General features: G+C 68.3%; 50 protein-coding genes and 1 pseudogene (1 of these 51 running past the window's edge). 25 read left to right on the top strand and 26 right to left on the bottom strand.

Translation table 11 applies throughout. The features are described from left to right. Together ACGFH6_RS07030 and ACGFH6_RS07025 are read right to left on the bottom strand one after the other, a co-directional pair. A protein-coding gene (locus tag ACGFH6_RS07030; protein WP_393381245.1) for a UvrD-helicase domain-containing protein crosses the window boundary here: on the bottom strand, window positions 1-764 show its 5' portion. The gene continues 1,315 nt to the left of window position 1, outside the view; only the first 764 of its 2,079 coding nucleotides appear in the window; the start codon lies at window positions 762-764; its stop codon lies beyond the left edge, outside the window. Window positions 765-1,201: 437 nt separating this feature from the next. Further along, window positions 1,202-1,918 (bottom strand): GntR family transcriptional regulator, encoded by a 717-nt coding sequence (locus ACGFH6_RS07025; protein WP_393381243.1) that lies wholly within the window; start codon window positions 1,916-1,918, stop codon window positions 1,202-1,204. A gap of 123 nt (window positions 1,919-2,041) precedes the next feature. Here ACGFH6_RS07025 and ACGFH6_RS07020 point away from each other — a divergent pair, with 123 nt between their 5' ends. The 7 genes from ACGFH6_RS07020 to ACGFH6_RS06990 all read left to right on the top strand — a co-directional run bounded on the left by ACGFH6_RS07020 (window position 2,042) and on the right by ACGFH6_RS06990 (window position 9,221). Beyond that, a complete protein-coding gene (locus tag ACGFH6_RS07020; protein WP_393381241.1) occupies window positions 2,042-3,382 on the top strand; it encodes an ABC transporter substrate-binding protein in 1,341 nt (446 codons plus the stop codon). Continuing rightward, window positions 3,379-4,311: a carbohydrate ABC transporter permease gene (locus ACGFH6_RS07015; protein ID WP_393381240.1), complete on the top strand. Its 933-nt coding sequence runs from the start codon at window positions 3,379-3,381 to the stop codon at window positions 4,309-4,311. The genes ACGFH6_RS07020 and ACGFH6_RS07015 overlap by 4 nt, the downstream gene beginning before the upstream one ends. After that, window positions 4,308-5,120, top strand: coding sequence for a carbohydrate ABC transporter permease (locus ACGFH6_RS07010; RefSeq protein WP_393381238.1), 813 nt, complete (start codon window positions 4,308-4,310; stop codon window positions 5,118-5,120). The genes ACGFH6_RS07015 and ACGFH6_RS07010 overlap by 4 nt, the downstream gene beginning before the upstream one ends. 1 nt (window position 5,121) lies before the next feature. Further along, window positions 5,122-5,901: a 6-phosphogluconolactonase gene (locus ACGFH6_RS07005; protein WP_393381237.1), complete on the top strand. Its 780-nt coding sequence runs from the start codon at window positions 5,122-5,124 to the stop codon at window positions 5,899-5,901. A 3-nt stretch (window positions 5,902-5,904) separates the two neighbouring features. Next, complete coding sequence (locus tag ACGFH6_RS07000; protein WP_393381235.1) at window positions 5,905-7,206, top strand: glycoside hydrolase; 1,302 nt, start codon at window positions 5,905-5,907, stop codon at window positions 7,204-7,206. Beyond that, window positions 7,203-8,171: a BadF/BadG/BcrA/BcrD ATPase family protein gene (locus ACGFH6_RS06995; RefSeq protein WP_393381233.1), complete on the top strand. Its 969-nt coding sequence runs from the start codon at window positions 7,203-7,205 to the stop codon at window positions 8,169-8,171. The genes ACGFH6_RS07000 and ACGFH6_RS06995 overlap by 4 nt, the downstream gene beginning before the upstream one ends. Window positions 8,172-8,246: 75 nt before the next feature. Further along, entirely contained in the window at window positions 8,247-9,221 is a 975-nt protein-coding gene (locus ACGFH6_RS06990) for an aldo/keto reductase (RefSeq protein WP_393381232.1), read from the top strand. A 246-nt stretch (window positions 9,222-9,467) separates the two neighbouring features. Here the strand turns inward: ACGFH6_RS06990 and ACGFH6_RS06985 are convergent, their stop codons facing one another. Continuing rightward, window positions 9,468-10,355 carry a LysR family transcriptional regulator gene (locus ACGFH6_RS06985; RefSeq protein ID WP_393381230.1) on the bottom strand — a complete coding sequence of 296 codons (888 nt, stop codon included), beginning with the start codon at window positions 10,353-10,355 and terminating at the stop codon, window positions 9,468-9,470. 108 nt (window positions 10,356-10,463) lie between these two features. Between ACGFH6_RS06985 and ACGFH6_RS06980 the strand changes: the two genes are divergently transcribed. Beyond that, window positions 10,464-10,880, top strand: a complete 417-nt coding sequence (locus ACGFH6_RS06980; protein ID WP_393381229.1) for a hypothetical protein — start codon at window positions 10,464-10,466, stop codon at window positions 10,878-10,880. A gap of 5 nt (window positions 10,881-10,885) precedes the next feature. On the opposite strand, the gene ACGFH6_RS06975 is transcribed toward ACGFH6_RS06980, so the two are convergent. Further along, window positions 10,886-11,707, bottom strand: a complete 822-nt coding sequence (locus ACGFH6_RS06975; protein ID WP_393381227.1) for an alpha/beta fold hydrolase — start codon at window positions 11,705-11,707, stop codon at window positions 10,886-10,888. Between the two features lie 35 nt (window positions 11,708-11,742). Next, a complete protein-coding gene (locus ACGFH6_RS06970) occupies window positions 11,743-14,715 on the bottom strand; it encodes a BTAD domain-containing putative transcriptional regulator (RefSeq protein WP_393381225.1) in 2,973 nt (990 codons plus the stop codon). Window positions 14,716-14,773: 58 nt separating this feature from the next. Between ACGFH6_RS06970 and ACGFH6_RS06965 the strand changes: the two genes are divergently transcribed. Both ACGFH6_RS06965 and ACGFH6_RS06960 read left to right on the top strand, forming a co-directional pair. After that, window positions 14,774-15,346 carry a GNAT family N-acetyltransferase gene (locus tag ACGFH6_RS06965; RefSeq protein ID WP_393381223.1) on the top strand — a complete coding sequence of 191 codons (573 nt, stop codon included), beginning with the start codon at window positions 14,774-14,776 and terminating at the stop codon, window positions 15,344-15,346. Window positions 15,347-15,421: 75 nt separating this feature from the next. Next, window positions 15,422-16,207: a L,D-transpeptidase family protein gene (locus tag ACGFH6_RS06960; protein ID WP_393381222.1), complete on the top strand. Its 786-nt coding sequence runs from the start codon at window positions 15,422-15,424 to the stop codon at window positions 16,205-16,207. On the opposite strand, the gene ACGFH6_RS06955 is transcribed toward ACGFH6_RS06960, so the two are convergent. The 9 genes from ACGFH6_RS06955 to ACGFH6_RS06915 are packed head-to-tail and all read right to left on the bottom strand — an operon-like array spanning window position 16,208 to window position 25,846. Next, window positions 16,208-17,089 (bottom strand): nuclear transport factor 2 family protein, encoded by an 882-nt coding sequence (locus tag ACGFH6_RS06955; protein ID WP_393381220.1) that lies wholly within the window; start codon window positions 17,087-17,089, stop codon window positions 16,208-16,210. 12 nt (window positions 17,090-17,101) lie between these two features. Next, window positions 17,102-18,478: an amidase gene (locus ACGFH6_RS06950; RefSeq protein ID WP_393381218.1), complete on the bottom strand. Its 1,377-nt coding sequence runs from the start codon at window positions 18,476-18,478 to the stop codon at window positions 17,102-17,104. A 9-nt stretch (window positions 18,479-18,487) separates the two neighbouring features. Continuing rightward, window positions 18,488-19,264, bottom strand: a complete 777-nt coding sequence (locus ACGFH6_RS06945; protein WP_393381217.1) for an SDR family NAD(P)-dependent oxidoreductase — start codon at window positions 19,262-19,264, stop codon at window positions 18,488-18,490. Between the two features lie 15 nt (window positions 19,265-19,279). Continuing rightward, window positions 19,280-20,722 carry an aldehyde dehydrogenase family protein gene (locus ACGFH6_RS06940; RefSeq protein ID WP_393381215.1) on the bottom strand — a complete coding sequence of 481 codons (1,443 nt, stop codon included), beginning with the start codon at window positions 20,720-20,722 and terminating at the stop codon, window positions 19,280-19,282. After that, window positions 20,719-21,576: an ATP-binding cassette domain-containing protein gene (locus ACGFH6_RS06935; protein ID WP_393381213.1), complete on the bottom strand. Its 858-nt coding sequence runs from the start codon at window positions 21,574-21,576 to the stop codon at window positions 20,719-20,721. The genes ACGFH6_RS06940 and ACGFH6_RS06935 overlap by 4 nt, the downstream gene beginning before the upstream one ends. Then, window positions 21,569-22,555, bottom strand: a complete 987-nt coding sequence (locus ACGFH6_RS06930) for an ABC transporter ATP-binding protein (protein WP_393381211.1) — start codon at window positions 22,553-22,555, stop codon at window positions 21,569-21,571. The genes ACGFH6_RS06935 and ACGFH6_RS06930 overlap by 8 nt, the downstream gene beginning before the upstream one ends. After that, complete coding sequence (locus ACGFH6_RS06925; RefSeq protein ID WP_393381209.1) at window positions 22,552-23,370, bottom strand: ABC transporter permease; 819 nt, start codon at window positions 23,368-23,370, stop codon at window positions 22,552-22,554. The genes ACGFH6_RS06930 and ACGFH6_RS06925 overlap by 4 nt, the downstream gene beginning before the upstream one ends. Then, on the bottom strand, window positions 23,367-24,317 hold the full coding sequence (locus ACGFH6_RS06920) for an ABC transporter permease (RefSeq protein ID WP_393381207.1): 951 nt from the start codon (window positions 24,315-24,317) through the stop codon (window positions 23,367-23,369). Before ACGFH6_RS06920 ends, ACGFH6_RS06925 begins: the two co-directional genes overlap by 4 nt. Window positions 24,318-24,322: 5 nt before the next feature. Then, window positions 24,323-25,846 (bottom strand): ABC transporter substrate-binding protein, encoded by a 1,524-nt coding sequence (locus ACGFH6_RS06915; RefSeq protein WP_393381205.1) that lies wholly within the window; start codon window positions 25,844-25,846, stop codon window positions 24,323-24,325. 189 nt (window positions 25,847-26,035) lie between these two features. Here ACGFH6_RS06915 and ACGFH6_RS06910 point away from each other — a divergent pair, with 189 nt between their 5' ends. The 3 genes from ACGFH6_RS06910 (at window position 26,036) to ACGFH6_RS06900 (ending at window position 29,927) form a co-directional block, all read left to right on the top strand. After that, window positions 26,036-26,794, top strand: a complete 759-nt coding sequence (locus ACGFH6_RS06910) for a FadR/GntR family transcriptional regulator (protein ID WP_131364248.1) — start codon at window positions 26,036-26,038, stop codon at window positions 26,792-26,794. Between the two features lie 98 nt (window positions 26,795-26,892). Beyond that, entirely contained in the window at window positions 26,893-28,542 is a 1,650-nt protein-coding gene (locus tag ACGFH6_RS06905) for an FAD-dependent oxidoreductase (protein ID WP_393381203.1), read from the top strand. After that, a complete protein-coding gene (locus ACGFH6_RS06900; RefSeq protein ID WP_393381201.1) occupies window positions 28,542-29,927 on the top strand; it encodes a sensor histidine kinase in 1,386 nt (461 codons plus the stop codon). Before ACGFH6_RS06905 ends, ACGFH6_RS06900 begins: the two co-directional genes overlap by 1 nt. Before the next feature lie 64 nt (window positions 29,928-29,991). On the opposite strand, the gene ACGFH6_RS06895 is transcribed toward ACGFH6_RS06900, so the two are convergent. From ACGFH6_RS06895 to ACGFH6_RS06880, 4 genes and pseudogenes are all read right to left on the bottom strand, one after another. Further along, window positions 29,992-30,636: a hypothetical protein gene (locus ACGFH6_RS06895; RefSeq protein ID WP_393383030.1), complete on the bottom strand. Its 645-nt coding sequence runs from the start codon at window positions 30,634-30,636 to the stop codon at window positions 29,992-29,994. Window positions 30,637-30,831: 195 nt separating this feature from the next. After that, window positions 30,832-30,951: pseudogene (locus ACGFH6_RS06890) on the bottom strand (type IV toxin-antitoxin system AbiEi family antitoxin domain-containing protein); the annotation flags it as partial. A gap of 135 nt (window positions 30,952-31,086) precedes the next feature. Continuing rightward, the gene (locus ACGFH6_RS06885) at window positions 31,087-31,587 is read right to left on the bottom strand and encodes a hypothetical protein (protein WP_393381199.1); all 501 of its coding nucleotides are present in this window, start codon (window positions 31,585-31,587) and stop codon (window positions 31,087-31,089) included. Between the two features lie 125 nt (window positions 31,588-31,712). Then, window positions 31,713-34,283, bottom strand: a complete 2,571-nt coding sequence (locus tag ACGFH6_RS06880) for an MXAN_6230/SCO0854 family RING domain-containing protein (protein ID WP_393381197.1) — start codon at window positions 34,281-34,283, stop codon at window positions 31,713-31,715. Window positions 34,284-34,703: 420 nt separating this feature from the next. Between ACGFH6_RS06880 and ACGFH6_RS06875 the strand changes: the two genes are divergently transcribed. Then, entirely contained in the window at window positions 34,704-35,948 is a 1,245-nt protein-coding gene (locus tag ACGFH6_RS06875; RefSeq protein ID WP_393381196.1) for an MFS transporter, read from the top strand. A gap of 80 nt (window positions 35,949-36,028) precedes the next feature. Here the strand turns inward: ACGFH6_RS06875 and ACGFH6_RS06870 are convergent, their stop codons facing one another. Then, window positions 36,029-36,226: a DEAD/DEAH box helicase gene (locus tag ACGFH6_RS06870; protein ID WP_131364235.1), complete on the bottom strand. Its 198-nt coding sequence runs from the start codon at window positions 36,224-36,226 to the stop codon at window positions 36,029-36,031. A gap of 120 nt (window positions 36,227-36,346) precedes the next feature. On the opposite strand from ACGFH6_RS06870, the gene ACGFH6_RS06865 reads away from it, so the two are divergent. After that, window positions 36,347-37,681: a diguanylate cyclase gene (locus tag ACGFH6_RS06865; protein WP_393381194.1), complete on the top strand. Its 1,335-nt coding sequence runs from the start codon at window positions 36,347-36,349 to the stop codon at window positions 37,679-37,681. On the opposite strand, the gene ACGFH6_RS06860 is transcribed toward ACGFH6_RS06865, so the two are convergent. Continuing rightward, complete coding sequence (locus tag ACGFH6_RS06860; protein WP_393381192.1) at window positions 37,663-38,646, bottom strand: zinc-binding dehydrogenase; 984 nt, start codon at window positions 38,644-38,646, stop codon at window positions 37,663-37,665. The genes ACGFH6_RS06865 and ACGFH6_RS06860 overlap by 19 nt on opposite strands. 129 nt (window positions 38,647-38,775) lie before the next feature. Between ACGFH6_RS06860 and ACGFH6_RS06855 the strand changes: the two genes are divergently transcribed. The 3 genes from ACGFH6_RS06855 to ACGFH6_RS06845 are packed head-to-tail and all read left to right on the top strand — an operon-like array spanning window position 38,776 to window position 43,990. Next, on the top strand, window positions 38,776-41,619 hold the full coding sequence (locus ACGFH6_RS06855) for a DEAD/DEAH box helicase (protein ID WP_393381190.1): 2,844 nt from the start codon (window positions 38,776-38,778) through the stop codon (window positions 41,617-41,619). Further along, window positions 41,616-43,025: an SWIM zinc finger family protein gene (locus ACGFH6_RS06850; protein ID WP_393381189.1), complete on the top strand. Its 1,410-nt coding sequence runs from the start codon at window positions 41,616-41,618 to the stop codon at window positions 43,023-43,025. The genes ACGFH6_RS06855 and ACGFH6_RS06850 overlap by 4 nt, the downstream gene beginning before the upstream one ends. Window positions 43,026-43,072: 47 nt before the next feature. Further along, entirely contained in the window at window positions 43,073-43,990 is a 918-nt protein-coding gene (locus ACGFH6_RS06845; protein ID WP_393381187.1) for a hypothetical protein, read from the top strand. Between the two features lie 3 nt (window positions 43,991-43,993). Here ACGFH6_RS06845 and ACGFH6_RS06840 read toward each other — a convergent pair whose 3' ends face one another. The 4 genes from ACGFH6_RS06840 to ACGFH6_RS06825 are packed head-to-tail and all read right to left on the bottom strand — an operon-like array spanning window position 43,994 to window position 46,828. Next, window positions 43,994-44,347: an iron chaperone gene (locus tag ACGFH6_RS06840; RefSeq protein WP_393381185.1), complete on the bottom strand. Its 354-nt coding sequence runs from the start codon at window positions 44,345-44,347 to the stop codon at window positions 43,994-43,996. Window positions 44,348-44,367: 20 nt separating this feature from the next. Next, window positions 44,368-45,009 carry a maleylpyruvate isomerase N-terminal domain-containing protein gene (locus tag ACGFH6_RS06835; RefSeq protein ID WP_393381183.1) on the bottom strand — a complete coding sequence of 214 codons (642 nt, stop codon included), beginning with the start codon at window positions 45,007-45,009 and terminating at the stop codon, window positions 44,368-44,370. Next, entirely contained in the window at window positions 45,006-45,986 is a 981-nt protein-coding gene (locus ACGFH6_RS06830) for an SGNH/GDSL hydrolase family protein (protein ID WP_393381182.1), read from the bottom strand. The genes ACGFH6_RS06835 and ACGFH6_RS06830 overlap by 4 nt, the downstream gene beginning before the upstream one ends. A 47-nt stretch (window positions 45,987-46,033) precedes the next feature. Then, window positions 46,034-46,828, bottom strand: a complete 795-nt coding sequence (locus ACGFH6_RS06825; RefSeq protein WP_393381181.1) for a TrmH family RNA methyltransferase — start codon at window positions 46,826-46,828, stop codon at window positions 46,034-46,036. Between the two features lie 453 nt (window positions 46,829-47,281). Between ACGFH6_RS06825 and ACGFH6_RS06820 the strand changes: the two genes are divergently transcribed. Genes ACGFH6_RS06820 through ACGFH6_RS06805 form a run of 4 tightly spaced genes read left to right on the top strand, consistent with a single transcriptional unit; the run spans window position 47,282 to window position 53,007 of the window. Beyond that, entirely contained in the window at window positions 47,282-48,472 is a 1,191-nt protein-coding gene (locus ACGFH6_RS06820; protein ID WP_393381179.1) for a hypothetical protein, read from the top strand. Continuing rightward, window positions 48,469-49,215 carry a hypothetical protein gene (locus ACGFH6_RS06815; RefSeq protein ID WP_393381177.1) on the top strand — a complete coding sequence of 249 codons (747 nt, stop codon included), beginning with the start codon at window positions 48,469-48,471 and terminating at the stop codon, window positions 49,213-49,215. The genes ACGFH6_RS06820 and ACGFH6_RS06815 overlap by 4 nt, the downstream gene beginning before the upstream one ends. After that, on the top strand, window positions 49,208-49,894 hold the full coding sequence (locus tag ACGFH6_RS06810; protein WP_393381175.1) for a hypothetical protein: 687 nt from the start codon (window positions 49,208-49,210) through the stop codon (window positions 49,892-49,894). The genes ACGFH6_RS06815 and ACGFH6_RS06810 overlap by 8 nt, the downstream gene beginning before the upstream one ends. Then, window positions 49,891-53,007: a chromosome segregation ATPase gene (locus tag ACGFH6_RS06805; protein ID WP_393381173.1), complete on the top strand. Its 3,117-nt coding sequence runs from the start codon at window positions 49,891-49,893 to the stop codon at window positions 53,005-53,007. The genes ACGFH6_RS06810 and ACGFH6_RS06805 overlap by 4 nt, the downstream gene beginning before the upstream one ends. Before the next feature lie 366 nt (window positions 53,008-53,373). Here the strand turns inward: ACGFH6_RS06805 and ACGFH6_RS06800 are convergent, their stop codons facing one another. Next, window positions 53,374-53,958: a TetR/AcrR family transcriptional regulator gene (locus ACGFH6_RS06800; RefSeq protein WP_393381171.1), complete on the bottom strand. Its 585-nt coding sequence runs from the start codon at window positions 53,956-53,958 to the stop codon at window positions 53,374-53,376. A gap of 128 nt (window positions 53,959-54,086) precedes the next feature. Here ACGFH6_RS06800 and ACGFH6_RS06795 point away from each other — a divergent pair, with 128 nt between their 5' ends. Beyond that, on the top strand, window positions 54,087-55,139 hold the full coding sequence (locus ACGFH6_RS06795) for an aldo/keto reductase (RefSeq protein ID WP_393381169.1): 1,053 nt from the start codon (window positions 54,087-54,089) through the stop codon (window positions 55,137-55,139). Window positions 55,140-55,373: 234 nt separating this feature from the next. Next, the gene (locus tag ACGFH6_RS06790) at window positions 55,374-56,024 is read left to right on the top strand and encodes a hypothetical protein (RefSeq protein ID WP_393381168.1); all 651 of its coding nucleotides are present in this window, start codon (window positions 55,374-55,376) and stop codon (window positions 56,022-56,024) included. Between the two features lie 2 nt (window positions 56,025-56,026). Here ACGFH6_RS06790 and ACGFH6_RS06785 read toward each other — a convergent pair whose 3' ends face one another. Continuing rightward, window positions 56,027-56,497, bottom strand: coding sequence for an AAA family ATPase (locus ACGFH6_RS06785; RefSeq protein ID WP_393383000.1), 471 nt, complete (start codon window positions 56,495-56,497; stop codon window positions 56,027-56,029). Window positions 56,498-56,580: 83 nt separating this feature from the next. On the opposite strand from ACGFH6_RS06785, the gene ACGFH6_RS06780 reads away from it, so the two are divergent. Continuing rightward, window positions 56,581-56,892 (top strand): helix-hairpin-helix domain-containing protein, encoded by a 312-nt coding sequence (locus ACGFH6_RS06780; RefSeq protein WP_393381166.1) that lies wholly within the window; start codon window positions 56,581-56,583, stop codon window positions 56,890-56,892. Window positions 56,893-57,035: the final 143 nt, after the last annotated feature.

Here is a 57,035-nt window from a genome sequence, read left to right as displayed (position 1 = left end):
CCGCTGTAAGACGCGGTCACGAGACGACGCTGCGATGGATGGAGATACACCCTCCAGAACTCAAGCGGTCGACGGAGTACCGCAAGCAACTCCTCGGCCCCGTCGACCAAGAGCACCCGTTCCGATGTCCGCTCGACCGCCGCGATGACGTCATCGGGATCGATCGCATCCGGCTCCGGCGGTGGACCGAGTTCACTCCAGACTTCTTCGGGCGTCAGTCCCGCAGCCAGTCCGTACAGCGCCTCCCACTGATGCTGAGGGAGGAAGGTACGGGCCGCCTCGAGCTGTGCGACATCAGTCAGCACACTCGCAAACTCGCGGATTTCCTGATCCACACCGAGTTTGAGCAGGTCACCGCTCTTGATGTGCGCGAACAGACGGAGGCCCACATGGCCTGCCGCTTCCTTGAGCTGTGGGAGCGTCTTGTCGATGGCTTCGACATCTCGGATCTCAATCCGCCCAGTCACGCCGTTCACCGAGGCACGTCGGCGCTGCGCCCAGGCGTATGCGTCGTCGTGAGGTAGCACCTTCAGCAGCGTGTACGTGTCACCCTGATCGGGAGCCAGCACAATGCCCCGGTATGACTGGTCGATTCGAATTGACCTGAAGCGGTCGTCTCTGACGTTTGCAATCTTCTCCAGATGGACGCCCGCATGCGTTGCTGCCTCGAACTTCGTAAAGACATCGGTGATCCGATCCTGAACTCGTCGTTCCAGCCGAGCGAAATCACGGAGAAACTCCCTGTCGATCCCCAGCCTCGGCATCTGTACTCTCGCTCCTCCGCCTCGAATGTTCGCGTACGGCCAACCTACCGGTCTCGCACTCATCGCTGTACGCCTTGCGCGTCGGCGGAGAGTGCACCCGGTCACCGAGCCAGAACTCAGGCTGAGACCGAGCAGATTCCTCTGTTGGAAGGATTAGCCGCATCGCGCTGGGAGTGGGGTGGGGACTTGATCAGCTTAGGTCAACGGGACTGAACGTCCGTCGGATTGTGCTTGAGAGCATGGACTTCAGGTCCACCACGGGATGCGCAACCGAGGAGATCATCGCCTGGTGGTTCGCCAGGAACCGTGGCAAGACGGTGCTCGCGATCGGGGTGAACGGCGGCTTGAAGTGCGACTGGCCTGGCTCTAACCGGCGGTCGCACTGAAGATGCTCGACGAACGCACTCCCCTCGGAAGTCAGCCCACCTGTATTCGCGCTAGCGGGTTAGGTCGGCGGTGAATTGGTAGGCGTCGCCTCTGTAGTGGTTGGTGCCTGAGAGGAGGGGGGTGGTGGTGTCTTGCGCGTAGGCGATTTCGGTGGCTACCAGGATGGCGCCGTTGGTGGGGAGGTTGAGGAGTTGGGCGAGGGGGGCGTCGGCGTTTTGGGCCTGGACTGTGTAGCGGGAGTAGGAGAACTCGATGCCGTGGGTGGAGAAGAGTTCGTAGAGGGATGCGTTGGTCAGGTCGGCGGTGGGTAGCCAGGGGGCGATGGCTACCGGGATGACGAGGTCCTCGACGGTGACGGGGCGGCCGTCCATGCCGCGGAGGCGGCGGATCGATACGACGGGGGCGGTGGGGGCCAGGTGGAGACGGTGGGCCTCGTCGAGGGTGGCTGGGCGTTCGCGGTGGTCGAGGATCTGCGAGCTGGGGCGGAAGCCCAGTTCGTGAGCCATCTCCGTGAAGGACTGGAGCCGGCTCGGGGGCTCACGGAGTACGAGATCGCGTACGTACCAGCCTCGTTGGGGTGACGGCACGATCAGGCCCTCGTCGGAGGCGGCTTGGAAGCCGGCCCGGACGGTCATGCGGCTGAGGCCGGTCTCGATCGCGAACTGCCGTTCGCTCGGCAGCCGGCTGCCGCTCGGGTAGCGCCCGCGCACGATCCCCTCTTGGATCCGCTTCTTGACCCGTTCGACCGCGGGCTCTGCTGCTGTCACGGCCGTCACTATACCAGTTTTACGCCTATGTCCGCTCACATTCAGCAACTGGTTGGGACTGGCATAACTGGTTTCGGAGTCGTAGGGTGGCCGGAAGTCACGGGAACGGACGAAGGAGTCACGATGGTCACCAGGCGAACGGTGTTGAAGTCGGGAGCCGCACTCGGCCTGTTCACGCTGGCTGGTTGCGCGCCGCAGGGCACCAAGGCGAGCAGCGCCCCGACCACACCCGCCAAGTCGATCGATGTCGCCAAGGCCGGCACGGTGACGCTGTCGATGCTGGACTTCTGGGGCGGTGACTCCGCCAAGTGGGTGGCCAACGCGGTGAAGGCATACCAGCAGAAGTACCCGAACGTGACGATCAAGCGCACCTCCGTCGACTGGGGTCAGCTGACCCAGACGGCCAACCTGCGGTTGAAGGAGAAGAACCCGCCGGACATCATCACGGTCAACAACGGGTGGCAGTCCCTGGGCACGCTGTCCAAGGCCGGGCTCGTCCTCAACCTGGACGGCTACTCGAAGTCGTTCGGCTGGGACAGATTTCCGAGCACGATCCTGCGTCAGACCCAGTTCACAACTGACGGCACTGAGATGGGCTCGGGATCGTTGTTCGCCACGCCGGTCGCCAGTTCGTCGCTGATCGGCCTCTACTACAACAAGGCGGTCCTGGAGCGCGTGGGTGCCACGGTGCCCACCGACCTCGCGTCGTTCGAGGATGCCTGTACGAAGGCCAAGGCCGCGGGCGTTGTGCCGATCGGCTACGGGTCCCAGGACAAGGGGTCGTCGACGGCGATCCTGCTGGCCCTGCAGGACCTGTTCGGCGACCAGAAGAAGATCAACGACTTCGTCTACTCGACCGGGTCGGTGAAGGCCGACGAGATCGGTCTGAAGGACGCGGCGGAGCGGCTGAAGTCGTACCAGGACAAGGGCTGGCTGACGCCGAACCATGCCGGCATCCAGTTCGCCGACGCCGGCGATGCCTTCCTCAAGGGAAAGTCTGCGTTCCGCTTCGAGTACACGGGAACGTTGGCCTTCCAGAGCGCCCAGAAGCAGGAGTACGGCTACGTGCAGCTCCCGCAGGTCACGGGTGGGAAGGTCGTCGGTACGGGCGCGTCCACCGCCGTCGCGCTCGGTTCGAAGTGCAAGAACCCGGATGTCGCCGCGTCGTTCCTCGACTTCCTCGCCGGCCCACAGACCGCGCAGTACGTCGTCGAGAACGGCTTCCTGCCGCTCCTGAACGACGTCAAGGCGCCGGCGGACAACCCCGAGTTCGGTACGGAGATCACCGGTCAGCGGTCGCTGGACAAGGACAACGGCTACGTCCCGTACTTCGACTGGGCCACACCCTCGATGCTGGACACCCTTGGTGGACAGGTCCAGCAGTTGCTGGCCGGCCGGAGTACACCCGACGCACTGGTGAAGGCGGTTCAGGCCGACTACGACAAGTTCCAGGCCGCCCGATGACTGTTCAGACTTCGCGTCTGAGCGTCCGGGCCAGGCCAAGGACGCGAGCCGTCTCGAGACAGACCCGCAAGCGGCGCTGGATCGGGCTGCTCTTCCTGTCCCCCGCCCTCCTGCTGTACGGCGCGATCGTCCTCGTGCCGTTGATCCAGACGGTGAACTACTCCTTCTACAAGTGGGACGGAGTCAGCGAGCCGACCTGGATGGGACTGCAGAACTACCTGGAGTTCGGACGTGACCCGCGGATGTACGCCGCCTTCGGGCACGTACTGGTGCTCATCGTCATGTTCGGTCTGATCCCGCTCGGCCTCGGGCTGATCAGTGCCGCCCTGCTCAGCCGGGCGAAGATCCGCGGCGAGGGCATCTACCGCTGGTTCCTCTTTCTCCCGCAGGTGTTGACGAGTGTCGTCGTGGCGATCATCTGGAAGCGCATCTACGCGCCCGACGGCCCGCTGAACACTGTGTTGCGCTGGGTCGGCCTAGGGCAACTCACCCGCAACTGGCTGGGCGATTTCACCTGGGCCCTTCCGTCGCTCGGCATGATCGGGGTCTGGGGTGGCTTCGGATTCACCATGGTGCTGTTCCTGGCCGGCATCCTCGCCATTCCGGACGAGCTCTACGAGGCAGCACGGTTGGACGGATCGACACGGTGGCAGGAGTTCTGGCTCATCACGCTCCCCAGCCTGCGCGGACAAATGGCCATCGCATTGACCCTGACCATTACCGGTGCACTGCGGACCTTCGACATGGTCTACATCACCACCCAGGGCGGCCCCGGGGACGCGACGACCACCCCGGCGTTGCTCCTGTACCAGTTGGCGTTCGTCAATCCCGATGTGGGCAAGGCGTCCGCCACTGGCGTCGTACTCGCTCTTCTGTGCCTCGGGATCGCGGTCGGCATCACGCGGATGATGGAGAACAAAGACCGATGATCTCCAGGTACGAGCGTCTCTCGAACTACGTGATCGTCATCGTGCTGACAGTCGCGGTGCTCTTCCCCGTCGCCTGGTTCGTGCTGACCTCCGTCAGCCCCAACACGTCGGGTGCACTCGACCTGTCCAGGATCTCGTTGGGCAACTTCAGCGCGGCCTGGCGGGACGGGAACCTCGCGCACTCCATGTACGCGTCCCTCGTCATCACGGTGTCCGCTGTCGTCGGACAGACCCTGCTCGCGATCCTTTCCGGCTACGCGTTCGGCGTCCTCGGGGTGGTCGGCGAGCGGTTCCTGTTCCCGGTCGTTCTGCTGGGGATGATGGTCTCGACCGAGGTGATCGTGATCCCGCTGTACTACGAGTTCCAGCGCGTCGGCCTGACCAACTCCTGGCTGGGACTGGTCATCATCCAGCTCGGGATGGGGGTTCCGTTCGGGACCTACTGGATGCGGGCCACCTTCAGAGCGCTGCCTCGCTCGGTGATGGACTCGGCGGCCGTCGACGGCGCGGGCGTGTGGAGCACCTTGTGGCGCATCCTCGTCCCGATGGCCCGTCCCGCGGTCCTGACCTTGGTCATCTTGTCCTTCATGTGGACCTGGAACGACTTCTTCCTGTCCCTGATCTTCCTCGGCGATCCCGAGAAGCAGACCGCGACCGTTGCCCTGGGCGCCTTTCAGGGCCGGCATGTCCTGCAGGTGAACCTGATGGCGGCCGGCTCCCTGATCGTCTCGTTGCCGGTCGTGGCTCTGTACCTGTTCTTCCAGCGTGAGTTCATCAGCGGCGTCATGGCCGGCGCGGTCAAGGAGTGACGTGGCGACACCTATCACCGTGATGCCCTCGGCCGCCGAGATCGGCGAGGTTGTCGCGCAGCAGATTCTCGACGGCCTCGCTGCGACGGATCGGTACGTCGTCGGCTTTCCGGCCGGTCGCAGTGCGACTCCGGTGGCTGCTGCCTTGGATCGACTCGCGCATCAGGGCGGAGTCCGTGTCGACAATCTGCGGATCGTGATGATGGACGAGTACGTCACAGGACAATCCGGAGAGTGGAAGCTCCTCTCCCCGCTCACCCCGCACAGCTGCATCGGATGGGCCCGGCGAAATCTCCTGGAGCCTCTCGGCGACCTCGGCCTGAGATCGACCAGTCTCATCGCCCCCGACCCCAACGAGCCCGCTGCCTTCGAGAAGGAACTCATCGATGGAGGTGGCATCGACGTGTTCCTGCTGGCCAGCGGCCAGGGTGACGGTCACGTCGCGCTGAACGGTCCGGGTACGCCGCGGAACGCACCCACCCGCGTCGTCGAGTTGCCGGAGTCGACCCGCAGGGACAACGTGTCCACCTTCCCGAGTCTGCGGTCGCTCGACGACGTCCCGTCGTACGGCGTCACGATCGGTACCGCGGAACTCGCGGCGCTCTCGCGCTCGGTGGTGATGCTCCTGTGGGGACCGAACAAGGCGTACGCCTTCGACCGGATCCGCCGGGCCGACAGCTACGACCCGGAGTGGCCGGCGACCATCGTGCACGACTGCCACAACGCCCGCATCTACGCAGATGAACAAGCCGCACAGTCAGAACGAGAAGGGGTCTCATAGGACATGGCTCGAATCAAGATGGCCTACATCGGCGGAGGATCCTCCAGAGCGGCCGGCACCATGGCCTCGTTCCTGTGGCACGGGCCCGAGTTCGCGGGGTCCGAGGTCGTGCTGATCGACAAGGACCCGGAGCGTCTGGCGACCGTCCTCAGGATCGCCGAGAAGCTCGCGGCGGAAGGCGGTGACGGGATCACCGTCACTGCGACCACAGACCAGCGCGCTGGATTGGCCGAGGTCGACGCCGTGCTGACCAGCTACCGTCCCGGGAACTTCGCCGCCCGCGCGCTCGACGAACGCATTCCGATCAAGCACGGCGTCATCGGTCAGGAGACGCAGGGTCCTGGTGGGTTCTTCATGGCGCTGCGCTCGATCAACGACATGCGCACCATCACCGACGACCTGCAGGCAGTTGCCCCGGACGCGGTGATCTTCAACTACACCAACCCCGTGAACATCGTGTCCCAGGCAGTTGCCGACCACACGACCGTACCTATCTACTCGATGTGCGAGGGGCCGATCGTGTTCCCGCCCGTCGTGCTCAGGGCCGCCGGGCTCGACCCCGAGCGAGCCAAGGTCACCATGGCCGGCGTGAACCACAACTGCTGGAGCTACGAGCACCTGTACGACGGGGAAGACGTCATGCCGCTGCTCGACGCGGCGTGGGAACGCCGCAAGGACGACCCGACCCTGGATGCGAACTCCAAGCGGGCACTGCACCTCGCCGTGGTCATGCGGTCCATTCCGTCGGACTACTTCAACTACTACTACTTCCGGAACGAGGTGTTCAGGGATCAGCAGGCCGCGCCGAGGACCCGGTCGGAAGTGATCATGGACGCGGTTCCGGGGTACTGGGATCACTACCGCGAACAGGCTGAGTCCAGCCATCCCCACCTCGACCCGGCCCGGTCGCGGGGCGGGATCCACGAACTCGAACTGGCCATCGACGTGATGAGTGCCTACTACAACGACACGGGTGCGCGGCTGCCCGTCAACCTTCCGAATGTCGACAATGCACTGCCGGGCTTCGACGCGGAGACCGTCGTCGAGGTCTACTGCACTGTGGATCGCAAGGGTTGCCACATCGAGCCGCAGCAGCCGCTGCCACTCGCCGTCCGCGGCATCACGCGTCAACTCGCCGACTACCAGATGCTGGCCGCCAAGGCTGCCTGGGAAGGCACCCGGGCCGATGCGATCCGCGCACTGGTCGCGAACCCGCTGGTGCCCGACCTGTCCGTAGCCGAGAACCTGTACGACGAGATGGCCGCGGCGCATGCGGCGTACCTGCCGGAAAGACTTCTTCAGTGAGTGATGTCTTTCTCGCTGTCGATGCCGGGAACACCAAGACCTGGGCGGGGTTGACGACGGCCGATGGTGACCTCGTCGGCCTGGCCCGTGGCGGCGTCGGCGACATCTACGCGCCGGCCGGGGCCGAGGCGGCGAAGGCTGTCGTCCTTGGCCTGGTCGACGACGTACTCGAGTCGGCAGGACTCCGGGCATCCGACATCAAGCACGCGGCGTTCCGGTTGGCGGGTGTCGATTGGCCGGGTGACGAACGATTCTGGAGTGCGACTCTAGAGCCACGCTTCAGTGACCTCAGCATCAAGAACGACGGGTTCGCCCTGATCCGGTGCGGGCGGCTCGATGGGCAGGGGATCTCCGTCGTACTGGGTACTGGCGCCGCGCTGGCGGGCAGAGGTCCGGTGAAAGAGTGGGCGCTGTCGTGGTGGCTGCAGCATCCGCTCGGCGGCGCCGGCCTGGTCGGCGAGGCGCTGAGAGCTGTGTATCTGGCGGAGCTCGGGCTGGGCGAGTCGACGAAGCTCACCGCCGTACTGCCTGCGTTGTTCGGTGCCTCGACGCCGGAGGAGATGCTCGAGCTGACCACCAAGCGGGACAACACGTTCAACTTCGCGACGTTGGCGGCGCATGCTCCGTCGGTCCTGGCGCTGATCGACGACGATCCCGTAGTGGCGGAACTGGTGGACACGCAGGCGTCGCGCCTCGCCGACTACATCGTCAGCCTGGCCAGCAGTTGCGGACTCGACGAGCCCGTGACTGTCGTTGCCGGCGGCGGCCTCCTCCGGGAGCCGGGCGCGCCCGTGTTCGCGGCGCTCCGTCGTACCTGCGAGAGTCGCGAGCTCAACCTCGACCTCCAGCACACGCAGGACCCCGCGCTCGTGGGCGCACTTCTGGACGCGTTGGCTGAAGGTGGGGCTCAGCCGACCGACGCGGTGAGGAGCAGGTTGTCGGAGGCGACGCGCGCCCACGGGTGACTCAGAAGCTCTGGTGATGGGACTGAGCTGATTCTTTTGTTGGAAGTCTTAGCGGGCGCGCGGGAGGGTGGAGGCATGGACTTTACTCAGCTTGGACGTACGGGACTGAACGTCAGTCGAATCGTGTTGGGGACCATGAACTTCGGGCCTCACACCGAGGTGGCGGATGCGCACGCGATCATGGACGCGGCGCACGAGAAGGGGATCAACTTCTTCGACACCGCCAACGGGTACGGGCGGGCGATCTACCCGGGGCGGACCGAAGAGATCATCGGTGAGTGGTTCGCCAAGGACCCGGGGAACCGGCACAAGACGGTGCTGGCGACCAAGGTCTACGGAGACATGGGCGACGGGTGGCCCAACGAGGGGAAGCTGTCGGCGCTGAACATCCGGCGGGCGCTGGACGCGTCGCTGAAGCGGCTGCAGACCGACTACGTGGATCTGTACCAGTTCCACCACGTGGACCGGAACACCCCGTGGGACGAGATCTGGCAGGCGATCGAGGTCGCCATCCAGCAGGGCAAGATCCTGTACGCCGGGTCCTCCAACTTCGCGGGATGGCACATCGCGCAGGCTCAGGAAGCGGCGGCGCGGCGCAACTACGTCGGCCTGGTCAGCGAGCAGTCGATCTACAACCTGCTCGTGCGTGACGTCGAGCGCGAGGTGCTGCCGGCGGCGCAGGAGTACGGCCTCGGCGTGATCCCGTGGTCGCCGCTGCAGGGCGGTCTGCTCGGCGGCGTCATCCGCAAGGAGAACGAGGGCGTACGTCGTCTCGAGGGTCGCGCCAAGGAGACCCTGGAGAGGCTGCGGCCGCAGATCGAGCAGTACGAGGCCTTCGCCGACGAGCTCGGCCACGAGCCGGGCGAGGTCGCACTCGCGTGGCTGCTGCACCAGCCCGCCGTCACCGGCCCGATCGTCGGACCGCGCACGATGGAGCAGCTCGAGTCCGCCGTACGCGCCGTCGACGTCAAACTCGACGAGAAGGCCCTGGCCCGCCTCGACGAAATCTTCCCGGGCTACAAGACCGCCCCGGAAGACTACGCCTGGTAACCCGCACCCGGCCTGCCTCTCGTGGGCAGACCCACCTGCCTCTGGTGGGCAGACCCACCGCAACAGTCGGCCGCCGTACTCCAGGTACGGCGGCCGTCCGCGGACGAGGTCTGATGGGTTGACCCAGCAGATTGTGGGTTCACCCACGGCAGGCGACTGGCCAACCCACAGTCCCGTGGGTCGGCCCACCAGCGGGGAGCCGGGGTGGCGGGGTGGGGCGGAGGACCGGGCGTACGGCGTGGGCGGTTAGTTGTGGACGGCTGTGGTGGGGAGCATGCCTATCAGGGCGTCGGCGGCGAGGGAGGCGGCGGGGCTGGTGGGCATGGCTACTGAGACTTGCCAGTCGGCGGCGCTGCCGGGAGTGAGGGGGACGGTGATGTGGTCGCCTCGTTTGGCGGCGATGCGTTCGGGGACCAGGGCTACCCCGAGGTTGTGGGCGACCAGGGCGAGGAGCGTGTGTACGTCGTTCACCTCGATGGTCACCGGGTGCGCGACGCCCGCGCTGGCGAAGGCGCGATCGGAGATGGCGCGGGCTCCCCAGGTCGGGTCGAAGTCGACGAACGACTCCCCCACCAGATCGTCCAGGGACACCGCGGTCGCCGGAGCCAGCCGGTGGTCGGGGGCGCAAACGAGGACCATCGACTCGGTCGACAGCGGGCGGAGGTCGAGGCCGTCGACCGGGTCGCCGGCGGTGGCGACGAACGCGATGTCGAGCCGGCCGGAGGCGAGTTCGTCGAGCATCGGGGTGGAGCCGCCCTGGCGGACCTCGATCTCGACGCCCGGGTACGCGGAGCGGAACTTGGCCAGCAGAGCCGGTACGTCGACGACCCCGAGGCACTGCTCGAGCCCGACGGTCAGGTGACCGCGGAGCAGCCCCTGGACCGCGGCGACCGCGTCCTTGGCGGCCTCGGCGGCGGCGAGCGTACGGCGGCCTTCGCACAGGAGGGCACGCCCGGCCTCGGTGAGCTCGACGCTGCGGGTGTTGCGGAGGAAGAGCGGAGCGCGAAGCTCGCGCTCGAGCGCACGGATGGAGGCGGACAGGCCGGACTGCGAGATCGACATCGCCTCGGCCGCGCGGGTGAAGTGCTTCTGCTCGGCCACCGCCACGAAGTGTTCCAAGTGCCTCAGCTCCATGACTCAGAAGTCTAGTCGATCGAACCAACGCGATTCACCTGTCCCAACTCTCAGGACAGTGCGCAGGTGGGATCGAGGTGCCCGGGCCGGGGTCGCTAGGGTGTGTCTATGGCGGATGAGGAGTTTCGGGTTGAGGTCGTGCTCGGGAGCGAGGAGCACGGGTTGACGTTGTGGGAGCGGTTCCGGGCGCACAATCTGGACGACGACGCGCGGAAGCGGCTCGGCAGTCAGGTGACGGTGACTCGTGACGGGAACCGGATGCTGCTGTACACGCACACGCTCGAGGACGCCCAGGAGGCCGAGCGGGCCGCCAAGGATCTCGTTGCCCACGACAACCTCATCGCCGAGTACACGGTGACGCGGTGGAATCCGGCCGAGCAGGACTGGACCGATCCGAGCGTCCCGGTCGGCGAGCACGACGCGGCCACTGACGCCGCGAAGAACAAGGGTATGGAGGTGCCGGATCCCCGGTACGTCGTGGTGCAGGCGTACAAGCCGGAGTTCCTCCGCGACCTCGGGCTGTAGAACAGCTACGGGGTCCCGTGGCCGACCCACCCGAGCAGTCGCAGCTCCGGCTCGTGACGAGGACCGAGGTGGCCGCCGTCGACCTTGATCAGTTCGGCGGCGGGCAACCGGCGTACGAGCCACTCCCCGTGCGCGACGGGGACCGTGGTGTCGTCGCGCGCGACCATGACCTGTGTCGAGGCCCGCACGTCCTCGAGGGCGAACCCCCACTCGTCGACCATGCTCAGAGAGTCGTCGATGTACCCCGCCGAGCCTTGCCGTCCGGCTTCGTACGACGCTTCCAGCACGATCGAGCGGTAGTCGGCCGGTACGCCTGGCACGCCAACCTCCAGCCAGGCCCGGAAGTCGCGCCATCTGGGTTCGAGCGCAGCGGCTCCGTCGACGGCCAGCTGCCATTCCCGCCACTCGTCCTCGGCCATGCCCGCAGCGAAGTCGAGCCCGTCGGCTGAGAACGGTGCAGGCCCGGCAACAACGCCACACCGCATCACTCGATCCGGGAGCAGAGCAGTCGCTGCCAACGCGCCCGGCCCGCCACCGGACACCCCCGCGACCCCGAACAGGTCCAGGTCAAGAGCATCCGCAATCGCACGTACGTCGTCCGCCACGTCAGCAGCCCGGCGACCCGGCACCCGCGTGGACAGCCCGTAGCCCGGCCGATCGTAGGTCACGACGCGAAGCCGATGATCCAGATAGCTGTCGCCAGGATGCCGAAGAAACCGGCTCCCCGGTGTCCCGTGCAGCCAGAACACCGGAGCACCCTCGGGATCACCCCACACGCACACCTCGAGCTTTCGACCGTCCGGCGCGCTCACCGTCTGCCCAGCCATACGCCCCTCCCCTCGTCACGAGAGTAGTTCGAAATTCACCAGCCAGGGAGATAGCCGGTCTCCTCGCGGATTCGCGTCGCGGCCGCAGCGTGGATGGCGGCCTCGTCGTCCCGGCCCAGAGCGGTATCGCAGCGAGCGAGCAGATCGTGGGCGTGGTAGGTGCCGACGCAGTACTCGACGGCCTCGAGTTCGATGAGAGCCGCGGAGGCCAGTTCGTGGGCGAGCGCCGTACGTCCCTCGCGGAAGGTGCATTCGGCCAGCCAGTAGTGGACGTCGGCGAGGATCGTGCCGTAGCCCGACTTGCCGGCCGCGGTGTCGACCTGTTCGAAGGACGAGCGGGCCGCCGCGTAGTCGGCGTCGTGCAGGTGGATCTCGCCGATCACGAGCCGGCTGAAGCATTCGTGGTAGTTGGAGGAGACCTCGAGGCTGTCCCCGAGCGCGTCCGACGCGTGCTGGAGCGCCGTCGCGTGGTCGTGCAGCCGCCGGTGGAACTCGGCCAGCTGGAGCTTCCACGCGATCAGGTCCAGGCGGCTGCCGTGCGGCGGCGAGGCCAGGTCGGCCGCCGCTTCGTCGTACCTGCCGAGATCGAGGTACGCCGCCGCCCGGTTGACCCGCACCACCGGGGAGTCGCCGGCCGCGGTCAGGGCCAGGCACTCGGTCGCGCACTCGATGGTGTCCCGGAACCGCCCGAGATGCAGATAGTTGAGGGACTGATTCAGCAACGCTGTCGGCAGGCGATCGACCTCACCGATGGAACGGAACAGCTCGATCCCGGCCGCGAGCAGTTCCGCGGACTTCCGCAACTGGCCCTGATCGTTGGAGGCGAGACCGAGGTTGCACAGCAACGCCGCCTCGCCGAGGACGAACCCACCCGATCGGTACAGCTCGATCGCCTTCTCACCGTGCACGGTCGCGCTCTCGGCGTCGCCGGTGATCCGCGCCAGCACTCCGAGGGCGTGCTCCATCGCGCCACGAGCCAGTGGGGCTTGCGGCGCGGACGTGACGCCGAGCTCGACCAGCTTGCGCCACAGGTCGGTCAGGCTGTGCTGGTAGACATACGGCCGCAGGATGTCGGCGAGCAGCCAGGCCGTGTCGGACGGCCCCACGACGAGAGCGCGCGTGGCGACGGCCTCGATGTTCACGAGCTCGGACTCGAGCCAGTCCGTCGGATCGTCGACCGGCACCCGCTGGTACGACGTGACCGGCAACCGGACCGCAGCCGGTGACAACACGTGCACCGCGAAGTCTGCCGTCCCGATGTACCAAGCACACAAGGCGTTCCAGGCCTCGAGCTCCGGAGTCGCCAGGTGGACGCCGTACTCCTTGACGAGGTCGTGCATGACGTAGCGGCGGCGACCGACCGGCTGGAGCAGGCCGGCGGATTCCAGGCGGGTCAGGACGACGGCGTACTGGGGACCGATGAGGGCTTCGGCGGCGCCTTCGCCGAATTCGGGACCGGGGAAGAGCGACAGGAGACGGAAACCGCGTTGGATGGCGGGGTCCAAGAGGTCGTACGACGTGGTGAACGCGGCGCTGACCGCGGTGTCATCGTCGATGGTGAGGAGCGAGAGTGTGCCGGCGGCACGCATGCGGGAGACGAGGCCGGGCACGGATCCGTGGGTCGCGACGGCGCCCGCGATGCGGAGGGCGAGCGGCAGACCGGCGCACATCGAGACGAGTTCGGCAACCGCGTCCTGCAGATCGTCGTCGGCGGCGTCAGCGTCGGGACGGCCGAGGAGCGAGGTGACGAGGGACGCGCCGTCGTCGGGCGCCAACGTGGCGACGCTGAGGCTGGTCGCGCCTTCGAGGGCGACCAGGCCGCCGAGCGTACTGCGACTGGTGATGAGTACTGCGCTGCCCGGCGTACCGGGCAGCAGCGGGCGAACCTGAGTGGCGTCGCGGGCGTCGTCGAGGACGAGGAGGACGCGGCGGCCGGCGAGACGGGCGCGGAACGCCGCGGCGCGAGCGTCGAGATCGTCAGGAATCGCCCTCGGATCGTCGCCGGAGGATCGCAGCAAGTCGACGAGTACGTCGTCCGGCCGGCGCGGCTGATCCGACGCCCCACGCAACCGCACGAACCACAACCCGTCGGTGAAGGACGACGCCAACTGATGCGCGACCCGGACCGCGAGCGCGGTCTTGCCGACGCCTGGGGTGCCGGTCAGTACGACGATCGGAACGCCGCTGGTCTGAGCCGCGAGCTTCACGACCTCGTCGACGAGGTCGTCGCGGCCGACGAGGCTGCGGATGTCGAGCGGGAGCTGGTTCTGCCGGCTCCACTCCCCCGGCGCCTCCGATGGAGGCGACGGCGCATCGAGGGTCGAAGTCAGGATCGACTGCCGGAGTTCGCGCAGCTCGTCGCCCGGGTCGAGGCCGAACTGGTCCACGAGCCGGGCCGCGATCTCGTCGTACGCCGCCAACGCCTCGGCCTGCCGTCCGCAGCGGTAGAGCGCGATCATCAGCTGCGCGCTGAACCGTTCGCGCAGCGGCTCCCTGGCGCTCGACGCCCGCAGCTCGGGCAGCAGATCGGTGTGGTCGCCCTGCGCCAATCGCGCGTCGTAGTACTGCTCGAGCGCGGTCAGCCGCTCCTCGACGAGTCCGACGGCGTAGTGGTGCTCGACCGCGAGCGGATCACCCCGCCACTGGTCCAGCGCTCGCTGGAGGTGCTCGACCGTCCGGGCCGGCTCCTCGGCGGCCTTCGCGAGATAGGAGCGGAAGGCAACGAGATCGGCGGCCTCGGCGTCCAGCAGGTACCCGCCGGGACGGGTCTGCAGGACGTCCGCGCCGACGATGGCGCGCAACCGGCGTACGTAGGTGTGGATCGAGGAGGTCGGGTTCGCGGGCAGGGTCTCGTCGGCCCACAGCCGGTCGATCAGCTCGCCGACCGGGACGACCCGATGCGGCCGCAGCAGCAAGGTGGTGAGGAGCGTGCAGAGCCGCGGCGCAGGCGTCGGGACCGGGCGACCGTCGACGACGATCTCGAGCGGACCGAGGATGCGGAACTCCATCGGCCTAGTGTCCCGTAAGCGATGTGGCTTGGCGCTATCGGGACACTAGGCTGTCAGCATGCGGATCGAGCTGCGGCCTGTGGATGAAGGCGATCTTGACCTGTTCCGGCGATTCGCGGTGGAGCCGTGGCTGATCGGGCTCGACTGGACCGGGTTCCGCGACGCGCAGGCGTCGGCACGGCGGTACGCCGAGGACGGATTCCTCGGCACGGACGACGGGCGGCTGATGGTCCGCGCGGACGACGAGACCGCCGGGTTGGTGAGCTGGCGATCGGGGTCGTTCGAGGGCAGGACGAAGTACTGGGAGATCGGGATCGCTTTGTTGCCCGAGCACCGCGGTCGTGGGATCGGATGGCGAGCGCAGGCGATCCTGACCGACTACCTGTTCTTCCACACGCCGGTGATGCGCATCCAAGCGGCGACGCATCCGGAGAACGTGGCTGAGCAGAAGTCCTTGGAAAAGGCGGGTTTCCGGCTCGAGGGCGTGATCCGCGCGTGCGAGTTCAGGGCTGGAAAGTACCAGGACGGGTACTTGTACAGCAGGTTGCGGGACGACCCGGGACCGGTGGTCGACAACAGTTCGGTGACGGCCCCGGCGGACCGTCCGGTCGGCGGACCCTCGGCGTATTAGCGTTTCCGGCGTTGCGTTGCCGCTTCGAGCGGCGTGGTTCTGCGACTCTGAACAGTGCTGAGGGAGAGGGGAATCATGTCGCGTCGACGTGGTCTGGTGGCCGGTGCGGTCGTTCTGACGTTCGTACTCGTCGGGTGTTCCGACGTGGCCGCGAGCGAAACCAGCCCGTCCGACACGCCGTCCTCCGCCACCAGTACGTCCAGTACGCCGAGCACGACGCCTTCCGCCACACCGACTCCGACGCCGACGGTCAAGCCCACGCCGAAGCCGAAGAAGGTGAAGCAGAAGCCGCAGTACTACGCGCTGCGGGTGGAGAAGCAGCTCGACAAGCTCGGGTACCCGGTGGGCGACGTCGACGGCGACATCACCGCGCGCGCCAAGCAAGCACTGTGCGCGTGGCGTGAGACCCACGGGCTGCCGGTCAACCGCGCCGGGCTCAACCTGACCGACGCGTACTCGGTGCTCAACGCAACCAAGGCCCCGGTGCCGACGCGTGCCCCCGGCATCTATGTCAACAAGACCTGCCAGGTCCTGTACCAGATCGTCGGGAAGACCTACAAGCGGATCGTCTGGGTGTCGACCGGCGGCCCCGGCTACGAGACCCCGAACCGCACCGGCAAGGTCTGGCGCAAATGGGCCGGCGCGCACGAGAGCAGCCTGTACGACGACGCGTACATGTACGACTCCCTCTACTTCCTCCGCGACCGCCCCGGCATCGCCCTGCACGGCTCCCGCGTCAACTCCCTGGTCAAGCCCTACCCCGCCAGCCACCGCTGCGTCCGAGTCCTCCGCCCCGAAATCCACCAGATCTTCCAAGAAACCCCCATCGGCACCAAGGTCCAGGTCTACGGCGAGTACTAGCTAGGAGTGCCTCGGGAGGCGTTCGACGTGGGGGCGGGGGGTGCCGTCGTAGAGGTTCGGGGGGAGGCCGGTGAGGAGTTCGGGGAGGTGGAAGGACTGGAAGAGGGTCAGGTCGAAGAAGGCGACGGCGTGGACGATACCGGCCGCGGTGAGGGCCAGGACCTGGATCTGGAAGGCTCGGTGGACGTTGTCGTTCGGGTCTCGCATGTAGACGGCGAAGGCGGGTTGGTGGTTGGCCTGGATCGGGACCATCAACTGGTCGCCAGGCCCCTTCGCCGGGCAGTGGGTGGAGATGAGGCGGCCGATGTTGCGCGGACCGCGGAACCATGAGGTGAACGGCGGCATCTCCCAGACCGCGTCGTCCGCGAAGAACGTGACGATCGCAGGTACGTCGTACTGCTCGAACGCCTCGCGGTAGCGAGCCAGCAGAGCGTCGTCGGTCACCGACGACATCGGAGCGTGGAGCCGCGGGAGCTCGACCGGGCCGAGCAGGTCGGTGACCTGGCTGAGCGGCCAGCCTTCCAGGTTGTGCAGCAGCGCGGCCGCTCGTTGGCGGGCGGGGAGGTGCTGGAGCGCGGCGATGTAGCCGAGGTCGATCGGGTGGTCGTCGGCGAGGTCGCTCGGGATGGGTTCGAGCCAGAGGACTTCGGAGCGTTGGTGCAGCTCGCCTGCCGGGTCGTCGCTCGCGGCGGCGAGGTCGGTGGGGAGCGGGCGGCTACCCGCTCGGGTCAGGCACTCGCGGGTGGCGCGTTCGTACGACCCCCGCGCGGACTCGGCGATCTCGACGGCCTCGGTGATGGAGGCGAGCATCCGGTAGCAGTGCGAGACCAGCCCGCGCTGCTGTGCGTCGGCGCCGGTTCTCGCTCCGCTGTAGCCGTCCATCAGACCCAGACCTCACTCCACAGGCCAGTTTCGCCGCTCGGTCTGCTGGCTGTCGAGGTATCCGGCCAGTCCGAGCGCAGTCAGATCCTGATGATGCGGTACGGCGAGCTGCGCACCGATCGGCAGACCCGCGGCCGACCAGCCGACGTTCACTGTGGTCGCCGGGTGCGCTGACATGTTGTACGGAACCGTGAAGGCGATGTGTTCGAACGGCTTCGCCGGATCGTCGGTCGGGTACGCCAGCTCGGCCGGAAAGGCCGTGATCGGAGCCACCGGCGACAAGATGACGTCGTACGACGTGAAGACCGCGGTGACCGCGGCCGCCATCGCACCCATCTGGCTGTACCCGTGGAAGACGTCGAAGCCGGATAGTTCGCCCGCCGTGGACACCCAGGAGCGGATCTGCGGGAGGACCTTGGCGCGACGATCCTCGGGCAGGGCGGCGATGTCCGCCGCCGAGCGGACCCGCCAGAAGCGGTCCAGGCCGTCGAGCATCTCGCGGGTGATGATCGGGCCGATCGGTTCGACGGTGGCGCCGGCCTTCTCGAGTACGGCGGCCGCCGCCGAGACCGCTGCGATGACCTCGGGGTCGACGGGCAGTCCGAGACCGGCATCCAGCAGGAGCGCGACGCGAAGGCCGTCGGAGAGAGCGCTCTCTGTGGAGCTCTCCGGGGTCGAGGGGAACGATGTGTGGTCGCGCGGGTCGTACCCGGACATGACGGACAACGCCAGCGCCGCGTCTCGCGCCGTACGTGTCAGCGGGCCGATCGCCCGGCCGGGGTACGGGTTGCCGACCGCGATCCGGCCGTGCGTGGGCTTGAGGCCGACGACGCCGCACCAGCCGGCGGGCAAGCGGATCGATCCGCCGATGTCGGTGCCGATGTGGATCGGACCGTAGCCCGCCGCCGCGGCCGCCGCGGCGCCGGCGCTCGAACCGCCGGCCGTCCTCGACACGTCCCACGGGTTGCGGGTCAGGTGATGGAAGGTGGAGACGCCGGACGAGAGCATCCCGTACTCCGGCATCGTCGTCTTGCTGAAGATGACCGCCCCCGCCGCCCGCAGGCGTGCTGCCGCCGGTGCGTCTTCCGTGGCCGGGATCAGCTCGGTCGCCGCCGTGCCTTGCGGAACCGGGGTGCCGCGGGTGGCGATGTTCTCCTTGACGGTGACCGGTACGCCGTCCAGCGGTCCGGCAGTGCCGTCACGCCAGCGGCCCTCGGACTCCTGTGCCGCGGCGCGGGCGCCGTCCGGGTCGAGCGCGTACGTCGCGCAGATCCGTGGCTCGAGCTCCTCGACCCGTGCGAGCACGTCCTCGATCACCTCGACCGGTGAGAGCGCACCTTCGCGGTACTTCGACACCAGTTCGGTGGCAGTCAGGTCAGCGAGAGTCATACGTGCTCCTCAGTTCGGCGGGTCGAAGCGGCCATCGACTGCGGTCCAGCCGCCGTCCACGGCCAGGACGCTGCCGGTGACGAAGCTGGCGGCGTCGGAGGCGAGGTAGACGACCGCGCCGGCGAGTTCCTCCGGCCCGGCCCAGCGGCCGAGCGCTCCCTTCTGCGCGTAGGCGTCGTACCAGGCCTGGTTCGCCTTGATCTGGGCGGTGAGCGGTGTCTCGACGACGCCGGGAGCGATCGCATTCACCCGTACGCCGCGTGGGCCGAGCTCGGCCGCCGCGGTCCTCAGCAGCTGGACGAGGCCGGCCTTGGTTGCCGCGTACACCGATTGGCCCGGCTCGACCGTCGTACCGCGGATCGAACTGAACCCGATGATGCTGCCGCTCCCCCGCTCCGCCATCTGCTTGCCGAAGGCACGCAGAAGCTGGAACGACGCCCGCAGGTTCAGCGCCACGACGCGGTCGAACTCCTCACCGGTGTAGTCGAGGATCCGCTTGCGGACGTTGGTCGCCGCGGTGAAGACCAGCACGTCGACGTTCCCGAGCTCGGCGACCGCCCGCGTGATCGCGTCGTCGTCCAGCACGTCCAGCTCGTAGGCCACGAGCTGGGAACTGTTGCCTTGGGCCACGGTTTGTTCGGCGGCGGGGAGGTCGCGGTCGGCGCAGGTGACGCGGGCGCCGTGGGCGGCGAGAGCGAGTGCACTCTCCCTGCCGATCCCACTCCCGCTGCCGATGACGAGGACGTGCTTGCCGTCCAGACGGAAGAGGTTCGCATAGTCGGTCACGGGCGGGTTCACCTCTCAGGGGCGCGGGCGGATGATGGCCATCCGGGTCGTGGTCAGTTCCTCGATCGCGAAGCGCGGTCCCTCGCGACCAATGCCGGAGTCCTTCACCCCGCCGTACGGCATCACGTCGGAGCGGAAGCCGGGCACCTCGTTGATCACCACGCCGCCGACGTCGAGCCGGTCGATCGCTGTGAATGCGGTGTCGAGCGAGGACGTGAAGACGCTTGCATGCAGCCCGTAGCGCGAGTCGTTCACCGTCCGGAAGGCGGTGTCGAGATCGGGCACCGACCGTACGGCGATCACCGGCCCGAAGATCTCCTCGTCCCAAGCCAGCTGCCCAGCCGGCACATCCGTCAACACCGTCGGACCGAGAGCCGCGGTGGTGGCGTCGGCGCTCGGGTAGGCGACGGCGGCGCCTGCGGTGAGAGATTGGGCGATCCAGGTGCGGACGCGGTCGGTGGACTTGGGGTCGATGAGGGCGGAGACGCGAGTGTTGGGGTCGCGGGGGTCGCCGACCACGACCGAGGGGAGGCGGGCGTTGAGCTTGTCGAGGAGGGCGGTGTGGACGGAGTCGACGGCGATGACGCGTTGGACCGAGATGCAGGCTTGGCCGGACGCGTAGTAGCCGCCGCGGATGATGGCGTCGGCGGCCGCATCCAGGTCAGCGTCGGCGGCGACTACGAGTGCCGAGTTGGACCCGAGTTCAAGGAGCACCTTGGTCGGCGCGGCATCACGCGCGATCTGATGACCGACCGCGGCCGAACCTGTGAAGGAGACAGCACCGACCCGGCTGTCTGTGGTGAGCGTCGCGCCAACGTCCGCTCCCCCGGTGACCAGTTGCACCGCGCTCTCCGGCGCGCCCGCCTCGAGCAGCGCGGAGCGCATGAGATGCACGAGCCACAACGTCGCGAGTGGAGTCTGCGGCGCCGGCTTGACGATGATCGGGCAGCCGGCAGCGAACGCGGGAGCGATCTTGTGGGCCGCCAGCAACAAGGGATAGTTGAACCCGGTGATCCCGACGACCACCCCGATCGGCTTCCGGACCCAGAACCCGACCAGCCCGTCCCCACTCGGCAGCAGATCCAGCGGCACGGTCTCCCCATGCAACCGAGCGACTTCCTCGGCCGACGTCTCCAACGTCAGCAGCGTCCGATCGATCTCGACCCGGCAGTCGACCAGCGGCTTCCCGGTCTCCAGGATGAGCAGGTCAACGAAGGCGTCGCGCTCGGCCAGGACCGCGGAATGCACGCTCTGCAAGACTCTCCGGCGCAGGTACGACGGCAGCCGGCCGACGGTCTCGCGGACGCCGAGGGCGTGTTCGAGGGCTTGGCGGGCCAGTTCGACGTTCCCCACTGGCGCGTCGGCGACGGTGGAACCGTCGTACGGGAAGATCACCGGGGCGGTGGACGGAGCCTCGATCCAGGTCTCACCGATCGGCAGGCCGGCTGGCAGTTTCACGCTGGTTCTCCCTTCGGCGCGAGCAGGTCGGACGTGGTTGCACCGGAGAGCGCCCGCTGGAGGGTCGGGATGGCCGAGACGAGGCGCTGGGTGTAGGCGTGCTGAGGGGCGGCGTACACGTCGCCCGTGTAGCCGGTCTCGACGATCTGGCCGGCATGCATCACAGCGACGCGATCGCAGACGTGCTTGACCACGGACAGGTCGTGGGAGACGAACACGAGGGTGAGGTCGAGTTCGTCGACCAGGTCCGAGATGAGGTTGAGCACCTGCGCGCGGACCGAGACGTCGAGAGCGCTCACCGGTTCGTCGGCGATCAGGATCCGAGGCCGCGGCGCGAGGGCCCGCGCGATCGAGATGCGCTGACGTTGGCCGCCGGAGAACTGATGCGGGTAGCGGTCACCCGCATCCGCGGACAAGCCGACCGCCTCCAGCAGTTCGCGAACGCGTTCTCCGGAGGCCGGATGTCCTTGGACGACGAGTGGTTCGGCGATGATGTCGCGGACCCGCATCCGCGGGTCGAGCGAGCTCATCGGGTCCTGGAAGACGAGTTGGAGGTTCTCGCGGAGGAACCGCAGCCGGCGTTCCGGGAGACGGGTGATGTCGGTGCCTTCGACAACGACACGACCTGAGGTGGGCTGGTCGAGGGCGGCGATGATGCGGAGCAGGGTGGACTTGCCGCAGCCGGATTCGCCGACGATGCCGAATCGCTCGCCCTGCTTGACATCCAGGCTGACGCCCCGGAGTGCCTGCACGACCGGTGCCGGACGCAACAAGGACGTGCGTGGACGGGGATAGTTGCGGACAACATCGACCACCTGGATAGCGGGCGCCGGCTCGGGCACGTGTTCAGGCATGCGCGCCTCCCGCGGGGAGTCGGGGGCTCGACACAGGCTCGGCCGGATGGTGGCAGGCGAAGCCGTCCGCGATGGGCCCGGTCCAGTCCGGCGTACTGGCGCAGATGTCGGTGGCGTGAGGGCAGCGGGTGCGGAAGACGCAGCCGGTGGGGAACTGGCCGGCAGCTGGAACGTTGCCGCGGATGGTGGGGAGGCGGCGGTCGGCGGTGTCCAGATCCGAGGCGGCGAGGAGGCCCTGGGTGTAGCGGTGGCGAGGGTTGGTGAAGACCTCGCCGACCGGGCCGGATTCGACGACGCGGCCGCCGTACATGACCAGCACGCGTTCGCAGACGGTGGCGACGACGGCGAGGTCGTGGGTGATGAACAGCAACGCCGACGAGCGAGCGACGACGCCCTTGACGATGAGATCCAGGACAAGTGCCTGCACGGTGACGTCCAGTGCGGTCGTCGGTTCGTCGCAGATCAGCAGAGCCGGATCGTTGGCCAGGGCAAGGGCCAGGACGATTCGTTGTCGTTGGCCACCAGACAGCTGGTGTGGGTAGGCCCGCATCAGGTCAGCCGGGAGCTGAACTCGCTCCAGGAGTTCGAGGGCAGCGGCTCGGGCGGCGCCGCGACCGGGCCGCGTCCGGTGGATCAGCATCGCTTCGGCGATCTGGTCGCCGATGCGCATAGTCGGGTTGAGCGCGGTCATCGGTTCCTGGAAGACCATGGCGAGTTCGCGGCCACGGACCCTGGACATCCGGCGTTCGTCCGCGCCGATCAGGTCGTGGTCGACTCCGGTCAGCCGCACCGACCCGGAGGCGACCACGTCCTCGGGCAGCAGACCGAGCACGCTCAAGGCGGTCAGCGACTTTCCAGAGCCCGACTCGCCGATCAGCCCCACCCGCTCCCCCGGCCCCACGGTGAGATCCACATCGGAGACCAGAGTCTTGTCCCAGACCGTCACGGTCAGCCCCTGCACGGTGAGTACGTCGTTCATCGCCGGTCCTCCAGCTTCGGATCGAACCGGTCCCGCAACCCGTCGCCCAGCAGGTTGAACCCGAGTACGGCGATCGCGATCGCCACCCCCGGGAAGATCGCCAGCCGCGGCGCACTGAACAGGAACTCCTGACTCTCCTGCAGCATCCGCCCCCACGACGGAGTCGGCGGCGGCGTACCGAATCCGAGGAACGACAGCGCGGCCTCGGCCAGCACAGCGATCGCGAACGACACCGACGCCTGCACCGTGATCAGACTCGTCACGTTCGGCAGCACATGCCGCACCGCGATCGGCCAAGGCTGCCGTCCCGCGGCCCGCGCGGCCAGCACGTACTCGGTCCGCATCACCTGCAACGCACCACTCCGGATCACCCGCGCGAACGACGGCACCGAAGCGATGCCGATGGCAATCATCGCCGTCAGCGTGCTCGCCCCGAAGACAGCCCCGAACATGATTGCCAGCAGCAACGCCGGGAACGCCAGCACCAGATCGTTGGCCCGCATGATGAACTCGCTCGGCCACCGCCGCACCATGGCGGCGAGAATCCCCAGCGGTACGCCGATCACCGCGGCCACGCCCACCGCGACCACGCCGACGAACAGCGTGGTGCGCGAGCCGACCATGATCTGGCTCAGCACGTCCCGCCCGAACTTGTCGGTCCCGAACCAGTGGTCCCACGACGGCTTCGCCAACCGGATCGACGGGTCGACGAACGTCGCGTCGTACGGCGTCCAGACGAACGACACGAGCGCCATCAGCACGATGACGCCGACGATCACGCCGCCGGCGACCAGACTCGGGTTCAGCCGCCTCATCGCGACCCCACTCGCAGCCGCGGATCCAGGGCGACGTACAGCAGATCGACCAGGAAGTTGACCAGCAGTACGGCGATGACGAGCACCATCACCACGTCCTGGACGAGCAGTAGATCGCGGTTCGACACCCCGTCCAGCAGGAGACTGCCGAGGCCCGGGATCACGAACACCCGCTCCACCACGACAGCACCGATCAGCAGCGTCGCCAGTTGCAACCCGAGGACCGTCACGACCGGCACGGCCGCGTTGCGCAGACCGTGCCGCCACAACGCCTGGAACGGCCGCAGCCCCTTGGCCCGCGCGGTCCGCAGGTAGTCCTCCCGCAGGACGTCGAGCACCGCGCTGCGGACGTACCGCGTCAGCACGGCGCCCTGCACCAGCCCGAGTGCCAAGGCCGGCAGGATCAACTGTTTCAGGAACATGGCCGGGTCCTGGGCCGGCGGCGTCCAGCCGTTCGCCGGCAGCCAGCCGAGCTTCACCGCGAACAGCATGATCAGCAGGATGCCCGCGAGGAACGCCGGTACGGCGACGCCGATCTGCGAAACCGCGGACAGTGCCAGGCCGGAGATCTTCCGGTGCCGCGCCGCCATCAGCGTCCCGGCCGGGACCGCGATCAACAGCGCGATGATCATGCCGGCCACGACCAGCAACAGCGTCACCTGCAACCGGTCGAACACCTGCGGACCGATCTCCGCCTTCGACACGTACGACGTCCCGAGGTCACCGTGCAGCAGTCCGCCGAGCCAGTCGACGTACTGCGTGGTGAGCGGCCGGTCGAGGCCGAACTGCCGGCGCAACTCGGCGACAGCCTGCTCGGAGGCGTTGACGCCGAGGGCGACCCGGGCCGGGTCGCCCGGCAGCACGGCCATGAACGCGAAGACCAGCACCGAGCTCACCGCAAGGCTGACCAAGAGCACACCGGTGCGCTCGATCAGGCGGAGGATCACTCAGGTCACCTCGCCAGCTTCGACAGGTCGAAGTTCTCGGTGATCGCGTTCTGCGGCAGGCCCTTGATGTCCTTGTCCGCGACGATCAGGTTCGGCAGCAGGAACAGCCAGTCGCCGGCGGCCTGCTCGGACAGCCGCCGCGCCGCCTTCTTCATGTTGTCGACCTGCGCGGCCTCGTCACCGGAGTCCGCCGCGGCCAGGTACTGCTGCAGCGTCGGGTCGTCGTACCGGGTGTAGTACGTCGGGTTGAACACGGCACCGAGATCCCGCGGCTCGACGTGCGCGATGATCGACATGTCGTAGTCGGCATTCTTGAAGACCGTGTTCAGCCACGCCGCCGGGAACTCCTGCGGATCGATCCGGACCTTCAGCCCGGCCTGCTCCAGCTGACTCTTCACCACCTGGCCGCAGGACGTTGCGTACGGCAACGTCGGCAGCCGGAGCAGCAGCGTCTTGCCGGCCGCACCGGATGCCTGCAGCATCGACTTCGCCTTGGCCAGGTCGAACGGCGCGATGCTCGTGAGGTCCTCGTACCACGGGTCGGTCGGCGGGACCATGCTGCCGATCAGCTTGCCGCGACCGGCGAAACACGTGTCCAGCAAGGCCTTGTGGTCGACCGCCATCCGGATCGCCTGCCGGGTCCGGATGTCCTTGAACACCGGCCGCGAGTTGTTGAACGACAGCAGCACCTCGCCGTTCGTGGTGCCCTCGATCACCTGGTACTTGTCGTTGCTGGTGAACTGGCTGAGCGCCTCCGGGGCCTGCACCGTGCCGATCACGTTGATCGTGCCGGTGAGCAGCGCGTTGTTCAGCGCGGTCGGATCCTTGAAGTACTTCAGCGTGATCTGGTTGAAGAACGGCTTGGTCCCCCAGTAACCGTCGTTGCGGTCGAGCACGATCGAGTCGCCGCGGTTCCACTTGGAGAACTTGTAGGGCCCGGTGCCGATCGGCTGGGTGGCCAGCGCACTGACGCCGCTCTCCGAGAACATCGCGCCGATCCGGGTCGTCATCCGGAACAGCCAGTCGTTGCTCGGCTTGCTCAACGTCACCTGGAGCTGCGTCGGCGACAACGCCTTCACCCCGGACACGACGTCCATCGCCGCCTTCAGCGAGGTGGTCCACGCGGTCTTGACCCGGTTGATGCTGAACACGGCGTCGGACGCGGTGAACGGCTTGTCGTTGGTGAACTTCGCGTTGTCGACCAGGTCGAACGTGTAGGTCTTGCGGTCCGGCGACACCGTCCACGACTTCGCCAGCGACGGCACGATCTTGCCGGAGTCGTCCTGCTTGACCAGGCTCTCGTACACGTTGCCGAGCAGCGCCTGCGGGATCGCCGCGCCGTCGGTGGTGGTGAAGTCGAGGCTGGCCGGCTCGGCGACCAGACCGATCGACAGCGACTGGTCGCCGCCGGGTGAGCTACCGGACGACGTACTGGATCCGGCTGAGCAGGCGCTCACGGCCAGGATCGCCGCGGCGGCGAACGCGACCGCACGGGTGGGCAGCGCCATCTTGATGAAAGGGGACTTCACGCGAACTCCTCCAGTGCCTCGAGCTGTCGCCGCATTCTGACGATCCCGGTCCGCTCGCGCGACCGCGGCCACGCGGTACGGCGGACTTCGCCGTCCAGCTGTGACTGGTCTGACCAGTGGACTAGGTATCAGTGGGCCACTAGGTTTGTCGGATCACAAGGGTCTGTCAAGGCGATTGGGGTGCACCGGATGACCAAGGGTCCGCAGTTCCAGCCTGTGCAACCGGTGCGCGCCTACCAGCGGATCGTCGAACAGGTCGAGGACGCGCTCGCCCGCGGTGATCTCGCGCCGGGACAGCGCCTGCCGAGTGAGCGCGAACTGGTGGCGCAGTTCGCGGTCAGCCGCTCCACCGTGCGCGAGGCCCTGCGGGTCCTGGAGAGCAACGGCGTCGTACGGTCGCGGCCCGGCGATCCGAACGGGCCGGAGATCCTGCCCTTCTCCCAGTCGGCGCTGCGCAAGCAGATGGTCCGGCTCGCCCGCGTCGACGAGCTGACCCTGGCGGAGCTGATCGGATTCCGGATGATCATGGACGGGGCCGCGATCCAGGTCACGTCCCGCCTGCGGACTCCGGAGCAACTCGCCGACATCGAGGAGACGCTGGTGGCGATGCGGGCCGCCATCGACGTCGACTTCGCGGCGTTCAGCGAGGCGGATCTCGCCTTCCACGACGTGATCGCCCAGGTCAGCCGCAACTCGCTGATCCAGACCTGCAACGAGGTCGTCCGCGGCGTCGTACTGAGCCTGATCTCGGACAAGATCGCCCACGCCTCGAACAGCCGGGCCCTGATGCTCGAGTCGCTGCAGCATCACGCCGAGGTGGTGGAGGCGATCCGCGCGGGTGACGGCCACGCGGCGGCGCGGATCGCCCGGCAGAACATGTACGACTACTACGCCGGGTACGTGCCCGAACCCGAACGGGAAACGCTGCGCGCCCTGATCGAGGACTGAGGCAACTTTTTCTGCCACGTCAGGGAATCTCGTGGCATCCTGGCGGAATCGGTCCACTGGGGGGCACCACGGGATCGATCCACTGCTGGGGGGCACGCGTGACCAAACCTGCGATTCTCACCGTCGACGACGACCCGATGGTTTCGGCAGCCATCTCTCGTGACCTGCGCCGGCGGTACGGCGACGACTACCTCGTGGTCAGGGCGACGTCGGGCAACCAGGCGCTCGCGGCCCTGACCAAGCTCGCCTTGCGTAACCAGCCGATCGCGATGATCGCCACCGACCAGCGGATGCCCGGGATGACCGGCATCGAGTTGCTCGAGCAGGCCCGCGAGCAGGCGCCGACCGCGAAGTACCTGCTCCTCACGGCGTACGCCGACACCGAGGTCGCGATCAGGGCGATCAACGACATCGGCCTGGACTACTACCTGCTGAAGCCGTGGGACCCGCCCGAGGACCAACTGTTCCCGGTGATCGACGACCTGCTCGGCGACTGGCGCCACGCCAACCGCGAGCACACGTCCGACGTACGCGTCGTCGGGCACCGCTGGTCGGATCGCGCGCACGACATCAAGACCTTTCTGGCCCGCAACCACGTTCCCTACAGCTGGTACGACGTCGATCGCGATGCCGAGGCTCTACGGCTGCAGGACCTCGCCGGCGCGGCGGACGCCGACCTGCCGCTCGTGCTCGTCCCCGACGGAGACACGCTCCGCACACCATCCGCGGTCGACCTCGCGTCCGCCCTCGGCCTGCGGACCCGGGCCGAGCAGCCGCTGTACGACGTCTGCATCGTCGGAGGTGGACCCGCCGGACTGGCGGCCGCCGTGTACGCGGCGTCCGAAGGGCTGAGCACCGTGATCGTCGAGCGGGAGGCACCCGGCGGTCAGGCCGGCCTGAGCGCGGCGATCGAGAACTACCTCGGATTCCCGCGCGGGCTGACCGGATCCGACCTGGCGCAGCGGGCCGTCGCCCAGGCGTCCCGCTTCGGCGCCGAGATGGTGCTGGCCCGATCGGTCGTCGGAGTCGAGTCGCGCGGCCCGGTGCACGCCGTACTGCTGGAGGGATCCGGCGAGATCGAGGCCCGCGCGCTGATCGTCGCGACCGGCGTCTCGTACCGGAGCCTGGATGTCGACGGTCTCGCCGACTTCACCGGGCGTGGTGTGTTCTACGGAGCGACTGCGAGCGAGGCCACTCAGTGCCAGGACGAGGACGTGTACATCGTCGGCGCGGCGAATTCGGCGGGTCAGGCGGCACTGAACCTCGCGCGCTACGCCAAGCGGGTCGTGCTGCTGGTGCGTGGGGAGGCGTTGGAGAGCTCGATGTCGCGGTACCTGATCGACAAGATCGCGAAGGTCACGAACATCGAGATCCGCTGCCGCACGGAGGTGGTGGGCTGCCGGGGCGACGGCCATCTCGAAGGGCTGACGCTGGCGGACCGCGCCTCCGGCCGGGTCGAGGAGGTGCAGGCGGGCTGGCTGTTCGTGTTCGTCGGCGCCTCGCCGCGGACCGAGTGGCTCGGACAATCGGTGCTCCGCGACGACAAAGGCTTCGTGATGACCGGTCCGGAGCTGATCGGGCAGGATCGCTGGCAACTCCCCCGACCGCCGTACGCGCTGGAGACCAGCGTGCCGGGTGTCTTCGCGGCGGGCGACGTACGGCTCGACTCGATGAAACGGGTCGCGTCGGCCGTCGGCGAGGGCGCGATGTCGGTCTACCTGGTCCACCGCTACCTGGCGACAGTCTGATGAACGTCGACGATCTGCGCGGCATCGCCCTCTTCGCGGGACTGACCGATGCTCAACTCGGCGAGCTGATCGACGGCAGTACCACGGTGCCGATCGAGCCCGGTGCCGACCTGTTCCACGAAGGTGAGCCGGCGGACTTCTGGTGGGTGCTCGTCGACGGTGCGATCGCGTTGCACCGCAAGATCGGTCGCGAGGACACCGTGATGGGCAAGATGGACGTCCCCGGTCGATGGGCCGGTGGATTCCGCGCCTGGGACGACCACGGCGTCTATCTGGCCAGCGGCCGCGGCATCGCCGAGGGGCGGGTGCTGCGGGTGCCCACAGACGTCCTGCGGGAGCGGATCGACGTGTGGTTCCCGCTCGGCGGGCACCTGATCAAGGGTGTCTACGGGACCGCGCGGGCGATCGAGTCGACAGCTCGGCAGCGGGATGCGCTGATCACGCTCGGGACGCTCGCCGCCGGGCTGGCGCACGAGATCAACAATCCGGCCGCGGCGGCCTCACGGTCGGTCAGCGCTCTCGACACGGCTTGCTCTTCCTTGCTGTCGTCACTGCGCGGTCTCGCGGGGAAAGTGAGTGAGGATCAGTTCGGCCGGCTGGATTCGTTGCGCTTGGAGCTCGGCTCTCGGGCCGCGATCCTTGATCCGGTCGACCTGGCCGACAACGAGAACACCATCTCGGACTGGCTGGCCGATCACGAGGTCGAACGGGACTGGTTGATCGCACCGCCACTGGCTGCCGCGGGGGCCGATGTCGAGTGGTGCGAGCGCGCGGCCGACGTACTGGGTGATGCTCTGGAGCCTGGGTTGGAGTGGGTCGGGAGCACGCTTGCTGCGACGACTCTGCTCGGCGAAGTGAAGGAGTCGACGCGGCGCATCACCGAACTCGTCGCCGCGGTCCGGTCGTACTCGCAGATGGACCGTGGGTCGATCCAGACCATCGACGTGACGGAGGGCATCGAGAGCACGCTGGTCATGCTCGGCCACAAACTCCGCGACGGCACCGAGGTGATCCGGGCGTACGGCGCTGACGTTCCACGGATCGATGCGTTCGCGGGCGAGCTGAACCAGGTCTGGACCAACCTGATCGACAACGCGGTCGACGCGATGGACGGCACCGGGACGCTCCGGATCACGACCCGAACAGACGGAGACCGGATCGTGGTCGAGTTCACCGACACCGGCCCCGGCATGCCACCCGAGGTTGTCGCGCGCGCGTTCGAGCCCTTCTACACCACCAAGGACGTCGGCAAAGGCACCGGCCTAGGCCTGGACATCGCCCAACGCATCATCACCGAACACCACGGCGGCACCATCACCATCACCTCCCACCCAGGCCAAACCACAGTCCAGGTCCGCCTCCCCCACCAACCCATCCCCAGCTGACCCTGCTGCCCGCCGGGCTGCCCAGCCGGGTCGCTGGCGGGTTGTTTGGCCGATGGCGGGACAACTACAAGCCATCGGTGACATAACCCGCTATCGACCCCGGCTGCGCTCGCCCAATCGCCCGGCGGATGCGGGCCAGGAGATCGAGCGGGCGGGCGAGGTCCGGCCAGCTGACCCGGACGACCTGGTAGCCGAGATCCCGGAGACGGTCTTCTCGGACCTTCTCCGCGATCAGGGAGTCCGGGGTGCCGTCGCCGTACTTGATGGCGCCGTCGAATTCGATGACAACACCACACTCCGCCAGCAAGAAATCGACCCGCGCCACCAGAGCACCGTGTTCATCGCGGATCTCGGCCTGCAACGTCGGCACCGGCAAGCCCAGGTCAGCGAGCATGACCCGCAGCCGCGATTCGCCGACTGACTCCGACCGGCCGTCTGCGAACAGAACCGCGCGAATGGCTGTGTTGTTGCCGGGTCGGCTCTCGAAGAGGCTCAAGGCGGCCGCCAACTCTTCGGCCGTGGCGACGCGGCGTCGCAGCGCTTGATCCACCACCGACACCGCAACCGGGTAACTGGTTGCGCGGACGGCCTCCACGACGGCTCGGGCACCGTGAGTCAGCAGTACGCCGTCCTGCTCGACCGACTCGCCGACCGGCGGACGCGCCGCATGCTGACACAGCGTCGAGCCGGAGCGGCCCAGCCCGGACACCCTGGTGACGTGCACACGTCGTAGATCGAGCTCCGAGACCTGGACGCCGTACAACAGGAGTGCCGATTGGTGGCTCACGACGGCGCGACCGGCCAAGCGTTGGTAGACGGCTTTCGCGGCACGTCGGTGCAGCCAGGCCGCACGGTCCCATGCGGCCATCGAGGCGACCTCGGAATTGGGCTGTGCGTATGCGCCCCGGGTGAGCCTGATCCAGCGGCCGGCCGTCACCCGCCGGTGAATGTCCGCATCTGTGTACCCGGCGGCGCACGCGTCTGCTCGCGTAAACCAGTCCCCACGGCCGGCGGCAATGAGCATGAGTTTGGTGTTCATGCCCGAGAACATGCCGCGTTCCCGGGCGCTCGGGCCGGCGAGTTTCGCGGTTGTGGATACCGGCTTGTTTCACCGCTGGCCGGTTACATCACGGCAGCGGTGGAGCAAGCTGTCATTCGCTCAGGTGTCGTGTTCGAGGATTCGGACTCGGGGGACCTTGAGGGTTTTGCGGGCTCTGGTGGTCCAGTCGGAGCACAGGAAGCGGGCGGCGGTCTCCGGCCAGGCGACCACGACGACCTCGCGGCTGTTCGTGGTCTTCACCAGTGTCTTGAGGGCCAGCAGGACCTCGCCGTGGGTGATCGAGACGTTCACCGGGTATCCGCTGGCGGCGCGCAGATGACGCGAACTGTGTTCGATCACCGAGCCGAGGTCGAACAACGGGTCCGCGAGCGTCGTCGTCGTACTGGCTGCCCGGGCTGCCGCCGGACCGGACACGCCGGCCACGTCGTCGAATGTCGACCCGAGCAGCGCCAGCGGGCCGCCGAAACCGCTCTCCGGCTGGCTCGTGACGAGCAGGTGGTAGTCGACGGACTCCTCATACCTTGCGTGCAGGGCGGCAACGCGGCGCGCGTCGCCCTCGCTCATCTCCCGCTCGATGAGCACCACCACGTCGTACGTCATGCGTGGCTCCCTTCGCCGTCACTTCCGTTGTACTCCCGTACCCCTGCATGCCAAAGAACCGGGTACGGCAACGTCACAGAATTGTCAGAACCGTCACAGGGTTCTCTCAGGAAGCAGCGGCCCGATCAGCTCGGGAGCGGCGCGTGCGCTCGCGTGTCGGGGGCCAGCGCGCTCAGGAGCTGCGGAGCGTCGATCAGGGTGTGAGCGGCGGAATCGAGCATGTGCGGGTGCAACGCGTAGACCTGCGCGCCGTGGCGAGGCGTAATGTCGCCCGTCAGAACGGCGGCGAAGTCGGACCGGTTCGCGGCGTCCTCATCCCATGGCCGGTCGGGCTCAAGACGGGCCGTCAAGCGACGGGCGAATCCGGCCGGATCCTCGGCGGGATCACGCACGTACCCGACGACCGAGCCATCGGCACACCGTACGACGACCTCGTCGGAGCGGGCCGCGGCATGCCAGCAGCAGACCTCCCACAGACTCACCCGGTCGCCCGAGCCGTGCACGTCCTCCAGCGTCGCCGCCATCAGTGCGATGTGACCGCCGTACCGCGCGATGTTGTGCCCGTAGCCGGCCGCGCCGAGGTTCACGTCGTACCAGCGCAGCTCCTTGGTGTGCAGGTCGACGCCGAACGGCAGCAGGATCTTCGCCGGTCCGGCGAGATCGAAGCGTTCCTCGACCGCGGCCGGGTCGAACAGGCCGGTCGGTTGCCGCATCACCCCGACGAACCCGCGCTCGAGTTCGTCGAACGGTACGTCGTTGTAGCTGAACACCACCGGCAGCACATACCGCCCGCCGACCCGCCGCACCGCGCGCAGGTCGAGATCCACGAACTCCGTCGAACCGCCGGGCGCCGGCGCGGAGGTGAGGTCGCCGGAGTGCACCAACGCGTCCTGGTCGAACCGCAGGCGCGTGTAGTCGCACAGCCCGACGAAGGTCCATTCCTCGTCGAAGACCGCCACCGACAGATCGAGATCCACGCGCCGGCCGGGCGGCTCGACCCAGTGCAGGAACAGCCGCAGCAACTCGTCCGGCGGGATCGGCACCGCGCTCCCCCGGGTCATCCGCCGCAACGTCGACGACGCGTTCCGCTCCGAACCAGGGGCCGCCAGCCGCGCCAGCTCCTCGTCCAGGAACACCCGTCGCAGCCGCGGCAGAGCCGTTGCCCGGCGCAACATTTCACCCACGAGTACGTCGGTCAGCGCGGACGCCGTGTCGGCGGGCAGCGGTTCGCGCTCGTCCACCGACGTCCAGATCCGCGCCGTCCCGCCCCGGGGGAAGAACAGCCGCAGATCGCCCGGCGGCGTGCGGACCTGGCCGATCGCGGCCGTGATCACCACCGGCGACACGTCCGAGACGGCCGTCGTCAGCGCGTCCACCAACGCGCCATGCTGATCAGGCGGCAGCGCGCGCGCCAACTGGACCAGGCGCCGCACCAACTCGCCCGGCCGTTGACGCAGCAGGTCTAGCACATGGCCTGGCCGCCCGTCCGCGAACGCACCCTCGACCCGAGAGGCGAACGTGCTCGTCGCGAGCCGCTTGCCCTCGAGCCGCACGAACGGATGCTGCGAAGCCTCGCCCAGCACCGCCCGCCCCGCCGCCGTACCCAGATCCAGATCGGTACGCCGCAGGATCGCGAACGCCAGCGCCGCCACCGGGTGACGGGTCGCGAACTCGAACAGATGCAAGCCCTCCGCCATCCGCTTCCAGGCGCGCTCGTGCCGGAGCATGTCCTCGACCAGGTGCTCGGCCGGCAACCGGTCCAGCCGCGCGAGCACCAGCCGTCGCGTTGCCCGAGGCAACGATTGCCGTCGGGCCGGCGGCGTGCGCAACCCCGGATCGGCATCCATCAGCGCGTGCAACACCCGCAGTACGTCGGTTGCCGTGCCGGCCCGATCGATCAGGTCAGGATGGTCGGCGAGGAAGTGTGCGATGACCAGCGCCCGGGTCTCCCGGACCGGGATGTCGTCCGGCAGCCAGGACGGTTCCGCACCGGACAACAGCACCTGCAGGTCCGCGCGATCCGCGGCGGACAGCGGGGAGCGTCGTACCAGCAGGTCGTCGACCGTCGTCCGCACAGAGTCGGACTGCGCGAGCGACAGGACACGCAGGCGATCCGAGCGCACATGGGCCGGCTGCACCTCGTGGAAGGAAGGCTTGAGGAATGGGTCGAGCGGATCGATCCGGCGCAGGCACAGCGGGCAAGCGCTCAGCTCGGAGCCGTCCCAGCAGGTCCGGCAGACCAGGTGGGCGCAGGGCGAGACGGCATGCACCGACTTCGTGTCTCCGCACAAGACACACGGCTGCTCCGGCTCCTGCAGCAGCCGCGCGAAGACGCGGTTCACATAGAAGGTCTCGGTGTTGCCCGGCACGCTCTCGGGGAAGCCGCGGAACAGCGGCACATGCTCGGCGTTGTGACCGGACTCCGCGTCGAGTAGGTCCAGCAGCCTGCCGCCGAATCCCGCAAGCGCAGGGGCCGACAGCGACGCGCAGTACCTGTACAGACCGACGGACAGGAGGAAGCCGCGCTGGATCAGGTCGGCCTGCAATGCGGACAACCCGGCCTGGATGGTGAGCGGTCGGCGCAGCCATTGCCACGCGGAGCGGCGTACCGGAGGGGTCAGTGCCGTGGTGTCGACGAGCCGACGGCGGCGGAGCAGGACAGCTGCCTGGTTCTCCTCCGAGGCGTGCTCCGGCATCGCGGCCTCCCCGCTGGCTGGGCGTCTGGTCTGTCATGGGCGTAGCGGACGACAAGGCCAGGGGCGGAGAGCGGACGCGCTACATGGCCTGGTGAAGGAGAAGGAAGCACGTCCTGGAGCCGCCCCTGGCAACAAGAACGCTACCGGTCGCCACCGACAGTTTCCGCCGGGCGGTCGGGGACCTCAGAAGGTCCGCACAAAGAAGAGCTCCGGTACCAGGGTCGGGGCCGCCCCGCCCAGACCCCGGTACCGGAGATCTCCAGAGTAGAACGTTCATCCAAACGCTGCGCCACCGGGATCACAATCTGGCACTGATGCGCCGTGATCAAACCATTGACCCAGGCCGTACACGGTGCAGGGAAACCCTTTCAGTTACAGGCGGCAGGTGTTACGCAACGGATTGTGGTTAGGGTCGTAGGTATGGAGGGCGGGGCGATCGAACGTGCGCGCTGGCGCGATGTGTTCGGACATGCGGAGTTCAGGGCCTTGTTCCTGGCCGGCGTACTGTCCGTCGCAGGCGATCAGCTGGCCCGCGTTGCCTTGTCGGTGCTGGTTTTCGACCGCACCGAGTCCGCCGGGCTGACCGCGCTCACCTATGCCCTGACCTACATCCCCGACCTGCTGTTCGGTCCGTTGCTGGCCGGATTCGCCGATCGGTACCCCCGCCGTACTGTGATGATCGTCACCGACCTGGCCCGAGCGGTCCTGGTTGCGGCGATGGCGGTGAAGGCGTTGCCGTTGCTGGTGGTGATCCTGCTCCTGCTCGGACTGCAGGCGTTCGGGTCGCCGTTCAACGCCGCACGAGCCGCCACGCTCCCCGCCGTACTGCCGGGCGATCACTACGTGCTGGGCAAGGCCGCCAACGACATGGTCGTCCAGTTCAGCCAGGTGCTCGGCTTCGGCACCGGCGGTGTGATCGTCGTAGCCGTCGGAACGTCCGGTGGGCTGCTGCTGGACTCCGCCACCTTCTTACTGTCCGCGGTACTCATCGCTGTCGGCGTACGACGTCGTCCGGCGCCGCCGCGTGCGACAGACGAGTCACACAGCAGCTACTTCAAAGACCTGGCCGCCGGCTTCTCACTCGTCACACGTACGCCGAAGCTCCGCGCACTGGTCATCCTGGCGACGATCGCAGGCTTCTACGTGACGGTGGAGGGCCTGGCAGTCCCCTATGCGAACGAGATCGGCGGTGGGCCGAAGGCAGCCGGTCTGCTGCTGGCTGCCAGCCCCGCCGGCGCCGTGGCAGGCATGTGGCTCATCACTCTGTGGGAGCCGGACAAACGCATGCGGCTGCTCGGACCGCTGGCCGTGCTGGCCTGTGTGCCGCTGATCGCGTGCTTCATGGCGCCCGGTCTGCTGCCCACTGTCGTGTTGTGGGCGGTGTCGGGCATGGCGTCGGCCTATCACCTGCCGACCAGCGCGGCGTTCGTCCAGGCGGTGCCGGACGCCCAGCGTGGTCAGGCCTTCGGCGTCGCGAGCACCGCCCTGAAGAGCAGCCAGGGCCTCGGAATCCTGCTCGCGGGGCTGGTCGCGGACCAGTCCTCACCGTCGGTCGCGCTGGGCGTCATGGGCACCGCGGGAGCGGTCGCGGCCGCGGTGGCGGGCGCCGCCTGGGCACGCGCCCGCCGTTCCCGGTCCGGCGTCGTGGAAATGGGTGCCGGATGAGCCGCCGGAGAATCAGGGGAAATACCTCCGGACCAGCTTCGTAAAATATCGGTTAAGAAATTTCGGTCAGGTCGCGGGAATCACCACTCGTTGCCGGTGGTGAACCATTCGTTGCCGGATCCGCCCGGCCGGTGCAGCCACTCGTTGCCACCCTGCGTGAACCACTCGTTCCCGCCGTGCAACCACTCGTTCCCCCCGCGGAACCACTCGTTGCCGCCCCCGGTGAACCACTCGTTGCCGCCGTGCAGCCACTCGTTCCCGGTGCTGATCTTCGACATGGTGCTGTCCTTCCTTCGCCATCCGTCAGATGGAATAAACTGCGGGTCGGGGATGACCTCACGTGAACAGGCAGTTACTATTCAGGAATAACCGTTCAGGTCTATCCGTGTGAGGCCACCATGATTCTGATCGGTCGGAGCAGGTGGGTGCCACCCCGCCGATGGAAGCTCTGGTCGTTGCCGCGCCCGGCACTGAGCTACGTGCTCGGCGTCGAGGTCGTCGCAGTCGTCATCACCGCCTTGGCTGTGGCCTCGACGGTCTCCGGCGCCCGAACCGGCGTCAGGCCGACCGAGTGGGTCGCCTTCGCGGTACTGGCGGCCGCCTCGGTGCTTCACCTGGAGTCTGCCCGCGGAATCGAGCGCCGACGCGAGATGGCGGCGAACACTTCGCCGTACACCAACCTGAAGAGCCTGTGGGTGTTCGCCGGCCTGTTGCTGCTCCCGCTGAGCCTGGTCGTCGCCCTCGTCGTGGTGTCGTACGGGTACTCGTGGATCCGTGTCTACGGACGGACGATCGCACACCGCAAGGTGTTCTCGGCCTGCACGTTCATCCTCGCCAGTGCAGCCGCGGCCGCAGTGCTCCGCGCCGGCGGTCTGCTGAACGAGCCGCGGGTGCCGACCGGGCCGTGGAGCCTGCTGGTCGTGGTGGCCGCTGCGACCACGTGGTGGCTGGTGAACTTCGCGCTGGTGATCGGTGCGATCCTGCTCTCCTCCCCCGACGCCACCGCCCGTGGCGCACTGGGAGACCTCGCGGATCAGCTCGTCGTGGTGGCCGGGCTGGGCCTCGGTGTGGCAGTTGCCGGGCTGCAGGCGTCGTACCCATGGGTGGTGCCGATCCTGATGGTGACGGTGCTCGCGCTGCACCGCGATCTGCTGCTGCCGCAGTTCCAGCGGGCTGCCGGGACGGACGTGAAGACTGGTCTCGCGACACCGGCGTACTGGGCGAACGCAGTGCCGACGGAGCTGGCGCGGGCGGAGACCATGCGCAGCACGGTCGGTCTGCTGATGCTGGACCTGGACCGGTTCAAGGAGATCAACGACACCTACGGCCACCCGGCCGGGGACCAGGCGCTGCGTGCGGTCGGCGAGAGCGTACGCGCGGAGGTCCGGCAGGGTGACCTGGTCGCACGGGTCGGCGGAGACGAGCTGGCTGTGCTGCTGCCGGGCGCCACCGAGACCGAGGTGCTCGAGGTGGCCGAGCGCATCCGCGACCGGCTCAGCACGCTGAACGTGTCAGTGGACACCAGCAGGGATACCACCGCAGTGATCAGCGGAGTGCCGGCGTCGTTCGGCGCAGCGGTGTATCCGGAGGTGGCCGCCACGATGGACCAGTTGGTACTCGCGGCGGACAACGCACTGCTCACCGCGAAGCGGGACGGACGCAATCGGATCGTCGCGGCCCGCCCGAACCCGCCTGCGGTGACCGACCACTCCGATCAGCCCGTCGGCGACTGAGCCACCCGGATCAGGGCCTTGCCCAGGAGCATGCGTTGCTCCAGAGCGGTGTGAGCGTCGGCCACATGGTCGAGGTCATAGACCTGGTCGATCACGGGCACCAGGTCTCCGGCGACGGCTCGCGCCAGCACGTCCGCACCGGTGACCGTCGTAGTGGTCGAGTCGGCACGCAGATCGACGATCCCCTTCACCGTGATACCCCGGCGCTCCGCCTCGGCCGCGTCGTACGCAGCGAAGCCGCCGCTCGGAGCGCCGTGCGCGGAGAACCAGCCGCCGTCCTTGACGACCGTGAACGCGGTCGCGCCGAGCTCACCGCCGGCGCCTTCGAAGACGATGTCCGCGCCGTTGGTTGCATCGAGGACCAACTTGTCCCAGCCGGGCTTGGAGTAGTCGACCACCACGTCGGCGCCCTGCGCTTTGCTGAGGTCGAGCTTCGCCTGACCGCGGGCCGCTGCGATGACATGTGCGCCGGCCTTGTGCGCTAGCTGGGTCAGCAGCAGACCCATGCCACCCGCGGACGCGGTGACCAGTACCTCCTTGCCCTGCATCGGCGGCGCGAGCTCCTCCAGCATCAGGGCGGTGAAGCCGTCGCCGAAGACGCCGACCGCGGTCTCCAGGTTGAGCCCTGCGGGCGCCTTGATCAGACCGTCCGCGGCCGCGACCACAAGCTCGGCGTGGGCGCCGAAGCCCGCGGCCCGGCCAACCACCGTCTGACCGATCCAGTCGTCCGCCACACCCGGTCCGACCGCGCGTACCCGGCCACCGAGCGAACCACCCGGGACGTACGGCGGTGTCACGTCGAAGAACTGACTGTGCCGGCCACGCCGGATGGCGGTCTCGACGAAGATCATGTCGGCCACCTCGACCTCGACCAGCACCTGACCGGCCGCCGGCACCGGATCCGGCCACTCCTGGGTCCTGATCACCTCGGGCCCGCCGAACTCGGTCACCACTGCTGCACGCATGCTCGCTCCTTCGCTCTGGATGCCTCCGAGCCTGCAACCTCAACATTGGTTCAGGTCAACTCCGGGGTTGTCCACAGGTCGTCGGCGACGGGCGGGAACTTGTCGGTGGTCCGGCGTACTGTGCAGGGCATGTTCGACGCCGTCTTCGTCCCTGCCGACCCGCCGCGCGCGGGCCGGCTGGCGTTGTACGGCGACCTCTCGGCGACTGGCGAGACGGCCGACGGGACCGTGGATCTCGTGCTGCCCAAGGGATCCCAGGTGCGGCGAACCACCGTACCGGCCCGTCTGCTGAGCATCGGCGAGGTGCTCGAGTGGATCGGCCGACCGCTCGAGGGCTCGGTCAGCTGGCACGCGTGGCGGGCCGCGGCGTTCGCGGGGATGGGGTTGATCGCACGCGGTCGACTGGTCCCGGATCGAAGTCCGAGTGGGTACGGCGCGTGGCGGGTGGCGCCGCTGGATCCGCTGGACCGAGGCTGGTTGCGGAACCTGACTGCGGCGATGCCGCCGTACGGGCACGCGTTGCCGATCGAGGGGACGCGACCGGTGCGGTTGGTCGATCCGGAGCCGCTGGTGCGGTCGTTCTGGGACGCTCTGGCCGACACTCTGGTACGGACAGCGGCCGCGCCCGTCGCCGTGCGTCCTGGCGCGGCGGCGTTTGCTGGGGTTGATCCGGTGGAGGTGACCGGAGCGACTGCCTGGTTGGAAGAGACCGCGCTGAGCGAGGAGGCCGGGGCGCGCCTGGTGCTGCGGATCGAGCCGCCTTCGGAGTCGGCCGATGAGTTCCGCGCTGTGCTGCAATTGCGCAGTGGTGTGGATCCGAGCCTGCTGATGGACGTGTCGGACGTGTGGAGTGCGCCGGCGGCCGTGCTGGCTGCTCTTGGGGAGCGTGCGGAGACTGACCTCTTGTTGGCATTGCGGCGCGGTGCTCGGGTCTGGCCGCCGTTGGGTGCAGCGTTGCGGGACGCGGCGCCATCGGAGGTCGGAGTCGATGACGAGGCGTTGGAGGAGTTGACCGAGGGCAGTACGGCGTTGGAGGGCGCTGGGATCGAGGTGCTCTGGCCGACCGAGTTGTTCGCCGGCGAGCTGGCTGTGCGAGGGACTGTCGCGACGCCGACGCCCGGAGCGGTGACCGGGCCTGACTTCAGCTTGACCGATCTGGTCGCGTTCCGTTGGCGACCGACGCTCGACGGACAGGAGTTGACCGAGCAGGAGGTGGCGGCGCTCGCGGAGGCCAAGCGGCCGATGATCCGGATGCGTGGCCGATGGGTCCGGGTCGATCACGACCTGGTCCAGAAGCTGCGGCGTGGTGGGACTCGCAAACTCACCGGAGCCGAAGCGCTCGGCGCTGCGCTGACCGGGACGATCGAGGTGGACGGTGAGCTCGTCGCGTTCGACGCGAATGGTTCGCTGGCCTCGATGATCGCGCGGTTGCGAGCGGCCGAGGAGCCTGCGCCGTTCGTGGAGCCGGCCGGGTTGCAGGCGACGTTGCGCGACTACCAGCGGCGCGGTGTCGCGTGGATGGCGCACCTCGCGGATCTCGGTCTGGGTGGCTGTCTCGCCGACGACATGGGGTTGGGCAAGACGATCCAGGTGATCGCGTTGCACCTCCAGCTACTCGGCCGTGGTCGCGGACCGACGTTGGTGGTCTGTCCGTCGACGCTGCTCGGGACCTGGGAGCGGGAGTTCGCCCGGTTCGCGCCGGACGTGAAGACCCGGCGGTACCACGGCACCGGGCGGAGCCTCAGCGACCTCGCGCCGGACGAGGTGGTGCTCACGACGTACGGCGTGGTGCGGCAGGACCACCGCGTGCTCGGTGAGGTGTTCTGGGGACTGGCGGTCGCGGACGAGGCGCAGCATGCGAAGAACCCGCTGTCGCGGACCGCGCGATCGCTCAGGACGTTGCCGTCGGCAACCAGGATCGCGTTGACCGGGACGCCGGTGGAGAACCGGTTGTCGGAGCTGTGGTCGATCCTGGACTGGTCCGCGCCGGGGCTGCTCGGCACGCTCGACCGGTTCCGCCACGACGTCGCCGTACCGGTGGAGCGGTATCACGACGAGGAGGCGACCGCGCGGCTCGCTCGGGTGACGCGGCCGTTCCTGCTGCGGCGGCGCAAGAGCGATCCCGGGATCGCGCCGGAGTTGCCGCAGAAGACCGAGCACGACGTCGTCGTACCGCTCACGACGGAGCAGGCCACGCTGTACCAGGCTGTCGCGAAGGAGACGCTCGCCAAGATCGAGTCGGCGGAAGGGATCGCGCGGCGCGGTCTGGTGCTCAGCCTGCTGACGCAGTTGAAGCAGGTCTGCAACCACCCGGCCCAGTTCCTGCACGAGCCGGGACCGCTGGAGCGCCGTTCAGGCAAGCTCGCGGCACTGGACGAACTGCTCGACGTGATCCTGGCCGAAGGCGAGTCCGTGCTGATCTTCAGCCAGTACGTCGAGATGTGCCGGCTGATCGAGGCGCATCTGGCCGCGCGACGGGTCCGGACGCTGTTCCTGCACGGTGGGATCGGGGTGCGGAAGCGGGAGCAGATGGTCGAGCAGTTCCAGGCCGGCGAGGCTCAGGTATTCCTGCTGTCCTTGAAGGCGGGTGGGGTCGGGCTGACACTGACGCAGGCGACGCATGTCGTCCACTACGACCGCTGGTGGAATCCGGCGGTCGAGGATCAGGCGACGGACCGGGCCTATCGCATCGGTCAGGATCGGCCGGTTCAGGTGCATCGGCTCGTCACCGAGAACACGTTGGAGGATCGGATCTCGACGGTGATCGCGGCCAAACGCGATCTCGCGGATGCGGTGGTCGGTTCGGGTGAAGCCTGGTTGAGTGAGCTGTCGGATGTGGAGCTGAGCGAACTGGTCGAGCTGTCGACCGGGCCTGTGAAGTCGGGGTCGGCCAGTGCCTACAACCCTTCTGCTGTTGGGAAATCAGCTCCTGGAGCCGGCCCGTCGGCCGCCGGGCCTGGAGTTGGCTCATGAACGAGCGCGTGCCTTGGCAGGGGTGGCGGCGTTCGGGTGAGGACGCAGGGTTACCGGCGGCCAAGGGTCCGGGGAGCCGGCGTCCGTTCGGCGCTACGTGGTGGGGACGGGCGTGGTTGGAGGCGTTGGAGCATCGCGCTCGGTTGGATCCGGGCCGGCTCTCGCGTGGGCGGTCCTACGCGCGGCGCGGGAGTGTGCTGGAGCTGACGGTGTCGCCGGGTTCGGTCGATGCGGTCGTGCAGGGCAGCCGGGTCACGCCGTACCAGGTGACGGTGCGGATCCGCGCGTTCTCCTCGGCCGAGTGGGACGCCGTACTCGAGGTGGTGTCGTCGCAGATCGGCCGGGTGGCGGCGCTGCTGGACGGCGAGCTGCCGCCCGAGGTCGTCGACGACGCGCGTGCCGCTGGGTTGGACCTGTTGCCGGGCGCGGGTGAGGTGCTGACCAACTGCAGTTGCCCGGACTTCGCCGTACCGTGCAAACACTCCGCCGCCGTCTGCTACCTGGTCACGGACGCGCTGGATGACGATCCGTTCGCCCTGCTGCTCCTCCGCGGCCGCCGCAAAGACGAACTCCTCAACACCCTGCGCTCCCGCCGCACCGGCCCGTCCCCCGCCACCCCGCCCCGCACTCCCCCATCCCCAGGCATCCCAGCCATAGCCGCCTTCGCCAAATCCTTCGCGCCCCCCGCCCCCGACCCCGCCACCACCGACGTTTCCGGGAGCGCCATCCGCGATGCCGCCACCGGTGACCGTTCCGGCCGCGCCACCCCCGACCCCACCGATGCTTCCGGCCGCGCCGCCGCGCGCGCCACCTCCGCCAGGTCGGGCCAGGCCACGTCCAGCGCCGGTGCTTCCGGTGGGGTGCCTGTGCCGGTTCCGCCGCGACCGATGGGGTCGCCTGGATCGCCGGCGGCGGTGCAGGCCTTGGATCCACCGCGTTCGTCGGGCGTCGACGTACGCGATCTGATCGCCCTCGCCACAGACGCGGCACGCCGAGCCTGGGAGTTCGCCTCCGGCGACGGGGACGCGGGGTTGCGCCTCACCTCTGACCAGGACCTGGCCCGCCGCGCCTCCCACCTCCTCGGCACGCCGGAGCTAGCCGACCTGGCCCACCGAGCCGGCGTACCAGCGCGTCAACTCACGAGCTGGGCCGTCGCCTGGCGCGAAGGCGGCCCTGGCGGCCTGTCCGCCACTGTCGACACCCCAACCACCATCGACGAAGCCGCCCTGGCCGAAGCAGCCCAAGCCCTCCCCGGCGCCACCATTGAAGCCAACCGCGTCACCGCCGGCAAAACCCAACTCCGCCTCGGCCCCGACGCCCTCTGGTACCGCTTCGACCAACACTTCAACGACTGGACTCTCACCCGCCCACCCTCCCCCGACCCCCAAGACCTCCTCACCGACTGAGGCCCTAGGCTGCACCCCGACGTACGTTCCTGGGGAGGGTCCGACACATGCGCCGAGCCATCACGATCCTGGCCTGCGCACTCACCGCACTGAGCCTGACCGCCTGCAAATCTTCCGACGCGCAACAACAAGTCGCCAACCCGATCGAGCCACCCGGCAGCATCTGCGAACGGGTCCAGCCGACGCTGACCGGCAACTGGAAGGTCGAGGATTCAGAGCCATGGGCCCGCGCCCCGCTCTCCGACAGCTGCTGGCTGATCGACACCGCCCAGTCGAGCCACCGGATCCGGATCGCCCTCTCAGTCCTGTCTGTGACCGCCGCAGAGTACGTCGACTTCCGCAAGGCCGAGGTACAGGATCTGCGCGGTTCCGCCTACGTGACGGCGCCCGTCGACGGCGGAGTCGGCCCGGAGTCGTGGGCCGTGGTCCCAGCCGCGGCCGCACCGTGGATCGTGGTCCGCAGCAACGACCGACTGATCCGGCTGAAACAGAACAGCGACGGCGAGGGCGGGATCGACGAACTCAGGACCGTCGCAAGGGCGATCACCACCGTGCCAGGTGGGCTGCCCGCAGCGAAGGCCGTGATCGAGCGCCCGGAGTGCACACGCGGGACGATGGCCGCGGAGGGAGCGCTGGCTGGCAAGGCGATCGTACGACGAGACAGCGTCGTTGGTGGGTTCGCGTACTGCCAGTGGGGCTCCAGCAACCACGTGGTGTACAGCCGCGCGGGCCGCGTGGGCTCCGATCCCGCCCTGGACTTCATATCCATGCGCAGCGCGGGCATCGCGGCCTCCGTCGGCGTGCATCCCGTGAACGTAGGCACTGAAGGTTGGCAGCAGTCCAACGGCTACCTGGCCTATCGAGTCGGCCAGCAGACCTTCGTCGGCGTCGCCGCAGTTCCGGACATCCCATCAGCCAAGCTCCTGGCTGTTGCGCAGGCCATGGCGCCCGCTTACGGCGGCTGACTCCTACTGGGCCCGCGCGGTGACGAAGGCTTGGGTGAGGCGGGTTATGAGGTCGTAGGGGATGGGGTCGTCGAGGGGGAACTTGAGGGTGCCTTTGCCGGAGCGGTAGGGGGTGATGGCGGCGGACAGAGCGTCGTCCAGGGGTGGGATGGGGTAGAGGGAGATGTGTTCTTTCCATCCGCTGAAGTAGACGAGGGACTTGCCGTCGAGGGTGATGGTCGGGATCTGGTAGCTGATCTTCTCGCCCGCGCCGGGGACGACGGCGTGGATGGTACGGCGTACCTCCTGCAGGATCTCCTGGATGTCGGCCGGGAACGACGCGATGTACTCGTCCACGCTCGTGAACTTCTCCGCCATACCGCCATGGTGCCCGAAGGTCAGGATGGGCGCAGCGGGGTGAACGGCATCGGAGCGGGCGTCGGCGCTGGGTCCCAGGTCTCCGCAAGCGGTGTTGGCCGCCAGTTCCAGGACGCGGGCGGCGGGGTGGCCGGGATCTGCGTGCGACCGGTCAGCCAGCGGAGGTTGAGCCAGGGATCAGCAGTCGCGCGCGGCTCGTGCGGGAACATCCGGGTCAGGACCCGCTCGCAGAGGTCAGGCGGCGGGGTGAGCGAGCAGCCGAGGCCGGTGGTGAGGTCGTGGCCGTGTACGAGCACCTCCACGCACGCCATGCCGGTGAAGCCCTCAGGATCGCCGATTCCCCACGGATGAAACGCACGCACGTCGGACGGGCTCGCGCGAACCACCAACGCGAGGATGCTCCCCGCCGCCTCGACGAAGTCGAGTACGCCGGCAGCCGGGGCAAGTTCCTGCGCCCGCGCGGACCAGCGAACGTACTGCGTCGGCGCACCGACCGCGAGCTGCGACGCCCAGTGCAGCTTTGCCTGCCCGAGGTGCTCGGCGGTCGCGCGGCAGGTCCACTCGATCGACCCGGCCGGCACGTTCCAGTCCGCATCCACAGCTGGGCGCAAGGCTTGGACGAGGCCGTCGACTGCTGACTCGAGGTCGTCCGCGGTGATCATCCGCGACGGCGGAGGTTTGTGTGGGTTTCGAGGGCGGGGATGAGGTGGTCGGCGATCTTGGCATGACCGGCCACCGAGGGGTGGACAAGGTCGGTGCAGTCGTCCTCGGTGATCCAGCCGGTCGAGTCGATGCAGACGACGTTCGGGTCGTCGAGCGACTTGACCGCCGCGGCGATCGTGTCGGCGTGCTTACCGTTGAACGGCGTCAGCGACACGATCGTGGTCTCCGGGTACGCCGATCGCACCCGCGCCACGTAGGCGGCGTACGGCTCCGGCTCCAGCGTCTCGTCGTTGACGCCGAGGTTGAGTACGACGACATCCGGCGCGCTGACCCGTTCAGCGCGTGAGCCGGCGAAGTTCCACCCGAACGACTCCGGCCCCGGCGGCACCTCGCCGTTGCCCGGCTTGATGATCCCCTGGCTACCGAACCCGACCTGGTGGGACGTCGCGCCGAACGCGCGGGCGGTCAGATACGCGTACGTCGTCGTACCGTCGGCACCCTCCGACTCGGAATGCGTACCCAGCGACCGCACTCCCTGCGTGATCGAGTCGCCGTAGAACTCGATCCGCGGACCGCCCGGCCGTCCGCTGAGCCGCACTCTAGAGTTCACGTCTAGCAACAGACCCGCGAACACCACCGCACACTCGAACGGCGGGTTCCACCGGTTGACGTGCTCGTTGACGTCCTTGACCACGACCTCGACCTGATGCCTGCCCGTCGGCGCGGTCAGCTCGATCACCGGGTTCTCGATCAGGTGGAGCACCGGCGCACCGTCGTCGATCGTGATCCACAGGTGCGGCGCAACGGTCAGTCCGGCCGTGTCGAACAGCAACTGCACGCTCTCGCCGGCGAACGAGAACGAGATCCGCGAGCCGGAGTTGACGGTGATCGCCACCCCGGGCTGCTGACCCCACTGGCCTTCCAGGACGATGCGCGGATCTGACGGGGCGACGACCTCGCCTGGTTCGAACGGCACGTCTCACACTCCTCGTGTTGGGTGGCGGTGCAATTCTGCCTGGCCGATCACCAGCCGTCCTTGCGAGCCCGCGCTTCGAACAGCAGGATGCCCGCGGACAGCGCGACGTTCAGCGAGTCCGCCTGGCCGAGCATCGGGATGGACACCGCGCCGAAACCCTGCGCGTGCCACTCGTTCGACAGCCCGCTGCCCTCCGAGCCGACGACGAACGCGGTCGGCCCGTCGTAGTCGACGCCGCGGTAGCTCCCGCCGGCGGCCGGGTCGGCGAGATGGACGCGGAAGTTGTGGCCGCGCAGCCACGCTGCCGCGCTCGCGATGTCGTCGAACTCCAGCACCGGCGTCGACAGGATCGTCCCGCGGCTGGCGGAGTACACGGACGGGTGGCTCGGCCGTGCCCGCCTGCTGGTGAGGATGAGGCAGTCGGCCTTGGCCGCGTCGACGGTGCGGATCAGCGTGCCGAGGTTGCCGGCGTACTCGACTCCGTCCGCGACGAGGACGAGCGATGCCGTGGTGAAGCGGAACGACTGCGGTTTCCACACCGGCAGCCGGGCGATCGAGATCAGGCCGTCGGAGCGGGTCTTGCGGGAGAGCCGGGCAAGCAGCTTCTCCGAGATCCGGTACACCTGGCCGGCGCGCTCGGCGATCCGGCGTGCGGCGTACGTCGTACTGGCCTCAGGGCACCAGTAGAAGGTGTCGATCGTGGTGTCGGTGGCGAGGAGGCGGTCGTGTTCCCAGCCGCCTTCGACCATGATCCGGCCGGGTGAGGCGTCCTTGCGGACGGTGAGCAGGTCGCGAACGCTGGGGTGTTGCGCGCCGATCGGGCGCGCGTGCGGCACAGTCATGTGCGTAACTCCGGTACGGAGAGAACGAGAAAGCTCGCCGGGGACCCTGTGATGGGTTCCGCACCGGCGTGGCGAACGCCCTAAGGCGCCGTGGTATGGACGCGGTCTACCTGGACCGCGTCAACCAATGATGCTTTGGATTCTCTCCACGCCAGGATGGTAGGCAGCCCCCTTCACACCCGTCACCCGGTTTTCACACACCAGTCACCCCAGACCCGAGGCAACCCGGTCCTGGACTCTCGCCACGCCCCACCCAACCGCCGCTCTTGCCCTTGTCCACAGGCCCGAGGCAGCCCGGTTTCGGACCGCCGATGTACCCCGCATAACCGCCGTTTCTGCCCTTGTCCACAGGTCCGAGGTGGCCCGGTTTTGGACTGTCGGTGTGGGTGGTTAGAGTCCTTTCTCTGGTTGCCGGTCGCTCGCGGGGGCGGCGCCACACGGGAGGAGCAGGCGATGGACGCGACGTTGCTGGACGCGGAGGCCGAGGCGGCCGTACTGCGCGTCTACCGTCAGGTGTTCGCCGTGCTCGCCCGCGAGGCCGGCGCGATGATCGTGGACCCCGACCTGCTGGACGTCGACCAGGCAATCCTGGACGCGTTCGCCGAGGCCGGCAGCGACGGCCTGACGGTCGAGCAGGCGACCCTCGCCTGCCGGGCCTACCCACATGACGTGATCGTCCGCCGCTTCGAGGTCCTGCGGCAGTACGGCGCGATCACCAAACTCGTCGACCGTCCGAACGAACTGCGTCACCGAGCCGCATTCGCGCCGTACGTGATGCTGATGTTCCTCCGCCGGATGTCGGTGCAGGGCGGTCAGGGTGAGCTGCACCAGTTGCTCACCCTCGAGGCGCACAGCGTCAGCGATCCCAGCGCGACCGAGGACGAAGGCAGGGCGTCGATCGAGCGCCTGACCAAGGTGTTCCGGCTGCTCGGCAACGAGCTCGCGATCCTGGTTTCGACCAGCACGACCGCACAACTCCGGGAGAACGCACAGCTCGCATGGGGAAATGAGCGCCTCATCGAGCAGGCCGAGAAGGTGCACAGGATCGTCCTGGACCGCTGGCCCAGCCTGCATCGCGCGTGTACGTCGCTGCGGATGGCGCTGGCTGCGTACGCCGACGCCGTGCAACTAGCGGCCGGGCGGCTGGTAGAGAGAGCGGGTACGACGCGCGCACTCGGGCTGCTGCCGATCGAGACCTGGCTGACGTTCACGCGAAGCAGTGAGCCGGACGTGCTCGCGGGCGTGCTGGACGGGCTCCTGTTCGACGCGGCCGCGCCGGACTTCTCGCCCCAGACGATGGTCGAGGCCGTCGAGACGGGACGGCGGAGCGGGACCGCGCGCATGGCGCCACCGCGACCGACCGCGGACGCCGACGCGCCTGAGTCCGCGGCCGCGACGGATCGGGAGGAGCTCCGCGCCGAGGCCGAGCGGGTGCTGGCCGGGCGATCCTCGGTCGACGTCGTCGAAGTCGTGGACGACGCCGGCGACTGGATCACGGCGCGGCGCGTGCTGGCTGAGCTGACGGCAGCGCATCTCCACGACGAGCTTGACTACGAGCTGGTGTGGTCGGACGGGATGCGGATCGACCCCGCAGCTGGGACGCCGTGGGCGACCGAGGGTGTGTTCCGGCGGGTGACGCGGTGAGTGCTCCGTCCGAAGCCGTAGAGCGGCGGCTGTACAACGCATTGTGGTGGGCAAAGGTGCAGTCCGCTGGGCCTCTCGAGGTGTCGCCCGATACGCCCGCCGTGGCCGGCCTGACGCGGGCTGCCTCGCCGGATGGCTCGAGCGTGTGGCTGGTGCCGACGATGCCTTCCGGCGGGGGTCATGCCGTGCTGGACGAGTTGGGCACTCCCCCGGTCGCCGTGGAGCAGCCGAACGAGACAGCGCGGGTGCTCGCGATCTGCGTCGCCTGCTGCTGGACCGACCGCAGCGGACCGGCCTGGCCGGGCTCGACCGGGACGCTTGCCCAGATCAGGTCCGTGTACGCCGGGATGCGGGGCCGCGCCGAGCAGTCGAGTGATCTCACCCTGATCATCGGAAGCCTCCGGCGTCTGCACGCCACGCACTGGCTGCTGTGGAACGAGAAGGCCGGCGAGGTCCGCCTCGGTCCACGCGTCATCACCTGGACCCCCACCGACCAATCCACCCTCCGCGACCTCTGCCGCCACCTACCCGAGCCCCCACCCCCGGTCCTCACCACCAGACCGACAGCCGCCCCAACCCCAGAAGCCCCCCTCCCAGCCGCACCCCCGACACCCGCCACACCCCCGGCCACAGACACCTCCTCCCAGCCGACCGACGCCGCATCCCCGACCACGGACACCGACCCGGCACCTGCGGAGACCGACCTGGCGGACACCTCTCGGACGGAGGTGTCGGATGACTGAGCAGCATGTGTTGTTCGATCCGCTGCTGCAGGATCTGAGCGACCGGTCCCGCGACGAGGTGCTGGCTGCTTTCAGCGCCGTGCAGTACGCCGCGCACCCAGTGGCCGAGGTGCAGCTGGCCGGCCTCCGGGACGTGACGCTACGTCGACATGTCCAGAAGATGCTGAAGCTCATCGGGCGCACTCTGGTCCATGTCGACGGCACGCACTGGACCTCCGGATACGCCGACGACGTCGCCGCAACGCTGACGACGCAGGGCTGGCAGCCCTTGTCCGTGGTGGACCGTGCCGTGCTGGTGCTCGTGCTGATCCACTCCGTCGCGATCCCCCGCAGCGAAGGCATCCTGACCGGCGACAGCTGGAAGTCCGCCCGGCCGACCACAGTCGACGAACTGCGGACCACGAGAATCAGCGGCGAGGAACGGCGGCTCGCGTTGCAACGCCTGCGTGCGGCCGGCCTGATCCAACTGTCCGGCGATCACTCGGGCGGGCCGAGCTACATCCCCGGTCCACAACTCCAACGACTCACACCGGCCGCGCGGCGCCGACTGCAAGATCAGCTGATCCTCGCCGCAGCACCGGCCAGCCCGATCGCCGAAGCCATCCGAGCCCGCAACGGCACGGCGATCGCCGACTCTGACATTCAGCAAGACAGCAGTGTGGAAGAAGGAGCGGTATGAGCGGCGCGGTGGAGGACGGTCCCTTCGACATCCTCGGTTCTAAAGTGCTGCTCGGCGTACAGGTCGTGGACCTGTCGCGGTTGTCGACGCACCCGATTCCGATGGTCGGGCAGGGCCTCGTCACGGTTGCCGGCCAGGGGCCGACCGACTCGAACGGCGCCGGCAAGTCGTCCTGGATCGCCGCGCTCAGCCTGCTGCATGCGGACGACCAATGGCGTCTGACCAGCGGCGCGCCCGGCGCAGCCGAACTCCTGTTCACCGCGGAGGCGGCCGGGCAGGAGGGCAACTGGTCCAACGTCGACCGCGGGTACATCGTCGGAGTCTTCTCCGATCCCGAGCTCACCGATCTCGACGAGCTCGAAGCGGCCGCGATCACCGTGTGGATCCGGATCAACCGCAAGGCGTCGTACATCGATCTGCGCTGGAAGAACGGCCTGCACGTCCCATACGGCGCGACCGAGGCCGAGCGGGCCGCGGGAGCGGACGCGCTGTGGGCCGCCCTGCCGCATTCCAACGGTCGCACTGACTTCCACGCGAACAAGCTGTCCACGGTTCTGTACGGCGGTCAGGTGCGGTGCGTCTCGTTCCTGTCGACGTCGGTGCGATCCAGCCCGACCGCGAACCTGCTCGCCGAGCCGCTCAACGAGCTCGGCCCGGCGCGCATCTTCAACGCGATCGCAACGCTGACCGGACTCGACCACGAGCTCGAGCAGGAGCAGGCGCATCGTTCGGCTGAACACACTCAGCGCGAGGCGACCAAGCAGGCGACGGCCGACCTGCAGCGGTGGGAGCAGGAGATGGCGGCCGTCGAGGCCGGCATCCTCCAGCGCGGCGCGGCCCGTGAGGCATTGGCCGCGGCGAAGGAGTCCTGGCGGGCACGGTGTGCGCGGCACCTCATCGACGGCGACGCGCGCAACAGCGAGATCGTGCAGGAGCTCGCCGTCCTCGATGAGCGGGTCGCGGAGCAGGAGGCGCGGCGCGAGGCGGTCGACCACGAGATCGATGCCTTTGGCAATGAAGAGGTGCTGCTGCGCGACGTCCAACTCACCCGGCAGGAGCGGGACAAGCTGGATGCACGCGACCGAGAGCTCGACCTCGCGCAGCGTTCGGTGCGCGAGCAGCTCGAGCGGCTCGGCCAGGAGCATCGGCGACTGCTGGAGGCGGGGCGTTCTGCGGACGGGCGCGACCTTGCCGCTGCGGCCGACGAGCAGTCCGAGGCGCGCGCCGTACTCGAGGAGCACATCGGACGAGACCACGCGGCGCGGTCCGCGGTCGACCACGCGACGGCCGAGCTGCGTGAAGCCGAGAGCGGTCAGACCGTGTCGGCGACGCAGCAGCAGGTGCTGGAGAACGCAGGCATCGAGTGCGGTGCGCTGACCGACATCACCGAGCTGTCGTCGTCCGCGCGTGCCGAGTGGGAGCCGCGGCTGGCGCCGTACCGCGAGGCTGTCGTCATCGACGCCGGTGATGCGGCGGTCGCGTCGGCTGCTCTCGCGGATGCCGGGTACGCCGGATTCCTGCTGGTGCTGGCGAATCGGCCCGATGCCCGCAAGGGATTGCGCGGCGGACCGAAGTCAGCGGACAAGCGCTTCACGCTGGACGAGTTCTTCGTTGTGCTCGGCGAGCGCGCGACCAAGGAGAACATCGACGACGTCGCCGGGGTCGTGGCGGTCGGCCAGTTCGACGAGCCGCTGACCGGGCGGACCGCGCGCATCGAGGCTGCTCGCCGCCGAGTCGAGGCCGCGGTCGAAGCCCGCGGCGTTGCGTCCGCAGCGCTCGACCAAGCGCGTGCACGAGTCGAGCAGGCAGAGCGTCGTACGGCGGCGGCCCGGGCGCTGGCCAACGCGGAGTCGGTGCAGGAGCAGATCCTGGCGCTGCGCGATTCCATCGACAGGCACGAGAACGACCGTGATTCGCTCGCCCCGCAGCTCCAGGCGGCGAAGGAATCCGCGGAGGCGGCGGCCGGGCAGCAACTCGTCCGCGACGAACGGCTGAAGAACCTCGAAGCGACCCGCCGCGACCACGAGCGGATCCTCGACGACCTCGCCGCGCGCCGCCTGACGTTGCTGGAGGAGCAGACCTCACTCGACCTGACCACGCGGGCCACTGCGTGGGGTACGACGCCCGCGGAGGCAGAGGAGTTCATCCTCGGACTGCCCGACGACGCGCAACGTCGTACCACCGCTGACTGGAACCACCAGGCCTGCACGCAGCTCGACGACGTCATCCGCCGCTGCTTCCCGAACGCACGGTCACGGGAGGAGATCCCGACCGAGCTCTTCGAGATCCTGAACGGCCCGGACGGCTGGACCAACGGCACGCTCGGCACCCGAGTCGGCCTGGTCCCGGCGCTGCACCGGACGCTCAGCAGTCACCTCGCACAGCACGAGACGTTCGACAGCCTGCAGCAACAACAGATCGCCAGTCAGCGCGCCGAACGCAACGCCGCGCTCGAGCGCGCCCGCGAAGGACTCGGCGAGGCCGAGAGCACCGCCCGAGCCCACCGCGCATCCCTTGCCGACGGCATCAAAGCGCGCCTTCGGCTGGTGTCACAGGAGTTCGACCGCCTCGACCAGCAGTACGGCGGCTACGGCGCGAAGCTCGAGTACCCCGAGCCTGACCCGCCCGCCGAGCCGGACAAGCCGTGGCGTTGGACGGTCACGCCCAAGTGGCGACGCTCCGAAGGCGGCCCGTACTCCGCGTTCAACGTGAAGGGCAACACCGCGCAGATGGACGAGAAGGCGGTCAAGCTCGTCTGCGCCGCCGCGCTGGCGGGTGGTTCGGACCGTCCACTGCTGCTGATCCTCGACGAACTCGGCCGCAACCTGGGTTCGCAGCACCGCCGCGAGGCCGTTGCCCTGTTCGAGCAGATCGGCCGCGACCGGAACATCACCGTCATCGGAGCCCTCCAGGACGACATGGAACGGTACGCGCTGGCGTCGTCCCGCCTGTACGTGAAGCTCCGCCGAAGCTCGGACACCATGGCCTACAACCAGGCACCCGTTGTCAAGGGCAACGAGGACTACGCCGCGCGGGTAGAGCTCCTTCGCAACTGGCTGACGTCGTACCGAGGTCCAACACCCACCCTCGAGCTCGCGACTCTCACCCCGTGACGCTGGCTTCCCTGCGGGCCGACACCTCATCGCGCACCCGATGCCGGTACCGCAGGGGGTGCGGAAGCGTTCGGCGAACGACGACCGCGACATCTCTCCTCGCGCGCCAGTTCGTCCAGACCCACGACCTTCCGGGGCTCGGAATGCATTAGACGGTCCGCCGGCCGCAGCCGATTCGTCGGTCAGCACGCGCAGCCATCCCGGCGGCAGCTCGGCTTGGTCGAGGTAGGCGCGACCCGCAACCCACCACGTTGGTAGCGGGCCGATTGTCGCGTGCGACGTCGTACCGCATGCCATCGATCCGGAGTCAACGCAGCGGCTGTGGGGCCTGAGCGAGCAGATTCTGAAGGCGTGATGCTCTCGGCGTCACCGGATTGTGTCGGCGCCGTAGCGGAGTCCGTCGACCAGGAGCCCGACCATGCGCTGACTGTACGCCGGTCCCTCATCGGTCAAGGGCATGCACAGCGTGGAGACGGCGTACAGCAAGTCCTTCGGGCTGATGTCGGCTCGGATCTCGCCGGCGGCGGCTGCTGCTTCGAGCAGTCCGCCGAGCGCAGGTCCGAGTCGCTGCATGAAGTAGTCGGGCAGCGCGTCGAACGCCGGATCGCCGGAATGGAGCGCTGTCGCGAGTCCCCGTTTGGTGGCGATGAACTCGGTGAAGCGGTCGAGCCATTTCGCGAGTGCCACGACCGGCTCGTGCTCCGCGGCGAGTGCCGGCGCCGCATCGGCACACGCATCCACCTCGCGCTGGAACACGGCCTTGACCAGGTCCGAGCGCTGCGGGTAGTGCCGGTACAGCGTTCCGACTCCGACGCCGGCCCGATCAGCGATCTCCTTCGCGGGCGCGTCCACGCCTGAGCCGGCGAAGACGGTTTTCGCTGCTTCGAGCAACGAACCGAGGTTGCGTTGCGCGTCGGACCGCATCCGGCGCGGCGCCGTCTTCTCGGTCACGAGACTCCTTCCCCTTGCTTTTCCGGAAAGCCGTTCCGTATAGTTCCGGAATAGCGTTCCGCTTCTGGCCAGCGTACGGCATCGACGGGCGCTTCACATCCCACGATCACGACCTCAGGAGAATCCCCATGCAGTACCGCACCCTCGGCGGGACCGGCATCCAGGTCAGTCCCTTCGCGCTCGGCGCCATGATGTTCGGTGCCGCCGGCAACCCCGACCACGACGACTCGATCCGGATCATCCATCGCGCGTTGGATGCCGGGATCAACTTCGTCGACACGGCGGACATGTACTCCCACGGCGAGTCCGAAGAGATCGTCGGGAAGGCGCTCAAGGGGCGCCGCGACGACGTCGTACTCGCCACCAAGGCGCGCTTCCCCGTGAACTACGACCCCACCGGCGCCACCCCCTTCGTTCCGAACCGTTCAGGTGCCTCACGCAGCTGGCTCATCCGTGCCTTGGACGGCTCGCTGCGCCGGCTGCGAACCGACTACATCGACCTGTTCCAGATTCATCAGCCCGACCCGGACACTGACATCGAGGAGACTCTCTCGGCGCTCACCGACCTTGTGCGTGCCGGCAAGGTCCGGGCTATCGGCACCTCCTCGTTGCCGGCCTCGGACATCGTCCAGTCGCACTGGGTCGCCGAGCGGCGCGGCCTGACCCGGCTGCGCACCGAGCAACCGCCGTACTCGATCCTCAACCGGGGCATCGAGCGCGAGGTCCTGCCGGTGGTCCAGCAGTTCGGTATGGGCACCTTGGTCTGGAGCCCGCTCGCGGGCGGTCTGCTCACCGGCCGTTACCGCAAGAATCAGGCGAACACCACGCACCGGTCGCAGTTCGGCTTCCGACACCTGACCGACGAGCGCCGCCTGGACGCCGTCGAGGAGCTCATCACGCTCGCCGAGGACGCCAAGCTGCCGCTCACTCACCTGGCCATGGCCTTCGCGATCGCGCATCCCGGGGTCACGTCCGCGATCATCGGCCCGCGCACGATGGAGCACCTCGACGACCTTCTCGCCGGCCTCGACGTCACGCTCACCGACGACGTCCTCGATCGGATCGACGAGATCGTTCCGCCCGGGACCGATGTCGGCGCCCTCGACATGGCCTATCAACCCCCGGCCATCCAGCGCTCGAACCTCCGCCGTCGGCCCGTCAGCGAGCGGGCCGCCGCCTGACCGAGGTCCCGGCGGTCTGGACCGACCGCTGCCGGCCGACTTCGGCCGCGTACTTTCCAAAACCCCACCCCCGCGGTCGGGCCCGACGACCCGGTGCAGCAAACTGGGTCGGTGACTTCTCTGGGGAACTGCCGCAACTGCTCACGCCGAGTAGGCGGAACCCTGGCCAACCGTCCGACTACCGGCGTACCGTCTGCTGGGCAGGTCCGACCGGCTGACGAGCGGAGGGCGTGAATGGCATCGTGGCTTCTCCGCGCCCAGTGGAACCACCGTGACGAGTCTGTCGAGCACCGTGCCCTCCGCGTCGGCCGCACCCTGACCGCAGTCGCCGTCGCGTTTCCCGACGTTCACGTCTGGACCCAGGACGAGCGCTGGGGGTACCACGTCCTCGAGGCCGACGGCTCCACGCCGCTCCAGGAGATGGTCGAGGCAACCACCAAGGTTCTCGCGAACGGGTCCAGCACGACCCGGCTGCATCTGCAGAGCACCGGCGAGCTCCCGTGGTTGTTCGACCTCTCCATGGGCGGCACGCTCACGACGGTCTCTGATCAGCTCACCCTGCACTGGAGCGACGAGGACGCGCTCGCTCAGTCCGACCGCTTCGCCCAGGTCCTCCGCGCCGTCGTCTCGATCTGGGAACCCGAATGGGCCAGCATCGCCGACACCGAACTGGCCGCAGCAGCCGGCGTCTTCCGCCGGGGCATCCCGATGGTGGGGTGGCTGACGTACGTCCGCGGCATGGTGGCCGGTGCCTATGGCATCGACATCGACCTCACGCCGTTCGAACGCGGCACGCTGCTCCAGGCTCCGGTCGCCCCCGCGGACCTCACGCCCGTACACATCTGCGCGGCCGCCGCTCTCGTCGGCATCGCCCCCGAGGCGTAGCCCTACTCCGTCACCACGACGGCCCGATCCCACCGGGCCAACTCAGCCGGCCCCGGTACGTCGAACGAAGCGCGGAACAGCTCCAACTCCTCGCGACTGATCCGAAACGTCCCGTTGGACACCGCCGCATTCCGCGCGTCGATCCGGGGCCACAACACCTCCATCGGCAGATCCAGTACGACGATCTCCGCCAGAGCACCGAGGGCGTGGGCGCGGGTCCGGAACAGATCCCGCTCTTCCTCGGACCAGCATCCGTAGTCCAGGATCGCGTCCACGCCCAACTCGAGCACCCGTGCCGCCACACCCCAGAGCATCTCGGACTCCAGCACCCACCGCCGACCGTCGACCTCGCTCGTACCGAACAAAGCGTCCATCCACTCGTCCGGAGTCAGCCGAACGCCCGCCCGCTCCGCCTCGAGCCGCCGAGCCCAAGTAGTCTTCCCCGCTCCCGGCAATCCCACGATCAACACCATCACAGCCACCCCCGAACCCTACGCATTGCGCGGACCGCTGGGTGGGCAATGTCCGAATCGTTCAAGACAGTGTCGGGAGTGTGATGCACGATCGGCGTATGTCTCCTACGCAGCGCACCAGGACCGCCTCAAGCTCACGGTCGGATCTCACCGACCTCATGAACGTGGGTAAGGCGGTGGCGGGCTACTTCCAACGCGCCGGCATCACGCAGGTCAGCGAGCTGGCCGGGCGCGATCCCGTCGAGATCTACGAAGACATGTGCGAGGCCGACGGCCAGCGTCTGGATCCGTGCCTGCTCGATACTGTCATGTCCGCAGTGGACCAGGCCGACGGCAAGCCGGCCCGTCCGTGGTGGTCCTACACCGCACACCGCAAACAACTGCTTGAGCAGTGAGGTGCAGTCCTCAAACTACCGGGACAAATGTTAAGGGCCACCCCGAGTGGGGTGGCCCTTAACAGTGTGAATGTCCGGCGGCGTCCTACTCTCCCACGACCTCCCGGTCGCAGTACCATCGGCGCTGTCGGGCTTAACTTCCA

This window comes from Kribbella sp. NPDC049227, assembly GCF_043197265.1.
In the GTDB taxonomy this organism is placed as follows: domain Bacteria; phylum Actinomycetota; class Actinomycetes; order Propionibacteriales; family Kribbellaceae; genus Kribbella.
The sequence above is the reverse complement of the archived record's forward strand: the minus strand, read 5'-3'. Positions and strand labels throughout refer to the sequence as shown.

Bases quoted from the DNA above. Each gene is read 5' to 3' on its own strand.
- ACGFH6_RS07020 (WP_393381241.1), top strand. From the start codon at position 2,042: ATGGTCACCAGGCGAACGGTGTTGAAGTCGGGAGCCGCACTCGGCCTG.
- ACGFH6_RS07015 (WP_393381240.1), top strand. From the start codon at position 3,379: ATGACTGTTCAGACTTCGCGTCTGAGCGTCCGGGCCAGGCCAAGGACG.
- ACGFH6_RS07010 (WP_393381238.1), top strand. From the start codon at position 4,308: ATGATCTCCAGGTACGAGCGTCTCTCGAACTACGTGATCGTCATCGTG.
- ACGFH6_RS07000 (WP_393381235.1), top strand. From the start codon at position 5,905: ATGGCTCGAATCAAGATGGCCTACATCGGCGGAGGATCCTCCAGAGCG.
- ACGFH6_RS06990 (WP_393381232.1), top strand. From the start codon at position 8,247: ATGGACTTTACTCAGCTTGGACGTACGGGACTGAACGTCAGTCGAATC.
- ACGFH6_RS06985 (WP_393381230.1), bottom strand. From the start codon at position 10,355: ATGGAGCTGAGGCACTTGGAACACTTCGTGGCGGTGGCCGAGCAGAAG.
- ACGFH6_RS06980 (WP_393381229.1), top strand. From the start codon at position 10,464: ATGGCGGATGAGGAGTTTCGGGTTGAGGTCGTGCTCGGGAGCGAGGAG.
- ACGFH6_RS06975 (WP_393381227.1), bottom strand. From the start codon at position 11,707: ATGGCTGGGCAGACGGTGAGCGCGCCGGACGGTCGAAAGCTCGAGGTG.
- ACGFH6_RS06970 (WP_393381225.1), bottom strand. From the start codon at position 14,715: ATGGAGTTCCGCATCCTCGGTCCGCTCGAGATCGTCGTCGACGGTCGC.
- ACGFH6_RS06965 (WP_393381223.1), top strand. From the start codon at position 14,774: ATGCGGATCGAGCTGCGGCCTGTGGATGAAGGCGATCTTGACCTGTTC.
- ACGFH6_RS06960 (WP_393381222.1), top strand. From the start codon at position 15,422: ATGTCGCGTCGACGTGGTCTGGTGGCCGGTGCGGTCGTTCTGACGTTC.
- ACGFH6_RS06955 (WP_393381220.1), bottom strand. From the start codon at position 17,089: ATGGACGGCTACAGCGGAGCGAGAACCGGCGCCGACGCACAGCAGCGC.
- ACGFH6_RS06950 (WP_393381218.1), bottom strand. From the start codon at position 18,478: ATGACTCTCGCTGACCTGACTGCCACCGAACTGGTGTCGAAGTACCGC.
- ACGFH6_RS06935 (WP_393381213.1), bottom strand. From the start codon at position 21,576: ATGCCTGAACACGTGCCCGAGCCGGCGCCCGCTATCCAGGTGGTCGAT.
- ACGFH6_RS06930 (WP_393381211.1), bottom strand. From the start codon at position 22,555: ATGAACGACGTACTCACCGTGCAGGGGCTGACCGTGACGGTCTGGGAC.
- ACGFH6_RS06925 (WP_393381209.1), bottom strand. From the start codon at position 23,370: ATGAGGCGGCTGAACCCGAGTCTGGTCGCCGGCGGCGTGATCGTCGGC.
- ACGFH6_RS06910 (WP_131364248.1), top strand. From the start codon at position 26,036: ATGACCAAGGGTCCGCAGTTCCAGCCTGTGCAACCGGTGCGCGCCTAC.
- ACGFH6_RS06900 (WP_393381201.1), top strand. From the start codon at position 28,542: ATGAACGTCGACGATCTGCGCGGCATCGCCCTCTTCGCGGGACTGACC.
- ACGFH6_RS06885 (WP_393381199.1), bottom strand. From the start codon at position 31,587: ATGACGTACGACGTGGTGGTGCTCATCGAGCGGGAGATGAGCGAGGGC.
- ACGFH6_RS06880 (WP_393381197.1), bottom strand. From the start codon at position 34,283: ATGCCGGAGCACGCCTCGGAGGAGAACCAGGCAGCTGTCCTGCTCCGC.
- ACGFH6_RS06875 (WP_393381196.1), top strand. From the start codon at position 34,704: ATGGAGGGCGGGGCGATCGAACGTGCGCGCTGGCGCGATGTGTTCGGA.
- ACGFH6_RS06870 (WP_131364235.1), bottom strand. From the start codon at position 36,226: ATGTCGAAGATCAGCACCGGGAACGAGTGGCTGCACGGCGGCAACGAG.
- ACGFH6_RS06865 (WP_393381194.1), top strand. From the start codon at position 36,347: ATGATTCTGATCGGTCGGAGCAGGTGGGTGCCACCCCGCCGATGGAAG.
- ACGFH6_RS06860 (WP_393381192.1), bottom strand. From the start codon at position 38,646: ATGCGTGCAGCAGTGGTGACCGAGTTCGGCGGGCCCGAGGTGATCAGG.
- ACGFH6_RS06855 (WP_393381190.1), top strand. From the start codon at position 38,776: ATGTTCGACGCCGTCTTCGTCCCTGCCGACCCGCCGCGCGCGGGCCGG.
- ACGFH6_RS06850 (WP_393381189.1), top strand. From the start codon at position 41,616: ATGAACGAGCGCGTGCCTTGGCAGGGGTGGCGGCGTTCGGGTGAGGAC.
- ACGFH6_RS06845 (WP_393381187.1), top strand. From the start codon at position 43,073: ATGCGCCGAGCCATCACGATCCTGGCCTGCGCACTCACCGCACTGAGC.
- ACGFH6_RS06840 (WP_393381185.1), bottom strand. From the start codon at position 44,347: ATGGCGGAGAAGTTCACGAGCGTGGACGAGTACATCGCGTCGTTCCCG.
- ACGFH6_RS06835 (WP_393381183.1), bottom strand. From the start codon at position 45,009: ATGATCACCGCGGACGACCTCGAGTCAGCAGTCGACGGCCTCGTCCAA.
- ACGFH6_RS06825 (WP_393381181.1), bottom strand. From the start codon at position 46,828: ATGACTGTGCCGCACGCGCGCCCGATCGGCGCGCAACACCCCAGCGTT.
- ACGFH6_RS06820 (WP_393381179.1), top strand. From the start codon at position 47,282: ATGGACGCGACGTTGCTGGACGCGGAGGCCGAGGCGGCCGTACTGCGC.
- ACGFH6_RS06810 (WP_393381175.1), top strand. From the start codon at position 49,208: ATGACTGAGCAGCATGTGTTGTTCGATCCGCTGCTGCAGGATCTGAGC.
- ACGFH6_RS06805 (WP_393381173.1), top strand. From the start codon at position 49,891: ATGAGCGGCGCGGTGGAGGACGGTCCCTTCGACATCCTCGGTTCTAAA.
- ACGFH6_RS06795 (WP_393381169.1), top strand. From the start codon at position 54,087: ATGCAGTACCGCACCCTCGGCGGGACCGGCATCCAGGTCAGTCCCTTC.
- ACGFH6_RS06790 (WP_393381168.1), top strand. From the start codon at position 55,374: ATGGCATCGTGGCTTCTCCGCGCCCAGTGGAACCACCGTGACGAGTCT.
- ACGFH6_RS06785 (WP_393383000.1), bottom strand. From the start codon at position 56,497: ATGGTGTTGATCGTGGGATTGCCGGGAGCGGGGAAGACTACTTGGGCT.
- ACGFH6_RS06780 (WP_393381166.1), top strand. From the start codon at position 56,581: ATGCACGATCGGCGTATGTCTCCTACGCAGCGCACCAGGACCGCCTCA.